At 66.8% G+C, this 55,167-nt stretch carries 55 protein-coding genes (1 of these 55 only partly in view); 24 read left to right on the forward strand and 31 right to left on the reverse strand.

The features are described 5' to 3' along the window. Positions 1-108: 108 nt before the first annotated feature. Complete coding sequence (locus ACU0BR_RS07800; protein ID WP_446156287.1) at positions 109-777, reverse strand: precorrin-8X methylmutase; 669 nt, start codon at positions 775-777, stop codon at positions 109-111. Then, positions 774-1,922: a sirohydrochlorin chelatase gene (locus ACU0BR_RS07805; protein WP_446156288.1), complete on the reverse strand. Its 1,149-nt coding sequence runs from the start codon at positions 1,920-1,922 to the stop codon at positions 774-776. The genes ACU0BR_RS07800 and ACU0BR_RS07805 overlap by 4 nt, the downstream gene beginning before the upstream one ends. Positions 1,923-2,214: 292 nt before the next feature. Here ACU0BR_RS07805 and ACU0BR_RS07810 point away from each other — a divergent pair, with 292 nt between their 5' ends. The 3 genes from ACU0BR_RS07810 to ACU0BR_RS07820 are packed head-to-tail and all read left to right on the forward strand — an operon-like array spanning position 2,215 to position 4,429. Next, positions 2,215-2,919, forward strand: a complete 705-nt coding sequence (locus ACU0BR_RS07810) for an ABC transporter permease (RefSeq protein ID WP_446156289.1) — start codon at positions 2,215-2,217, stop codon at positions 2,917-2,919. Further along, positions 2,913-3,629, forward strand: a complete 717-nt coding sequence (locus ACU0BR_RS07815; protein ID WP_446156290.1) for an ATP-binding cassette domain-containing protein — start codon at positions 2,913-2,915, stop codon at positions 3,627-3,629. The genes ACU0BR_RS07810 and ACU0BR_RS07815 overlap by 7 nt, the downstream gene beginning before the upstream one ends. Then, positions 3,626-4,429 carry a substrate-binding domain-containing protein gene (locus ACU0BR_RS07820; RefSeq protein WP_446156291.1) on the forward strand — a complete coding sequence of 268 codons (804 nt, stop codon included), beginning with the start codon at positions 3,626-3,628 and terminating at the stop codon, positions 4,427-4,429. The genes ACU0BR_RS07815 and ACU0BR_RS07820 overlap by 4 nt, the downstream gene beginning before the upstream one ends. Before the next feature lie 94 nt (positions 4,430-4,523). Here ACU0BR_RS07820 and ACU0BR_RS07825 read toward each other — a convergent pair whose 3' ends face one another. From ACU0BR_RS07825 to proS, 4 genes are all read right to left on the reverse strand, one after another. Then, positions 4,524-5,183 carry a DUF3047 domain-containing protein gene (locus ACU0BR_RS07825; protein WP_446156292.1) on the reverse strand — a complete coding sequence of 220 codons (660 nt, stop codon included), beginning with the start codon at positions 5,181-5,183 and terminating at the stop codon, positions 4,524-4,526. A gap of 93 nt (positions 5,184-5,276) precedes the next feature. Continuing rightward, the gene (locus tag ACU0BR_RS07830; protein WP_446156293.1) at positions 5,277-5,960 is read right to left on the reverse strand and encodes an ABC transporter ATP-binding protein; all 684 of its coding nucleotides are present in this window, start codon (positions 5,958-5,960) and stop codon (positions 5,277-5,279) included. Beyond that, positions 5,953-7,239, reverse strand: a complete 1,287-nt coding sequence (locus ACU0BR_RS07835; protein ID WP_446156294.1) for a lipoprotein-releasing ABC transporter permease subunit — start codon at positions 7,237-7,239, stop codon at positions 5,953-5,955. Before ACU0BR_RS07835 ends, ACU0BR_RS07830 begins: the two co-directional genes overlap by 8 nt. A gap of 207 nt (positions 7,240-7,446) precedes the next feature. After that, positions 7,447-8,805 carry a proline--tRNA ligase gene (gene proS, locus ACU0BR_RS07840; protein ID WP_446156295.1) on the reverse strand — a complete coding sequence of 453 codons (1,359 nt, stop codon included), beginning with the start codon at positions 8,803-8,805 and terminating at the stop codon, positions 7,447-7,449. Positions 8,806-8,968: 163 nt separating this feature from the next. Here proS and ACU0BR_RS07845 point away from each other — a divergent pair, with 163 nt between their 5' ends. The 4 genes from ACU0BR_RS07845 (at position 8,969) to ACU0BR_RS07860 (ending at position 14,711) form a co-directional block, all read left to right on the forward strand. After that, the gene (locus tag ACU0BR_RS07845; protein WP_446156296.1) at positions 8,969-10,036 is read left to right on the forward strand and encodes an AI-2E family transporter; all 1,068 of its coding nucleotides are present in this window, start codon (positions 8,969-8,971) and stop codon (positions 10,034-10,036) included. Between the two features lie 15 nt (positions 10,037-10,051). Next, positions 10,052-10,735: a chromosomal replication initiator DnaA gene (locus ACU0BR_RS07850; RefSeq protein ID WP_446156297.1), complete on the forward strand. Its 684-nt coding sequence runs from the start codon at positions 10,052-10,054 to the stop codon at positions 10,733-10,735. 68 nt (positions 10,736-10,803) lie between these two features. Then, positions 10,804-12,993: an RNA degradosome polyphosphate kinase gene (locus ACU0BR_RS07855; protein ID WP_446156298.1), complete on the forward strand. Its 2,190-nt coding sequence runs from the start codon at positions 10,804-10,806 to the stop codon at positions 12,991-12,993. A gap of 74 nt (positions 12,994-13,067) precedes the next feature. Further along, positions 13,068-14,711 (forward strand): Ppx/GppA family phosphatase, encoded by a 1,644-nt coding sequence (locus ACU0BR_RS07860; RefSeq protein ID WP_446156299.1) that lies wholly within the window; start codon positions 13,068-13,070, stop codon positions 14,709-14,711. A 19-nt stretch (positions 14,712-14,730) separates the two neighbouring features. Here the strand turns inward: ACU0BR_RS07860 and ACU0BR_RS07865 are convergent, their stop codons facing one another. The 4 genes from ACU0BR_RS07865 to ACU0BR_RS07880 form a co-directional block, all read right to left on the reverse strand. Next, positions 14,731-15,051, reverse strand: a complete 321-nt coding sequence (locus ACU0BR_RS07865; RefSeq protein ID WP_446156300.1) for a hypothetical protein — start codon at positions 15,049-15,051, stop codon at positions 14,731-14,733. A 246-nt stretch (positions 15,052-15,297) separates the two neighbouring features. Then, entirely contained in the window at positions 15,298-16,002 is a 705-nt protein-coding gene (locus ACU0BR_RS07870; protein ID WP_446156301.1) for a TerB family tellurite resistance protein, read from the reverse strand. 3 nt (positions 16,003-16,005) lie between these two features. Then, positions 16,006-16,491 carry an N-acetyltransferase family protein gene (locus ACU0BR_RS07875; RefSeq protein WP_446156302.1) on the reverse strand — a complete coding sequence of 162 codons (486 nt, stop codon included), beginning with the start codon at positions 16,489-16,491 and terminating at the stop codon, positions 16,006-16,008. Continuing rightward, positions 16,488-17,108, reverse strand: a complete 621-nt coding sequence (locus ACU0BR_RS07880; protein ID WP_446156303.1) for a VOC family protein — start codon at positions 17,106-17,108, stop codon at positions 16,488-16,490. The genes ACU0BR_RS07875 and ACU0BR_RS07880 overlap by 4 nt, the downstream gene beginning before the upstream one ends. Before the next feature lie 131 nt (positions 17,109-17,239). Here ACU0BR_RS07880 and nhaA point away from each other — a divergent pair, with 131 nt between their 5' ends. After that, positions 17,240-18,445 (forward strand): Na+/H+ antiporter NhaA, encoded by a 1,206-nt coding sequence (nhaA, locus tag ACU0BR_RS07885; RefSeq protein WP_446156304.1) that lies wholly within the window; start codon positions 17,240-17,242, stop codon positions 18,443-18,445. 8 nt (positions 18,446-18,453) lie between these two features. Here nhaA and ACU0BR_RS07890 read toward each other — a convergent pair whose 3' ends face one another. The 3 genes from ACU0BR_RS07890 to ACU0BR_RS07900 form a co-directional block, all read right to left on the reverse strand. Then, on the reverse strand, positions 18,454-19,332 hold the full coding sequence (locus ACU0BR_RS07890) for a glycosyltransferase family 25 protein (RefSeq protein ID WP_446156305.1): 879 nt from the start codon (positions 19,330-19,332) through the stop codon (positions 18,454-18,456). 232 nt (positions 19,333-19,564) lie between these two features. Continuing rightward, the gene (scpA, locus tag ACU0BR_RS07895; protein ID WP_446156344.1) at positions 19,565-21,655 is read right to left on the reverse strand and encodes a methylmalonyl-CoA mutase; all 2,091 of its coding nucleotides are present in this window, start codon (positions 21,653-21,655) and stop codon (positions 19,565-19,567) included. Position 21,656: 1 nt separating this feature from the next. Beyond that, positions 21,657-22,619, reverse strand: a complete 963-nt coding sequence (locus ACU0BR_RS07900; protein WP_446156306.1) for a hypothetical protein — start codon at positions 22,617-22,619, stop codon at positions 21,657-21,659. 199 nt (positions 22,620-22,818) lie between these two features. On the opposite strand from ACU0BR_RS07900, the gene ACU0BR_RS07905 reads away from it, so the two are divergent. After that, on the forward strand, positions 22,819-23,301 hold the full coding sequence (locus ACU0BR_RS07905; RefSeq protein WP_446156307.1) for a DUF4174 domain-containing protein: 483 nt from the start codon (positions 22,819-22,821) through the stop codon (positions 23,299-23,301). 43 nt (positions 23,302-23,344) lie between these two features. Here ACU0BR_RS07905 and ACU0BR_RS07910 read toward each other — a convergent pair whose 3' ends face one another. From ACU0BR_RS07910 to ACU0BR_RS07935, 6 genes are all read right to left on the reverse strand, one after another. Then, positions 23,345-25,348 (reverse strand): acetyl-CoA carboxylase biotin carboxylase subunit, encoded by a 2,004-nt coding sequence (locus ACU0BR_RS07910; RefSeq protein WP_446156308.1) that lies wholly within the window; start codon positions 25,346-25,348, stop codon positions 23,345-23,347. 129 nt (positions 25,349-25,477) lie between these two features. Then, a complete protein-coding gene (locus ACU0BR_RS07915) occupies positions 25,478-25,681 on the reverse strand; it encodes a hypothetical protein (RefSeq protein WP_446156309.1) in 204 nt (67 codons plus the stop codon). Positions 25,682-26,009: 328 nt separating this feature from the next. Further along, the gene (locus ACU0BR_RS07920) at positions 26,010-26,384 is read right to left on the reverse strand and encodes a hypothetical protein (RefSeq protein WP_446156310.1); all 375 of its coding nucleotides are present in this window, start codon (positions 26,382-26,384) and stop codon (positions 26,010-26,012) included. Positions 26,385-26,546: 162 nt separating this feature from the next. Next, on the reverse strand, positions 26,547-26,687 hold the full coding sequence (locus tag ACU0BR_RS07925) for a hypothetical protein (protein ID WP_446156311.1): 141 nt from the start codon (positions 26,685-26,687) through the stop codon (positions 26,547-26,549). A gap of 232 nt (positions 26,688-26,919) precedes the next feature. Next, positions 26,920-27,477 (reverse strand): DUF6497 family protein, encoded by a 558-nt coding sequence (locus tag ACU0BR_RS07930; RefSeq protein ID WP_446156312.1) that lies wholly within the window; start codon positions 27,475-27,477, stop codon positions 26,920-26,922. Positions 27,478-27,486: 9 nt separating this feature from the next. Continuing rightward, the gene (locus ACU0BR_RS07935; protein WP_446156313.1) at positions 27,487-29,019 is read right to left on the reverse strand and encodes an acyl-CoA carboxylase subunit beta; all 1,533 of its coding nucleotides are present in this window, start codon (positions 29,017-29,019) and stop codon (positions 27,487-27,489) included. Positions 29,020-29,248: 229 nt separating this feature from the next. On the opposite strand from ACU0BR_RS07935, the gene ACU0BR_RS07940 reads away from it, so the two are divergent. Both ACU0BR_RS07940 and ACU0BR_RS07945 read left to right on the forward strand, forming a co-directional pair. Beyond that, on the forward strand, positions 29,249-30,466 hold the full coding sequence (locus ACU0BR_RS07940) for a multidrug effflux MFS transporter (RefSeq protein WP_446156314.1): 1,218 nt from the start codon (positions 29,249-29,251) through the stop codon (positions 30,464-30,466). 63 nt (positions 30,467-30,529) lie between these two features. Then, positions 30,530-31,933 (forward strand): helix-turn-helix domain-containing protein, encoded by a 1,404-nt coding sequence (locus ACU0BR_RS07945; RefSeq protein WP_446156315.1) that lies wholly within the window; start codon positions 30,530-30,532, stop codon positions 31,931-31,933. Between the two features lie 6 nt (positions 31,934-31,939). Here the strand turns inward: ACU0BR_RS07945 and ACU0BR_RS07950 are convergent, their stop codons facing one another. Genes ACU0BR_RS07950 through betI form a run of 6 tightly spaced genes read right to left on the reverse strand, consistent with a single transcriptional unit; the run spans position 31,940 to position 38,575 of the window. Then, complete coding sequence (locus ACU0BR_RS07950) at positions 31,940-32,641, reverse strand: thermonuclease family protein (RefSeq protein ID WP_446156316.1); 702 nt, start codon at positions 32,639-32,641, stop codon at positions 31,940-31,942. Positions 32,642-32,701: 60 nt separating this feature from the next. Continuing rightward, positions 32,702-34,360 (reverse strand): choline dehydrogenase, encoded by a 1,659-nt coding sequence (gene betA / locus ACU0BR_RS07955; RefSeq protein ID WP_446156317.1) that lies wholly within the window; start codon positions 34,358-34,360, stop codon positions 32,702-32,704. Between the two features lie 21 nt (positions 34,361-34,381). Beyond that, on the reverse strand, positions 34,382-35,833 hold the full coding sequence (betB, locus tag ACU0BR_RS07960) for a betaine-aldehyde dehydrogenase (RefSeq protein ID WP_446156318.1): 1,452 nt from the start codon (positions 35,831-35,833) through the stop codon (positions 34,382-34,384). Further along, a complete protein-coding gene (locus ACU0BR_RS07965) occupies positions 35,833-36,477 on the reverse strand; it encodes a glutathione S-transferase family protein (protein ID WP_446156319.1) in 645 nt (214 codons plus the stop codon). The genes betB and ACU0BR_RS07965 overlap by 1 nt, the downstream gene beginning before the upstream one ends. A gap of 2 nt (positions 36,478-36,479) precedes the next feature. Continuing rightward, positions 36,480-37,997: a choline-sulfatase gene (betC, locus tag ACU0BR_RS07970; protein WP_446156320.1), complete on the reverse strand. Its 1,518-nt coding sequence runs from the start codon at positions 37,995-37,997 to the stop codon at positions 36,480-36,482. Continuing rightward, on the reverse strand, positions 37,994-38,575 hold the full coding sequence (gene betI / locus ACU0BR_RS07975; protein WP_446156321.1) for a choline-binding transcriptional repressor BetI: 582 nt from the start codon (positions 38,573-38,575) through the stop codon (positions 37,994-37,996). Before betI ends, betC begins: the two co-directional genes overlap by 4 nt. Positions 38,576-38,655: 80 nt before the next feature. On the opposite strand from betI, the gene ACU0BR_RS07980 reads away from it, so the two are divergent. From ACU0BR_RS07980 to ACU0BR_RS07995, 4 genes are all read left to right on the forward strand, one after another. Further along, a complete protein-coding gene (locus ACU0BR_RS07980) occupies positions 38,656-39,585 on the forward strand; it encodes a choline ABC transporter substrate-binding protein (protein ID WP_446156322.1) in 930 nt (309 codons plus the stop codon). Between the two features lie 110 nt (positions 39,586-39,695). Continuing rightward, positions 39,696-40,529 carry a choline ABC transporter permease subunit gene (gene choW, locus ACU0BR_RS07985; protein ID WP_446156323.1) on the forward strand — a complete coding sequence of 278 codons (834 nt, stop codon included), beginning with the start codon at positions 39,696-39,698 and terminating at the stop codon, positions 40,527-40,529. Further along, complete coding sequence (gene choV / locus ACU0BR_RS07990; RefSeq protein WP_446156324.1) at positions 40,526-41,629, forward strand: choline ABC transporter ATP-binding protein; 1,104 nt, start codon at positions 40,526-40,528, stop codon at positions 41,627-41,629. The genes choW and choV overlap by 4 nt, the downstream gene beginning before the upstream one ends. 61 nt (positions 41,630-41,690) lie before the next feature. After that, on the forward strand, positions 41,691-42,266 hold the full coding sequence (locus ACU0BR_RS07995) for an exopolysaccharide biosynthesis protein (RefSeq protein ID WP_446156325.1): 576 nt from the start codon (positions 41,691-41,693) through the stop codon (positions 42,264-42,266). 13 nt (positions 42,267-42,279) lie between these two features. Here ACU0BR_RS07995 and ACU0BR_RS08000 read toward each other — a convergent pair whose 3' ends face one another. Further along, the gene (locus tag ACU0BR_RS08000) at positions 42,280-43,164 is read right to left on the reverse strand and encodes a DMT family transporter (protein WP_446156326.1); all 885 of its coding nucleotides are present in this window, start codon (positions 43,162-43,164) and stop codon (positions 42,280-42,282) included. Between the two features lie 305 nt (positions 43,165-43,469). Here ACU0BR_RS08000 and ACU0BR_RS08005 point away from each other — a divergent pair, with 305 nt between their 5' ends. Next, positions 43,470-43,931: an NUDIX domain-containing protein gene (locus ACU0BR_RS08005; protein WP_446156327.1), complete on the forward strand. Its 462-nt coding sequence runs from the start codon at positions 43,470-43,472 to the stop codon at positions 43,929-43,931. Here ACU0BR_RS08005 and ACU0BR_RS08010 read toward each other — a convergent pair. Then, positions 43,901-44,845, reverse strand: a complete 945-nt coding sequence (locus ACU0BR_RS08010) for a DMT family transporter (RefSeq protein WP_446156328.1) — start codon at positions 44,843-44,845, stop codon at positions 43,901-43,903. The genes ACU0BR_RS08005 and ACU0BR_RS08010 overlap by 31 nt on opposite strands. A gap of 118 nt (positions 44,846-44,963) precedes the next feature. On the opposite strand from ACU0BR_RS08010, the gene ACU0BR_RS08015 reads away from it, so the two are divergent. Next, positions 44,964-45,485 carry a GreA/GreB family elongation factor gene (locus ACU0BR_RS08015; protein WP_446156329.1) on the forward strand — a complete coding sequence of 174 codons (522 nt, stop codon included), beginning with the start codon at positions 44,964-44,966 and terminating at the stop codon, positions 45,483-45,485. Between the two features lie 100 nt (positions 45,486-45,585). Next, complete coding sequence (locus tag ACU0BR_RS08020) at positions 45,586-46,569, forward strand: quinone oxidoreductase family protein (protein WP_446156330.1); 984 nt, start codon at positions 45,586-45,588, stop codon at positions 46,567-46,569. Between the two features lie 187 nt (positions 46,570-46,756). Here ACU0BR_RS08020 and groL read toward each other — a convergent pair whose 3' ends face one another. After that, positions 46,757-48,403 carry a chaperonin GroEL gene (gene groL, locus ACU0BR_RS08025; RefSeq protein ID WP_446156331.1) on the reverse strand — a complete coding sequence of 549 codons (1,647 nt, stop codon included), beginning with the start codon at positions 48,401-48,403 and terminating at the stop codon, positions 46,757-46,759. Positions 48,404-48,449: 46 nt separating this feature from the next. Continuing rightward, positions 48,450-48,737, reverse strand: coding sequence for a co-chaperone GroES (groES, locus tag ACU0BR_RS08030; RefSeq protein ID WP_446156332.1), 288 nt, complete (start codon positions 48,735-48,737; stop codon positions 48,450-48,452). A gap of 280 nt (positions 48,738-49,017) precedes the next feature. Here groES and ACU0BR_RS08035 point away from each other — a divergent pair, with 280 nt between their 5' ends. The 6 genes from ACU0BR_RS08035 (at position 49,018) to ACU0BR_RS08060 (ending at position 54,183) form a co-directional block, all read left to right on the forward strand. Next, the gene (locus tag ACU0BR_RS08035) at positions 49,018-49,938 is read left to right on the forward strand and encodes a manganese-dependent inorganic pyrophosphatase (RefSeq protein ID WP_446156333.1); all 921 of its coding nucleotides are present in this window, start codon (positions 49,018-49,020) and stop codon (positions 49,936-49,938) included. Positions 49,939-50,122: 184 nt separating this feature from the next. Then, positions 50,123-51,010, forward strand: a complete 888-nt coding sequence (locus tag ACU0BR_RS08040; RefSeq protein WP_446156334.1) for a TIGR01459 family HAD-type hydrolase — start codon at positions 50,123-50,125, stop codon at positions 51,008-51,010. Positions 51,011-51,128: 118 nt separating this feature from the next. Then, on the forward strand, positions 51,129-51,572 hold the full coding sequence (locus ACU0BR_RS08045) for a MaoC family dehydratase (protein ID WP_446156345.1): 444 nt from the start codon (positions 51,129-51,131) through the stop codon (positions 51,570-51,572). Positions 51,573-51,618: 46 nt separating this feature from the next. Next, positions 51,619-52,566, forward strand: coding sequence for a bifunctional riboflavin kinase/FAD synthetase (locus tag ACU0BR_RS08050; RefSeq protein ID WP_446156335.1), 948 nt, complete (start codon positions 51,619-51,621; stop codon positions 52,564-52,566). A 97-nt stretch (positions 52,567-52,663) separates the two neighbouring features. Next, positions 52,664-53,134, forward strand: coding sequence for a YcgN family cysteine cluster protein (locus ACU0BR_RS08055; RefSeq protein ID WP_446156336.1), 471 nt, complete (start codon positions 52,664-52,666; stop codon positions 53,132-53,134). Then, positions 53,134-54,183 carry a threonine aldolase family protein gene (locus tag ACU0BR_RS08060; RefSeq protein ID WP_446156337.1) on the forward strand — a complete coding sequence of 350 codons (1,050 nt, stop codon included), beginning with the start codon at positions 53,134-53,136 and terminating at the stop codon, positions 54,181-54,183. Before ACU0BR_RS08055 ends, ACU0BR_RS08060 begins: the two co-directional genes overlap by 1 nt. A gap of 66 nt (positions 54,184-54,249) precedes the next feature. Here ACU0BR_RS08060 and ACU0BR_RS08065 read toward each other — a convergent pair whose 3' ends face one another. Both ACU0BR_RS08065 and ACU0BR_RS08070 read right to left on the reverse strand, forming a co-directional pair. After that, positions 54,250-55,095, reverse strand: coding sequence for an alpha/beta fold hydrolase (locus ACU0BR_RS08065; protein ID WP_446156338.1), 846 nt, complete (start codon positions 55,093-55,095; stop codon positions 54,250-54,252). Beyond that, positions 55,095-55,167: the end of a DsbA family protein gene (locus tag ACU0BR_RS08070; protein WP_446156339.1), read on the reverse strand. The gene runs 527 nt beyond the window's last position; only the last 73 of its 600 coding nucleotides appear in the window; its start codon lies beyond the right edge, outside the window — the gene reads right to left on this strand; its stop codon occupies positions 55,095-55,097. The genes ACU0BR_RS08065 and ACU0BR_RS08070 overlap by 1 nt, the downstream gene beginning before the upstream one ends.

A 55,167-nucleotide genomic window follows, 5' to 3' on the forward strand; every position in this document is an offset into this window, starting at 1 on the left:
CTCCGCCTTGGACGTCTCTCAGAACCGATCTTGCCATGAACAGCGCAGATCGCCGAGGACTTATGTGATCATCCGGGATGGAACACATAAGGTCGTGCGATACTCCGGTCATGGCGCGACACCGCGCCCGGCCGTGCCGTCACCGCCCAGCCCCAGCGTCAACGCGTTGACCGCCGCCGCCGCCATCGCCGAGCCGCCTCGACGGCCCAGAACCGTCGCATGGGGAATGCCCAGATCCGCCGCGACCAGCGCCTGCTTGCTCTCGGCCGCGCCGACGAAACCCACCGGAAAGGCCAGGATCGCGGCGGGGTGCGGCCAGCCCGCGGCCAGCCCCTCCAGCAGATGGAAAAGCGCGGTGGGTGCGTTGCCGATCGCCACCACCGCGCCCGCCAGCCCCTCGCGCCACAGCTCGACCGCGGCGGCCGAGCGGGTGGTGCCCAGCGCCTGCGCCAGCCCCGGCGTGCGCGCGTCGTTGAGTGTGACGCGGGTTTCCACGCCCTCGGGCAAGGCCCGCGCGATCACGCCGCGCGCCACCATTTCCGCGTCGCAATAGATTGGCGCGCCTGCGCGCAGCGCCGCCTGCCCCGCCTGCATCACATCGGCACTCAGCCGCAGGTCGCGGGCCAGATCGACCATGCCGCAGGCATGGATCAGCCGCACCGCCATGTCATGGGTGGCGGCGGGCAGCGCCTCCAGCCGCGCCTCGGCCCGGATAATGCGAAAGCTTTCGGCATAGATCCGCTCCGGCGCACGCTCATAGGGGGCGGGGTTGCTCACACCTTCCCCTTTACGTGTTTGCGCACGCTTTCCGGGCCCAGCGGGTGGTCGGCATGGGGATAGGGCGGGTGGTGATGGTCGTGGTCATGGTGATGATGGTGCCCATGGTCATGATCGTGGTGATGATGATGGTGATGCCCCGCATCCAACCGGCAAACCCCGGTGCAGAAATCGTCGCAGAGCGTACAGCTCGCCACGTTCGAGCCGGGCGCGGTGGCGCCCTGCCCCTCGACGTGGTGGTGATGGCTTTCCTGCGGCATGCCCACCTCGCTCTCGAAGCCCAGAACCTGCGTGCGATACTTGCACATCGAGCAGTTCATCACCGCCTGGCCCTCCAGGATCTCCGTCACCCGCTCGGCGAAGGTCTCCAGCACCTGCGGATGATCGTTGAGATACCCCGCCTTGATGAACTGCATCTCGGGATGCGCCCGCGCCACCATGTCGGTAAAGCCATAGATCCGGTCGATCAGCACCCCGGTGAACAGGAAGTAGGGAAAGACGACGACCCGCTTGTAGTCCAGCTTGACCACCTGCTCCAGACACGGCTCCACCAGCGGAAATGTCACGCCGGAATAGCCGACCTCGCACCAGCCGAAGCCCATGCCCTCCCACAGCATCCGGGCGATCTTGTTGACGTTGGAATTGGCGTCGGGGTCGGACGCGCCGCGGCCGATGACCACCAGACAGGTGTCGTGCCGCGCGACAGGGCCATGATCGGCATCGGCCCGGGACAGAGCCTCTTCGATCCGGGCGCTGGCGGCGCGGATCATCCGCGGGTCGATGCCCAGCTCGCGCCCGTAATCCACCCGCACCCCATGCTTGCGCGCATATTCGTTCAGCACCGAAGGGATGTCGTTCTTGGCGTGCATCGCGGCGAAGAGCATGCCGGGCACGGCTAGGATGCGGTCGCACCCCTTGTCGCGCAGCCGGTCCAGCCCCTCGCGGATCACCGGATTGGCGAACTCCAGATAGCCATAATCGATTTCCCATTCGGGCGGCAGATACTCCGGCAGCCGCTCGGCCAGCACCGAAAATTCGCGCACCGCGTCTTCGCTGCGCGAGCCGTGACCGCACAGCATCACGCCGATCTTCTCATTATGCCCTGCGTCGGGTCGGGCATCGGTCCTTGTCCGGGATCTGTCCATCGGGTCGCTCCTCCTCGCAAACTGGCGCGCGCCCCCGCCGCAGGTGTGCCTGCGTCGACGATGACGCGCGGCGGCCCCCTGGATGGGTCGGCCTCGCCCGTCTTCCGCTCCGCCTTCCGGCCTCGTCAGCCCGCTGGTAGCAGCGCCGCCGGGGTGACGCAAGAACCGCGCGACATGCGTTCCAAATGGATCAAATATCCGCGCCGCAGGCATGGCGCCCCCTACACATCCGCGCCCCGATCCGGTTAAGTGCGCGCGATTGCAGATCAAGGTAAGCACCCGATGCCCAGCGATGGATGAACTCTGGACCGGACTGACGCAGGCGGGATGGCTGTTGCTGACGCTCGACCCCGATCTGGTCGAGATCACGCTGCGTTCGCTCCAGGTGACCCTGACGGCGGTGCTCATCGCGTCGGCGATCGGCCTGCCGCTGGGGGCATGGCTGGCGGTCAGGCGGTTCCGCTATCGGCGCATGTCGATCGCGCTGCTGAACGCGCTGATGGGGCTGCCGCCGGTGGTGGTGGGGCTGGTGGTCTACATCCTGCTCAGCCGGTCGGGGCCGCTGGGTGTGCTGGGGCTGCTGTTCACGCCGACGGCGATGATCGTGGCCCAGGTAATCATCATCACGCCGCTCATCGCGTCGATCGCGCATCAGGCGATCCGCGACCTCTGGGCGGATTACCACGACCTGCTGATTTCGCTGAACACGACCCGCGGCCAGCGCATCCGGGCGCTGATCTGGGACGGGCGGCGCGCGCTTCTCACCGCTTCGCTCGCCGGTTTCGGGCGCGCCATCGGCGAGGTCGGCGCGATCATGATCGTGGGCGGCAACATCGACCACGCCACGCGGGTGCTGACCACCGCGATCGCGCTGGAAACCGGCAAGGGCGATTTCGCGCTGGCGCTGGGGCTGGGGTTCGTGCTGATCGGGCTGGCGGTGCTGGTCAACCTGGGCATCCACGCGCTGAGCCGCACCGAAAGGGCCAGCCAATGGTAAGCTCCATCCTGCCGCTTCGCCTTTCCTCCGCGGTGGTGCGCCGCAGGGGCCGCCGCCTGCTGGGGCCGGTCGACCTGACGCTGGACGGCTCTGGCATCACCATCGTGATGGGGCCCAACGGGTCGGGCAAGACCACGCTTTTGCGCCTGATGCACGGGCTGGAACGCGCAAGCGAGGGCGAGGCGCGCTGGAACGTCCCCGAACGCGTGGCGCGCAAGCATCAGGCCTATGTGTTCCAGACCCCGATCATGATGCGCCGCACCGTGATCGACAGCATCGCCTATCCGATGATCGTGCACGGCAGCCGCCGCGCCCGCGCGCGCGCGCAGGCCGCCGACTGGGCGGCGCGGGTGGGCCTGGGCCATGCGCTCGACCGGGATGCCACGGTGCTGTCGGGGGGCGAAAAGCAGAAACTCGCCCTCGCCCGCGCGCTGATCCGCGCCCCCGAGGTGCTGTTCCTGGATGAGCCCTGCGCCGCGCTGGACGGGCGCGCCACCACCGAGATCGAGGCGATCCTGCTGACCGCCCGCAGGGACGGCACGCGCATCGTGATGTCGACGCATGACATGGGTCAGGCCCGCCGCCTGGCCGAGCAGATCCTCTTCCTGCACAAGGGCACCTTGCGAGAAGCGGGCGAGGCGCATAGCGTGCTGGCGAATCCCGCCACGGACGAATTTCGCGGGTTCATCAAAGGAGATATCGTTCTATGAAACTTGGTATTCTTTCCACCGCCGCGGCGCTGCTGATCGGCTTTTCCGCCCACGCCGAAGAGATGAAGATGGCGGTCACGACTTCCTTCCACAACTCGGGCCTGTCGGAAATCCTGCTGCCCGCCATCAAGAAGGACACCGGCATCGACGTGCAACTTCTGGTGGTCGGCACGGGTCAGGCCCTGCGGCTCGGGGCTGCGGGCGACGTGGATGCGCTGCTGGTCCATGCCAAGTCCGCCGAGGAAAAGTTCATAGCCGAAGGCAACGCGCCCAAGCGCACGGAAATCATGTACAATGACTTCGTGTTCATCGGCCCGTCCGAGGATCCCGCGGGCGTGCGCGGCGCCGACAGCGCCACCAAGGCGCTGACCGACATCGCCGACGCGCAGGAAGATTTCGTCAGCCGGGGCGACGACAGCGGCACCAACAAGAAAGAGCTGAGCCTGTGGAAGGCCGCCGATCTGGACCCCGCGAGCTTCGGCGACTGGTACAAGGCCGTGGGCGCGGGCATGGGCGCCGCGCTGAACACCGCCAGCGGCATGAATGCCTATATCATGTCGGACCGCGCCAGCTGGCTGAAGTTTGCCAACAAGGGCGATCTGCAACTGCTTTACGCAGGCGACCCGGCGCTGTTCAACCAGTACGCCTACCTGCGCGTCAGCCCCGAAAAATTCCCGCATGTCAAAGCGGAGCTCGCGCAAAAGCTCGAGGACTGGCTGCTGAGCGATCGCGCGAAAGAACTGATCGACGGCTACCGGCTCGAAGGTGAACAGCTGTTCACCTACAACGCCAAGCAGTAAGACCGCCAAGCGGTAATTTCCACGTCCAGAGCGCCGGGCCGGTTTTCGGGCTGGCGCTCCTCCGTCTCACGTCGCGGCCGCGAACGGGACGCTCTCACTTCAGGCGCAGATCGCTGAGGCTTGCCCGCACCGCGGAATTGGTGTCGTCGCTGTCGGCAGACACGGCAATGCCCACCAGCTGCTGCCGCGCGCTGCCAAAGGCGCGCTTGTAATCTGCCGACAGATCGACGCTTTCGTCGAAGGCCCCCGTCCCCGCGGCGCGCTGGATGACGGTCGCGCCGCGCGCCTTCAGATAGGGGCTCTTGACCAGCCGCCCTTCCGGGCCGCTGCCGCCCCAGACAAAGACCAGCCCCCCGGCATTGTCGTTCTTCAGCAGCGCGCCGACGGAGGCCCTGGGGCCCAGCGCCTCGGCCTCGGCGGCGGGCAGGAACACGAAATAGAGCGCGACATTGCGGTCGTCGCCGCCCTTGCGCGTCAGATCGGTTGCGGGCACCGATTGCGTCACCGCCCAGGACCAGCTGGCCCGGGACGCCTGCCAATCCGCGCGCGGCAGCCGTGTATAGACCAGCGACACCGCGTCGTCTGAGGCGATCCCCAGCGTATTGCCGGAAAAGTCGAATTTGTTGTGGGAAAACAGCGACAGACGCTGCGTCATCCAACCATCGGAAAACGGCAGCGGCATCGACTGCGCGGCAGAGGCCAACCCCAGCATCGCCATGATGAGGCCCGCGCCCCGGAATTTGCGAAATTGCATGTCCGCTCCCTGTGATGTGCTGTCGGCAAGTCTAGGCCGCGCCCGCCCCGCGGCAATTCACATCGGCGTCAGCCTGCCGCCTTTCCCGCGGGCTCAAGCCGGTTGCAGCGTGCCGTCCACCAGCCGGACCATGCGGTCCATGCGCGCGGCAAGCTGCATGTTATGCGTGGCGATCAGCGCCGACAGCCCGGTCGCGCGCACAAGCGTCATCAACGCGCCGAACACCTGATCGGAGGTCGCGGGGTCGAGATTTCCGGTCGGCTCATCGGCCAGCAGCAGGCGCGGGCTGTTGGCCAGCGCCCGGCAGAAGGCCACGCGCTGCTGCTCGCCGCCCGACATGGCGGCCGGACGGTGCTGCGCGCGCCCGGCCACGCCAACCTGTTCCAGAAGCCCCATGGCCCGGCCCCGCGCGTCCGCCTGGCTGACGCCGTTGGCAAGCTGCGGCAGCACGATGTTTTCCAGCGCGGTGAATTCGGGCAGCAGATGGTGGAATTGATAGATGAACCCGATGTCGCGGCGGCGCGCCTCGGTGCGGCGCTTGTCCGACAGGGCACTCATTTCGGTGTCCGCGATCTGCACCAGGCCGCTGTCGGGCGTGTCCAGCAGCCCCGCGATATGCAGCAGCGTGGATTTGCCCGCCCCCGAGGGCGCGACCAGCGCCACGACCTCGCCTTTCGCCACCTCGATCCCGGCGTCTTTCAGCACGGTGATCTCGCCGGGTTTGCCGTGGTTGTAGGCCTTTCGGACAGCGGTGAGCCGAAGCATCGCATCACTCATAACGCAGCGCCTCCACCGGGTTCATGCGCGCGGCTCGGCGCGCCGGGAAATAGGTGACCACAAACGAAAGCCCCAGCGACAGCCCCACCGCCGAAAGCACATCGCCGGGCATGAGCTTGGCCGGCAGGAAATAGATGCCGCGCACCGACGGATCCCAGACCCCGCCGCCCGCCACCGCGTTCACCACCCCGAAGATCGGGTCGATGTAGATCGCGAAGAGGCTGCCCAGCACCGTGCCTGCCACGGTGCCGATCACGCCCACCAGCGCGCCGCAGATGAAAAAGACGCGCAGGATCGATCCCTCGGTCAGCCCGACGGTGCGCAGGATGCCGATGTCGCGGCCCTTGTTCTTGACCAGCATGATCAGCCCCGAGACGATGTTCATCGCCGCGATCAGCACCAGGATCGACAGGATGATGAACATCACGTTGTCCTCCATGTCGAGCGCGCGCAGGAACGCGCCCGACGCGTCGCGCCAGGTCCAGATCAGCGTGCCCTCGCCGGTGGCGCGCGTGATCGCGTAGCCGATTTCATCGACCTTTTCGGGGTTCCGGACCATCACCTCCAGCTCGTCCGCGCCCCCTTCGCGGTTGAAGTAGGATTGCGCCTCGGCGAAGGGCAGATAGACCCGCGTCTTGTCGATGTCGTAGCGGCCCACCGAAAAGATATAGACCACCTCATAGGCGTTGATGCGCGGGCTGGTGCCGAAGGCAGTCTTGACCCCGTCGGGCGAGATCAGCTTGATCCGGTCGCCGATCTCCGCGCCCAGCGCGCGCGCCACCCCCGACCCGATGGCGATGCCCTCGCCCAGCCGGTCGATATTGCCGATCGCCTCGGCCGGGTTCTGGATGCGCGGCAGCGATTTCAGATCCTCCAGCGCGATGCCGAAGACCTCGACGCCCGCATTGTTGGATCGCAGCGAGGCCAGCACCTGCCCCTTGATCAGCGGCGCCACGCGGGTCACCCCGTCGATCTGGCGGATGATCTGCGCCCGCTGGGGATAATCCTCGATCAGGCGGGTGGTGGTGCCGTCCTCGGCCACGCGCACGGCGTCATAGACGGTGATATGCGCGTTGGCGCCCAGGATCGTGTCGACGAATTCCGCGCGGAACCCGGCGCGCACGGCCAGCGTGGCGATCAGCGCGAAGACCGCCAGCGTGATGCCGATCAGGCTGATCCAGGTCATCACCGACACGCCGCCTTCGGCACGGCGGGCGCGCAGATAGCGCCAGGCGATCATCCATTCGAAACGCGAAAAGGGAGAGGTTCGGGTGGCCAAGCGAGGCTCCTGCGATCAATTCGCGCGGACCTTGCGATGCAGGCCCGGCAGGGTCAAGGGCACGGGGCCCGACCCGCGGCCCCCAGAGGGCCAAACGCCCCCACGTTCGAGTGATCGGGCCGCCCCGAGACCGCGCTTGGGCCGCCCTTGGGCCTGTCACGGCCATCCCCGGGCTGCTCAGGGCTGGTCCCCCCCCCCCGCGGTGGCTCAGAAAATACCGCGTCCCAGACGGTGACCCTCAAAGATCTCCTGCAGGCGGCTCAGCGCCTGTTCCGGCGGCAGTTCCTCGGACACGCCGGTGCGGCGGCTGGTCAGCTCGACCACACCGTTTTTCAGCCCGCGCGGCCCGACGGTGATCCGCCACGGCAGGCCGATCAGATCCATCGTGGCGAATTTCGCGCCCGCGCGTTCGTTGCGATCGTCGTAAAGCGGGTCCAGCCCCATCGCGGTGATCTGGCGATAAAGCGCCTCGCAGGCGGCGTCGGCCTCATCGTCGCCCTGCTTGAGGTTGACGATGCCCACATGGAACGGCGTCACCCCCTCGGGCCAGATGATGCCGCGGTCGTCGTGGCTGGCCTCGATGATGGCGCCCAGCAGGCGCGACACGCCGATGCCGTGGCTGCCCATGTGCACCGGCACCTTCGCGCCGTCGGGCGTGGTGACATTGGCGCCCATCGCCTCGGAATACTTGGTGCCGAAATAGAAGATCTGCCCCACCTCGATCCCGCGCGAGCTTTTGCGCCGCGCTTCGGGGATCTGGTCGAACAGGGCGGGATCATGCGTCTCGTCGGTGCGGGCGTAGGGGGTCGTCCATTCCTGCACGATGGCCTCGCATTCGGCGCGGCTGTCGAAATCGACCTGCCGGTCGCCGAAGCTGAGATCGGTGATCGCGCTGTCGTAGAAGACCTCCGACTCGCCGGTGTCGGCCAGCACCAGGAATTCATGGGTGTCGTCGCCGCCGATGGGCCCCGAATCGGCGCGCATCGGAATGGCCTTGAGCCCCATGCGTTCATAGGTGCGCAGATAGGCGACCATATGGCGGTTGTAGGCGTGGATCGCGGCATCGCGGTCGATGTCGAAGTTATAGCCGTCCTTCATGTAGAATTCGCGCCCGCGCATCACGCCGAAGCGCGGGCGGATCTCGTCGCGGAATTTCCACTGGATCTGATAAAGCGTCAGCGGCAGATCCTTGTAGCTGCCGACATGCGAACGAAAGATGTCGGTGATCTGTTCCTCGTTGGTGGGGCCGAACAGCATGTCGCGGTTATGGCGGTCGGTGATGCGCAGCATCTCTTCGCCATAGTCGTCGTAGCGGCCCGATTCCCGCCACAGATCGGCCGATTGCATGGTCGGCATCAGCAGCGGGATATGGCCCGCGCGGATCTGTTCCTCATGGACGATGGCCTCGATCTTCTTGAGGACGCGCAGCCCCAGCGGCAACCAGGAGTAGATGCCGGCGCTGGCCTGCTTTATCATGCCGGCGCGCAGCATGTAGCGGTGGCTGACGATCTGTGCCTCGGCGGGGGTTTCCTTGAGGACGGGCAGGAAATAGCGGCTCAGGCGCATGGCGCGGTATCCTTCGGGTCAATTTCCGGCACGGTCTAGGTCATTGCCCCGCTCCAGACAAGTCGCGCTTATCCGGACACACCCGCCTGCTCGCGCCGCCCGGCCCGGCCGTTTCGCTTGCGCGGCCCCCCGCCATGCGCGAAGAAGCCCGAAAGGAGGATGCATGGGGCTGCCGGTTCGAGATCAGGTCAAGATATGGGGCGTCGCGGGGGCGGTGCTGCTGGTTTTGCTGTGGATGATGGGCGATGTCATCCTGCCGTTCCTGCTGGGCGGCGCGGTGGCCTATTGCCTCGACCCCATTGCGGACCGGCTGCAACGGCTGGGGCTGTCGCGCATCCTGTCGACGGTGGTGATCACGCTGGGGGCGCTGATCCTGTTCGTGGTCGTCGGGCTGCTGGTCGTGCCCAAGCTCATCGAGCAGACGCTGGCGCTGGTGGATATGGCGCCGCGCATCGTGGCCAATCTGCAATCCTTCCTGACCGACCGCTTTCCCGACATCGGCGACGCCGAATCGACGATCCGCAAAAGCCTCGTCAGCCTGGGCGAAACCGTCCGCGACCGCGGCGGCGCCTTTCTCAACACGATCTTCGTGTCGGCCATGGGGGTGATCAACGTCCTGCTGCTGATCGTGGTCGTGCCGGTCGTGGCCTTCTACCTGCTGCTGGACTGGGACCGCATGGTCGCCCGCGTGGATGAGCTGGTGCCGCGCCAGCACGTGCATACCGTGCGCAGGCTGGCGCGGGAAATCGACGCGACGCTGGCCTCCTTCATCCGCGGCCAGGGCACGGTCTGCGTCATCCTGGGCACCTATTACGCGGTGGCGCTGATGCTGGTGGGGCTTCAGTTCGGCCTGGTCGTGGGCGCCGTCGCGGGATTCTTGACGTTCATCCCCTACGTGGGCGCGCTGGTGGGCGGCCTGCTGGCGATCGGGCTGGCGCTGTTCCAGTTCTGGGGGGACTGGCTCTGGATCGTCGTGGTGGCGGTGATCTTTCAGGCCGGCCAGCTGGTCGAGGGCAACGTGCTGACGCCCAAGCTCGTGGGCGACAGCGTCGGGCTGCACCCGGTCTGGCTGCTGCTCGCGCTGTCGGCCTTCGGTGCGCTCTTCGGCTTTGTCGGGCTGCTGGCCGCGGTGCCGCTGGCCGCCGTTCTGGGGGTGCTGACGCGCTTCGCGGTGGAGCGCTACAAGCAGGGGCCGCTTTATCGCGGCACCGCCGATGACGACGCGGCCTGACATGCGCGGTGCATCATGAGCGGCGAACAACTGGCGCTCGATCTGCCCAGCAAGCCCGCCCAGGGGCGCGAGGATTTCTTCCTCTCGCCCTCCAACGCGCTGGCTGTCGCCGCGCTGGAACGCTGGCGCGACTGGCCGCAGGGCAAGCTGGCGCTGATCGGCCCGCCGGGGTCGGGCAAGACGCATCTGGCCATGGTCTGGGCCGAGGAGGCCCGCGCTCGCGTGCTGCGGGCGCGCGATCTGACAGCCGCGGGCCTCGACGCGCTCGGCACCGGCAATATCGTGGTGGAGGACGCCGACGCCCCGCTCGGCGATGCCGCGCAAACCGCGCTTTTCCACCTGCACAACCTGTCGCTGGCCCATGGCGCGCGGCTGCTGTTGACGGGCGCCACACCCCCCGCCCGCTGGCCGGTCCGCCTGCCGGATCTGGCAAGCCGGCTTCAGGCGGCGGCGGTGGCGGAGCTGGACCCGCCCGACGACCGGCTGCTGGCGGCGGTGCTCAGCAAGCTGTTCCAGGACCGTCAGATCCCGCCCCCCGCCGAAGTCATCACCTGGCTGGTGCCGCGGATGGAACGCTCCTTTGCCGCGGCGCAGGCCGTCGTGGCCGAGTTGGACCGCCGTGCGCTGGCGCGTCGCTGCCGCATCAGCCGCACCCTGGCGGCCGAGGTGCTGGACAAGCGGCGCGGCGGGGCTCCATAACCGTATGAGCATCCACCCGGTCGCCCTCCCCGACCGACCCCCGAGCATCCTTGAGCAGAGAGGCCTTCATGGGTACAGGCGCGGCACCGCCTTCGGATTTCCTGAAATCGGATTTTCCCGACCCCATCGACCTGCCCGAGGTCGACCCCGAAGGTCCCTCGCGCTTCGTCAACCGCGAACTCAGCTGGCTGGCCTTCAACTGGCGCGTGGTCGAAGAGGCCGACAATCCGCGGGTGCCGTTGCTGGAACGGGTGCGGTTCCTGTCGATCTCGGCCACCAACCTGGATGAATTCTACACCGTGCGCGTCGCGGGCCTGCGCGAGTTGGCGCGTGCGGGCAACACCAGCCCCGCCGACGACGGGCTGATCCCCGCCGAGCAACTTGTCCTGATCGAGGCCGACGCGCGCCGCCTGCTGAGCGCGCAGCAGCGCGTCTGGGACGATCTGCGCCCGCTGCTGACCGATGAGGGCATCCACATCCTGCGCCGCGACGATCTGGCCGCATGCGACCGCGATTTTCTGGAAAGCTTCTTCATCGACAGCGTCTTTCCGATCCTGTCGCCGCTGGCCATCGACCCCGCGCATCCGTTTCCCTTCATCCCCAACGCGGGCTTTTCGCTGGCGCTGCAGCTCGAACGCGGATCGGACGGGCGCAGCCTGCGCGCGCTGCTGCCCGTTCCCGGCCAGATTGCCCGGTTCGTGCGTCTGCCCGACGATGGCGCCGCGATCCGCTTCCTGCCGCTGGAGGAGCTTTTGCTGCTGCATATCGGCTATCTGTTTCCCGGCTACCGGCTGAAGGCCGACTGCGCCTTCCGGGTGCTGCGCGACAGCGACATGGAGGTCGAGGACGAGGCCGAGGATCTGATGCGCGAATTCGAGGTCGCGCTGAAACGCCGCCGCCGGGGCGAGGTGATCCGCCTGAAAATCTCCGCCAATGCGCCGTCGGGACTGAAAAACGTGGTGATGGGCAATCTGAACGTCTCGCCCGAGGAGGTGGTGGAAATCGACGGGCTGATCGGTGCCACCGACCTGCGCGAGCTGGTGCTCGACAGCCGCCCCGACCTGCTGTGGCCGTCCTTTACCCCGCGCGTGCCCGAACGCGTCCAGGATCACGACGGCGACATGTTCGCCGCGATCCGCCAGAAGGACATGCTGCTGCACCACCCCTATGAGACCTTCGACATGGTCGTGCGGTTCCTGGCCCAGGCCGCGCGCGATCCCAACGTCGTGGCGATCAAGCAGACGCTCTACCGCACCTCGCAGGACAGCCCCATCGTCAGCGCCCTGTGCGAAGCCGCGGAGGCCGGCAAATCCGTCACCGCGCTGGTGGAGCTCAAGGCCCGCTTCGACGAGGCCGCGAACATCCAGCAATCGCGCAGGCTGGAACGCGCGGGCGCGCATGTCGTCTACGGCTTCATCAACTACAAGACCCACGCCAAGATCAGCACCGTCGTGCGCCGCGAGGGCGACCAGCTGGTGACCTACACGCATTACGGCACCGGCAACTACCACCCGATCACCGCGCGCATCTACACTGACCTGAGCCTGTTCACCTGCGACGGCGACCTGGGCCGCGACGCGACCAAGGTGTTCAACTACGTCTCGGGCTATGCGCCGCCCGAGGGGCTGCTCAACCTCGCGATTTCGCCGCTGAACCTGAAACAGCGCCTGCTCGACAGCATCGAGAACGAGGCCGAGCACGCGCGCAACGGAAAACCCGCCGAGATCTGGGCCAAGATGAATGCCATCATCGAGCCCGACGTGATCACCGCGCTCTATGCCGCCAGCCAGGCGGGGGTGAAGATCAACCTGGTCGTGCGCGGCATCTGCGGGCTGCGTCCCGGCATCAAGGGGCTGAGCGAGAACATCCGCGTCAAATCCATCGTGGGCCGCTTTCTGGAACATTCGCGCATCGTGTGTTTCGGCAACGGCCACGGGCTGCCGTCGAAAAAGGCCAAGGTCTACATCTCGTCGGCCGACTGGATGGACCGCAACCTGATCCGCCGCGTGGAAACGCTGGTGCAGATCAAGAACGCGACCGTCAAGGCGCAGATCGTCAGCCAGATCATGGCAGCCAACCTGGCCGATGTCGCCCAAAGCTGGGTGATGGACGCCTATGGCCAGTTCACCCGAACCCCGCCCGAAGAGGGTCAATATGCCTTTAACTGCCACCGGTTCTTCATGGAAAACCCGTCGCTGTCGGGGCGCGGATCGGCCGGCGCCTCGGATGTGCCGAAATTGGCCCATTCCAAGGATTGACGCTCGCGACCGGGGCGCGCCATGTTGAGCGCGTCGAGCCCGCCTGCGCCAACGCTCACCACAAGGAGCCGACCATGGTGACTGACACCGATGCGCCCCCCCCCGAACGCGGTTCGCGTTCGTCCGAGGATTCTGCTGCGGGCGCTGCCGCGTCGGATGCCGGATGGGGCCCCTTCGGGCGCCCGCTTTTCGACGATCCGGCCGCGCAGTCGCTGTCGCGGGTGGGGGTCGTCGATGTGGGCTCGAACTCCGTGCGCATGGTGGTCTTCGACGGGGCCGCCCGCAGCCCCGCCTATTTCTACAACGAAAAGATCCTGTGCGGGCTGGGCGCCGGGCTCAACAAGACCGGGCAGCTCAATCCCGATGGCCGCCGCCGCGCGCTTTCCGCGATCAAGCGTTTCGACCTGCTGTCGCAGTCGATGGGCATAGCACCGCTGACCGCCGTGGCCACCGCCGCCGTGCGCGAGGCCTCCGACGGGCCGGAATTTCGCGCGCAGGTCGAGCGCGAAACCGGCATCAAGCTATGGGTCATCGACGGCGCCGAGGAGGCCCGCCTGTCCGCGCAGGGCGTGCTGCTGGGCTGGCCCGGCGCCAAGGGGCTGGTCTGCGACATCGGCGGGTCCTCGATGGAACTGGCCGAGGTGGCGGACGGGCGTGTCGGGCGGCGCGTAACCTCGCCGCTGGGGCCGCTCAAGCTGAACGGCATCAGCGGCGGGCGCAAGGCGGTGAAGGCGCATATCAAGGCGGTGATGGCCGATCTGGTCGAACAGATGGGCGGCGGACACAAGCGGATCTATCTGGTCGGCGGCTCCTGGCGCGCCTTTGCCCGCCTCGACATGGAACGCCGCCAATACCCGCTGTCGGTGCTGCACGAGTACCGGATGACGCCCCGCTCGATCCAGAAAACGGCGAACTGGCTGACCGAACACGACCCCGATGAGCTGCGCCAGCGCACGGGCACGTCTTCAGGGCGGATGGCGCTGGTGCCGCTGGCGTCGCTGGTGCTCAAGGAAATGGTGCGCAGCTTTCAGCCCAAGGAAATCTACACCTCGGCCTACGGCATCCGCGAGGGGCTGCTTTACGAACAGATGCCCGAGCGCCTGCGCAAGCGCGACCCGCTGATCGACGCCTGCCGGTTTTCCGAACAGCACAACGCGCGCCAGCCGGGGTTCGGCAAGCAGCTTTACCATTTCCTGCGCCCGCTGTTCCGCAATGCCCCGTCGGAACGGCGCCGTCTGGTGCGCGCGGCCTGCCTGCTGCACGACGTCAGCTGGCGCGCGCACCCCGATTACCGCCATGAGGTCTGTTTCGACAACGCCACCCGCGCCAATCTGGGCGGGCTGGATCATCCCGGGCGGGTGTTTCTGGGGCTGGCCCTGTTGCACCGCTACAAGAACACGCGCAGCGGCTCACGGTTCGAGCCGGTGCTGGACCTGCTGACCGAGAGGGAGGTGCAGGAGGCCGAGGTCCTGGGCAAGGCCATGCGTTTCGGCGCGATGTTCTCGGTCGACGATCCCGACCGGATGGGCCATCTGGAATGGTTCCCCAAGAAACGCCTGCTGCGCATGGTGCTGGACGAGGAAAGCCGCGACCTGTTCGGCGAGGTCGCCGGCGCGCGCTTCAACGCGCTCGCGGTCGCGCTGGAAGCGGAATCGGACGTCGTGTTCCCCAGAAAGCCGAAGCCCCGGAAACCCGCGAAGACACAGCCGGAGGCATGAGCGCGGGTCGCGCAGGCGCTTATAGTTCGACTTCGCCCTCTTCGGGGGTCTCGGGCACCAGCGGGATCTTGCGGCGGATGATGATGTCGCCGTTCGGCAGAACCTCGGGCAGATGATAGGCGTCGACATCGTCGATGGCGCTGTCGAGCCCTTTCAACAGGGGTTGCAGATCGTCCATCAGCCCGCGCAGGATCATCCGCGACCCCCGCGACAGCAGATCCAGCCCGCCGGAAAGGCCGCCGCCCTCCTCCGTCCCGTCGGAGGGCGCGTCGGGCGATCGCGCCTCGGGTCGCGGCGTCTCGGATTGCGGCGTCTCGGATTGCGCGTCCGACTGGGCCACGGCGGCCTGCGGCGCCGAAAGGGCCCCCAACGCGGCGATCGCCAAGGCGGAGAGAAGCGCGTTCTGTTTCATAGCCGAAAAGAATAGCGCGCGCGCCGCCGCGTTAAAGAGCCGCCGCGAAAAAATCTCGTCCGTCAGCACGCCGCAGGCGCGCACGGCCCGCGCAGCATCGCCCCTATGACCAAAACACGCGCACGCGGCCAAGCACGGCACGCAGAAACGGCGGCGGCGGGGGCTCGGCGAGCCTCAGCGGGCCTCCTGGACGTGGCGTGCCGCAGCGCCGGTATTGATTTCCTCCCAGGCGCGGTTGATGGCGATCAGGCGGCTTTCGGCCAGTTTCACGGCTTCTTCGGGCACGCCGCGCGCGATCATCCGGTCGGGGTGCGTGTCGCGCACCAGCGCACGCCAGGCGTGCCGCGCCTGATCGAGCGTCGCATCGGGCGGCACCCCCAGAACGTCATAGGGATCGGGCGCGCAACCGACCACGAACCGCGCGCGCAGCCTGCGGAAATCGCGCTCGTCGATGCCGAAAATCGCGCTCACGCGGGACAGGAAATCGTTTTCGTTCGGATGATAGTGGCCGTCGGCCATCGCGATATGGAACAGCCCCTCCATCAGATCCCCGAGCACGGGCGTGTCATTGCCGAACATCGCGGCGATGCGGCGGGCGTAATCCTCGAACCCGGCGACATCCTGACGCGCCATGTCGAACACGCGCGCGGCATTCTTTTCCTCCGAGGGCGGAATGGTGAAGATCTCGCGGAACGCCGAGACCTCATCGCGGGTGACGCGGCCATCGGCCTTGGCCATCTTGGCGCCCAGCGCGATCACCGCGATGGTGAAGGCGACCGAGCGCTGCGGCGGCGTGCGCAGCCGCTCGAAAACCGCGCTCAGCGGCTCTCCGCCGGTCAGGGCGGCAAGGGCATCGGCAATGCGGGACCAGAGAGACATGGTTCACAGGAATTTCTGCATGAGGACAAGATCAAGTAGCGCGCCGTTCTTGAACCCTACCTGCGGCAGACGCGCCACCTCCAGATAGCCCATTGCGGCGTGAAACCGCACCCCCGTGGCATTGGCCGCGCTGACACCGGCCATCATCGCGTGGATCGAACGCTCGCGCGCATGATGTTCCAGCGCGCCCAGCAGCTGGCGGCCCAGCCCCAGGCCGCGGGCTTCCTCGGCCAGTATGATCGTATGTTCCATGCAGCGGGCGTAGCCCACGCCGTTGCGGAATTGGCCGTAGCAGGCGAACCCGGCCAGGCGGCCCTCATGCAGCGCCACCAGAAAGGCGTGATCCTGCGCCCGCTTGGCCCGCAACATCGACTGAATGTCGGAGGCCGCCGGTTCGATGCTGTTGAATGTGGACAGCGTGTCGCGGATCACCGGCGACCAGATGTCGGAAATGAAGGCACTGTCGCGGTCTTCGGCGGGGCGAATCATTCCAGCGTCCACCGGCCCGAGGGCGTGTCGATCTTGGCGCGCAGCGTGGTGCGCACCGAATGTTCGATCTCGATGCGCGGGTCCTGAAGGAACGGCGCCAGCGCCTTTTCCAGCTTGCGCGGGTCCGGCACACCCAGCCGCAAACCGTGAAGCCTGCATCCGCGATCCTGCAGCCGGGGCGCCGGATGCGCGCGGCTCAGCCATTGCATCAGCGCGGGAAAGGCGCCCTCGAACGGCAGGGTGCCGCTGTCGGGCACGCACATGCGCCACCTCAGATCGCCCCGCGACACTTCGACCGGGGTGCCCGCGCCCTCGGGCGCGAGGCGCAGGGCGGTCTCCAGATCGTCGACCGCCAGCACCCAGGCGCCGATGCGCGCGGGCCCCGCCATGCGGTCGAGGTCGAACCAACGGGGATGATCGGGCGGCCTTGCCTCCGGATCGATCGCGATGACCTCGAGATATTCCTGTGGACCAAGGCTCAACAAGGCGTTGTGGGTTGCCATTTCCGGATGATGCCCCCCCTGCTGAAGCTGCGTCCCGAGGGCGGTTTCAACATCAGCCGTGCCAAGTTCCAGATCCGTCGCGGTGATTGCCAGATGATCGAATGTGGCGCGCATCCCCGATCCTTCTATTGTCCGATGCCGAGAGTGTATTGTGCCCGCCTGCCGAAGACGAGGCACAAAAGCATTGAAATTCGGTCGTCGATGCCCAGTTGTACGAAAACAAATTTGGAAGCCAAGGGCATTTCATGACATTGATGCGCACTCTCGACCGGTTCTTTCGACACGAAGCGGCCGGAGGCGTCCTTTTGCTCGCCTCCGCCATTGCCGCGCTGGCGGTGGCGAACTCGGCGCTGGCGCCGGTCTATGAGGACACGCTCGCCTCGACGCTGAAAATCACGCTCAACGACGAGGGCTTGGAAAAGTCCCTGCTGCTTTTCATCAACGACGGGTTGATGGCGGTGTTCTTCCTGCTGATCGGGCTGGAACTGAAGCGCGAGGTGCTGGACGGCCGCCTGAAAGATCCCAAGGACGTGATGTTGCCGGGCGTCGCCGCCGTGGCGGGCATGGTCCTGCCCGCGCTGGTCTTTTTCGCGATCAACCGCGGCATCGGCGAGAATCTGTCGGGTTGGGCGATCCCCGCCGCCACGGACATCGCATTCGCGCTGGGGGTACTGGCGCTGGTGGGCACGCGGGCGCCCGCGTCGCTCAAGATCTTTCTGTTGACGCTGGCGATCCTGGACGATCTGGGCGCCATCATCATCATCGCGCTGTTCTATACCGCCGATCTCAAGATCGACTATCTGCTGCTGGGGCTGTTGCCGCTGGCGGGGCTGGTGTGGCTGAACATGCGCGGCACGCACCGTATCGCGCCCTTCCTGCTGCTGGGGCTGATCCTGTGGTTCCTTGTCCTGCGCTCGGGCGTTCATGCGACGCTGGCGGGCGTGGTCACGGCGCTGTTCATTCCGCTGACCGACAAGTGGAACAAATCGCCCCTGCGCTCGCTGGAACACGGGCTGTCGCCCTATGTGTTCTACCTGATCGTGCCGATCTTCGCCTTTGCCAACGCGGGCGTGGTGCTCAAGGGCATGTCGCTGGCGGATCTGCTGTCGCCGCTGCCGCTGGGCATCGCGCTGGGGCTGGTGGTGGGCAAGCAGCTGGGGGTCTTCGCCGCGACCTGGCTGATGGTGAAATCCGGTGCCGCCCGCATGCCGCACGGGGCCAACTGGCCCCAGATCTACGGCATCGCCTGCCTGGCGGGCATCGGGTTCACCATGTCGCTGTTCATCGGCTCGCTCAGCTTTACCGATGCGGCACAGATGAACGCGGTGCGCCTGGGTGTGCTGGCGGGATCGGCGGTGTCTGCGGTGATCGGCTTTGGCGTGCTGATGGCCTTCGCCACACCGCAGCGGGAAAAGACCCCGCAAGCCGCCGCGCCCCCCCTGCCGGAGTAACGGTGCCGTCAGCCGCGCTCCCGCCCGGGGGCGCGTGCCGCGGGATCCGTGCCGGCCGGATCTTCGACCCATTCCAGCGTCTGCACCCCGGCGCGCCCCAGCGCCAGCAAGGCCAGTTGTCGCGGCAGGCGGTTGATCTCATGGAAACCGCGCTTGACCCTGCGCCATTTCAGGCGCCAGCCCTCGGGGCGCGCGGCCTTGCCCAGCGCCGCGATGTCGGAGTTGTAGCCATAGGCGCGCTGCGTCGCCATCGCCGGACGGATCACCGCAGGCGCGAACCGGCGCGCCAGCCGCGAGACATTGGCGTTGAAGAGCAGATGATCCACCGGCACCCGGACCCGCCCGCGTTGCGCCAGCGCGGCCTGTGCCGCCGCGCGCGACAGGATGTAGGCCGCGCCGCCGACGTGCCGCGATTCCAGCCGGTGCAGCGCGCGCCCGTTGGGCAGCACGCACAGCGGCGGGCCCAGCAGCACCCGGGACGGGCGGTCGCCGAATTTTTCCAGTTTTATCACATCCACCCCCGCGGGGATCCAGTCGTCATGACGCAGGATCGGCGCGCTATCGCGTGCGAGGTAGGCATCGTCTTCCAGAAACAGCGCAAAGCGCGCGGGGCTGTCGAGAAACGCTTGCCACGCGGCAAAATGGCTCGCCGTGCAGGCCCGGTCGCCATCGCCCAGCCGCCCCAGCGGCCCCGATGCGCGCACCAGCCGGTCCAGATCCTGCGGGGGGGTCTGGCGCGCGTCCACCGCATCGCTGCGCTGCCATTCCAGACCAAGCCCGTCCAGATGCGCGCCGATCCGTTCAAGGCGGTCGGGACGGCGCGCCAGGTTGATGATGTAGATCGGGATGGCCTGGGCGGCGGGCCCGGTTGAGGGATCTGTTTTCATCCCCTGCTTCTGCCACGAAGCGCGCCGCCACGCCACCGCGTGTTCACCCCCCTCGCAAGCCGTCTGCCGATGGCCGACCGCGCCCCAGCCGCGCCCCAGCCGCGCCTCCCGCCGCGCTCTCGGCACCTATCCCGGTTCCGGCCCGCCGCGGCGGCCCCTCCCCTGGTGCCTCGCATCCCCAGTAGGCATCCCGGACCCGCGCCGCCAGGCGCAGGCCCCCACTCAAAGGGTTTCAGGCACGCGCCGCGCGGATCAGCTCGAGAATGTCGCGCGCGGCCTCGGGGATATTGGTGCCGGGGCCGAAGATCGCGGAGACCCCCGCATCTTTCAGAAAGGCGTAATCCTGCTGCGGGATGACGCCGCCGCAGATAACGATGATATCGCCCGCGCCCGCGTCCTTCAGCGCCTGCACCAGCTTGGGGGCGAGGGTCTTGTGCCCCGCCGCCTGACTGGAAATCCCGATGACATGCACATCGTTGTCGACGGCGTCCTGCGCGGCCTCCTCCGGGGTCTGGAACAGCGGCCCCACATCGACGTCGAAGCCGATGTCGGCAAAGGCGGTCGCGATCACCTTGGCGCCGCGGTCGTGGCCGTCCTGACCCATCTTGACCACCAGCATGCGCGGGCGGCGGCCCTCCTCCTCGGCGAAGGCCTCCACCTCCTTCTGGATGGTGGCGAACCCCTCGTCGCCCTCATAGGCAGAACCGTAGACCCCCGCGAGCGTCTTGATCTCCGCCCGGTGGCGCCCGAATATCTTTTCCATCGCCATGCTGATCTCTCCGACCGTTGCGCGGGCGCGCGCGGCCTCGACCGCCGCCTCCAACAGGTTGCCGCCCTCCTGCGCGCGGCGCGACAGCTCCGCCAGGGCGGCGTCGCAGGCGGGCTGGTCCCGCTCCGCGCGGATGCGTTCCAGCGCCGCGACCTGCCCCTGCCGGACCTTTTCGTTGTCGATGTCGAGGACGTCGATCTCGTCCTCCTTGTCCAGCCGATACTTGTTGACGCCGACCACGACATCCTCGCCCCGGTCGATGGCCGCCTGCCTGCGCGCGGCGCTTTCCTCGATCCTGAGCTTGGGCATCCCGCTGGCCACGGCCTTGGTCATGCCGCCCATTTCCTCGACCTCCTCGATCAGGGCCCAGGCGGCATCGGCCAGTTCGGCGGTCAGCTTTTCCACGTAATAGCTGCCCGCCAGCGGATCGACGACATTGGTAATGCCGGTTTCTTCCTGCAATATCAGTTGCGTGTTCCGTGCGATCCGGGCGGAGAAATCGGTCGGCAGCGCCATTGCCTCGTCAAAGGAATTGGTGTGCAGCGACTGGGTGCCGCCCAGCACGGCGCTCATCGCCTCAAAGGCGGTGCGCACGATATTGTTGTAGGGGTCCTGCTCCTGCAACGATACGCCCGAGGTCTGGCAATGGGTGCGCAGCATCGAGGATTTCGGGTCCTGCGGCGCGAATTCCTCCATGATGCGCGCCCACAGCAGCCGCGCGGCGCGCAGCTTTGCGGCCTCCATGAAGAAATTCATCCCGATGGCAAAGAAGAATGACAGCCGCGGCGCGAATTTATCCACCGCCATGCCGCGCCCGATGGCCGCGCGCACGTATTCGCGCCCGTCGGCCAGGGTAAAGGCCAGCTCCTGCACCAGGTTCGCGCCGGCTTCCTGCATGTGGTAGCCGGAGATCGAGATGGAGTTGAAACGCGGCATGTCCCGGCTGGTATATTCGATGATGTCGGCGACGATCCGCATCGACGGCTCCGGCGGATAGACATAGGTGTTGCGCACCATGAATTCCTTGAGGATGTCGTTCTGGATCGTACCCGACAGCTGCGCCCGGTCGACGCCCTGCTCCTCGCCCGCGACGATGAAAGAGGCCAGCACCGGGATCACCGCGCCGTTCATCGTCATCGAGACCGACACCTTGTCGAGCGGGATGCCGTCGAAGAGGATCTTCATGTCCTCGACCGAGTCGATCGCGACGCCCGCCTTGCCGACATCGCCCACGACACGCGCGTGATCGCTGTCATAGCCGCGGTGCGTCGCCAGATCGAAAGCCACCGACACCCCCTGCTGCCCCGCCGCCAGCCCGCGGCGGTAAAAGGCGTTGGATTCCTGCGCGGTGGAAAAGCCCGCATATTGGCGGATCGTCCAGGGCCGGCCCGCGTACATCGTGGCCTTTACGCCGCGCGTATAGGGCGCCTGACCCGGCAGGCTGTCGAGATGCGAAAGCCCGTCCAGATCGTCTTGCGTATAGACCGGCTGCACCTCGATCCCTTCGAGCGTGTGCCACACCAGATCGTCGGGGCTGCGGCCCCGCAGGTCCATTTCAGCGCGTGATTTCCATTCCTCTCTGCGATGTGTCACGGGTCTGTCCTTTTCTGTAAACCGGTGCGGTCGGCGGGGCGAATGCATCCTGCGCCTGCGGCCTCACGTGCATGTCGTGGTAGCGGACGATGCCCTCCGCACCCTGGCGCAGCCAATCCAGATCCTGCCTGTAGGCGGCGTCCAGAGCCTCCAGATGCGGGGGGGCGAAGGGTTGCCAGCGGTCGGTGCCGGGCGGGATGCGCGCCACCTCCTCGCCCCGGTCGCGCAGGACCCGCCGCAGATCGTCCGCGCAGGGCGAGCGGTGATGCCAGGCGCCCGCCGTGGCACCCGGCAGAGAGCTGTGGCGCCCCAGCGCGATGCCCAGCTGGCGCGCAGGCTGCGCGATCAGCGCCTCGAATGCCCAGACGTCCAGCGGGGACTGGGCGAACACCTGCGCCACCTCGCTCAGCACGTCGCGCCAGCGCCGGGGCTGGTCGACCAGACGGTCCAGTTGCGACAAGCCCGGGGCCGGATGGCCCACGGGGATCGCATAGGCCAGCGCCGAGCCCCACCATGCCGCATAGCCGCGGATCGCCATGACCACGCGTGTCGGATGATCGGCGAAGGCGGCGGCGAAACGGTGCAGCCGCGCCCCCGCATCGGGGTAGAGCCGCTGCGCCGTCAGCGTGTGGCGCAGCGCGCCGATCATGTTCTCCTCCGACACGATCAGCTGCCGCACCCCCGATTGCGCCAGCCGGTCGAGTTCCATGCGGATCAGCCCGCAGGACCGGGCGCCAAGCGCCGCAATGTCGGGGGTCACGCGATCGCGCCGCCGGATCAGCCCCTGAAACAGGCCGCTCCGCGTCCTGTCGGGTCCCCAATGCGCAACCCCCGCCGCCGCAAGCGCCGCGCGGTTGTCGCGCAGGTACCCCTGAAAGCTGGTCGTGCCGGTGCGATGCGCGCCCAGATGTAAAATGACCTGCACTCGCGGCCCCTCCTGCGTTGGCGACAGGGTCGGACGGCCTCCGGGTCTGTCGGTTCACCGCAAGCATGGACAGCACCCGCTGAGCATGGACTTAACGCGCGCTGCGCGAAATAGGTGGGATTGCATATTTTCCGCCCCCGCCGATTGCACCTTAGCAAAGCGGTCCAAAGCCTTTATATCAAATTGGAACGGAGGCCTGATGAAAACGCTGCTGACGATTGTTCTTGCCGCATTAATCGCTGCGGGCGCCCAGGCGCAAACCTTTGTGGTGGAGCCCGCGGCGCCCTCGCTGATCGACCACTGGAAAGAAGATCCGACCGTCGTATTCGACGCAATCGATGTGGATTTGAACGATTTAAAATGGCTGGCGCGCCCCGTGGTGGTCTTCGCCGACACGCCCGCGGACCCCAATTTCATCCGCCAGGTGGATTTGCTGGCCGCCCGCCCCGGCCAGTTGGCCGAGCGCGACGTGATCGTCATCACCGACACCGACCCCGAGGCACGTTCCGCGCTGCGCCAAAAGCTGCGCCCGCGCGGCTTTGCGCTGGTGCTGATCGGCAAGGACGGCGGCATCAAACTGCGCAAGCCGTTTCCCTGGGACGTGCGCGAGATATCGCGCGCCATCGACAAGACCCCCCTGCGCGAGCAGGAGCTGCGCGAACGCCGCAACATCAACCAGTGATGCGCCGAGCCGCGGTGCGCAGGCCTTGGGGGCGCAGCCGGCGTCACGCGAATTCCATGATCACATCGTCCACCGCCAGGCTGTCGCCCGCGGCGGCGTTGACGCGAGCGACCACGCCGCGGCGTTCGGCGCGCAGGATGTTTTCCATCTTCATCGCCTCGACGGTGCACAGCGGCTGACCTTCCTGCACCTCCTGGCCTTCTTCGACGTCGATCTTGACGATCAGACCCGGCATCGGACACAGCAGCATCTTCGAGGTGTCGGGCGGCTGTTTCTCGGGCATCAGCGCGGCCAGTTCGGCCTGGCGCGGGCTGCGCACATGCACCTTGAGATCGGCGCCGCGGCTGCGCATGCGGAACCCGCCGGGGATCTTGCCGACCTTCAGCACCAGAGGCTGCCCGCCCACGTCCAGCCGCGCCAGCGTCCGGCCCGGCACCCAGTCCGAGGCGACGCGCAGCGCCTCGCCCCCGTCGAAGCGGACGGTGGCGCCGGATGGGTCGGCCGCTTCGATGCCGACGGCGAACCGCTTGCCTTGCAGGGTGATCACCCAATCGGTGCCGACGTGGCGTTCGTGATTGCCCAGTCGCCCCGACACGCGGCTGCGCCGGATTTCGGCCACCCGGTTCATCGCGGCCGCCGCGGCGGCGATCCGGCGCAGCGCGGTGTCGTCCAGCGTCGCGCCCTCGAAGCCGTCGGGGTATTGCTCGGCGATGAAGGCGGTGGTGATCTCGCCCGCGACGAACTTGGGGTGATCCATTACCGCCGACAGGAACGGCAGGTTGTGCCCGATGCCCTCCAGCTCGAAACTGTCGAGCGCCACGCGCATCGCCTCGATCGCTTCCGGCCGCGAAGGCCCCCAGGTGCAGAGCTTGGCGATCATCGGGTCGTAGTACATCGAGATCTCGCCGCCCTCATAGACGCCGGTGTCGTTGCGCACGACATGGGTGTCGCGCACCACCTCTTCGGGCGGGCGATAGCGCGACAGCCGTCCGATGGAGGGCAGGAAGTTGCGATAGGGATCTTCGGCATAAAGCCGGCTTTCCATCGCCCAGCCGTTCAGCGTGACATCCGCCTGCGCCAGCGACAGCGGCTCGCCGTTGGCGACGCGGATCATCTGCTCGACCAGATCGACGCCGGTGATCAGCTCGGTCACCGGATGTTCGACCTGAAGTCGGGTGTTCATCTCGAGGAAATAGAAATTGCGCTCGCCGTCGACGATGAATTCCACCGTGCCCGCACTGGTATAGCCCACCGCCTGCGCCAGCGCGACCGCCTGCGCGCCCATCGCGGCGCGGGTTTCCTCATCCAGAAAGGGCGACGGGGCCTCTTCGATGACCTTCTGGTTGCGCCGCTGGATCGAGCATTCCCGCTCGCCCAGATAGATCGCGTTGCCCTGCTGGTCGGCCAGCACCTGGATCTCGATATGGCGCGGCTGCGTGACGAATTTCTCGATGAAGATGCGGTCGTCGCCGACGCTGCTCGCCGCCTCGTTCTTCGACGACTGGAACCCCTCGCGCGCCTCTTCGTCGTTCCAGGCGATGCGCATCCCCTTGCCGCCGCCGCCCGCACTGGCCTTGATCATCACCGGATAGCCGATTTCCGTAGCGATGCGCACGGCCTCTTCGGCATCGGCGATCAGCCCCATGTGGCCGGGCACGGTCGACACGCCCGCCTCCTGCGCGATCTTCTTGGAGGTGATCTTGTCGCCCATCGCCTCGATCGCGCCCTTGGGCGGGCCGATGAAGGCGACGCCCGCAGCCTCCAGCGCCTCGGCGAATTTCGGGTTCTCCGACAGGAAGCCATAGCCCGGATGCACCGCCTCGGCGCCGCTGTCGCGGATCGCCTGCATCACGCGGTCGATGACGATATAGGACTGGTTGGCGGGCGCCGGGCCGATGTGCACCGCCTCGTCGGCCATCCGCACATGCAGCGCGTTGCGGTCGGCGTCTGAATAGATCGCGACGGTGGCGATGCCCATCTTGCGCGCGGTCTTGATGACCCGGCAGGCGATTTCACCCCGGTTGGCGATCAGGATCTTTTTGAACATTGCGCGGCTCCGTCGTGTGAACGCTCCGGCCGTCGGGGCCGGTGGAAATACAAAAGCCCCGCCGGTTCGCACCGACGGGGCCCTTGCAATTCAGATGATGCGCCGCCCCGGGGGGCGATGCGCGCGCGATCAGCGGCGGCGGCAGACGCCGGCGTCGTCGCAGAACACGCCCGCAGCGGCGCCGATGGCGGCGCCGGTCGCGACGTTGTTGTCGGTCGCATCGGCAACGGCCGCGCCGATGCCCGCGCCGACGACGCCGCGCTCCAGATCCGTGTCGCAGGCCGCGACCGTGAGTAGAAGAACGGCGGGAATTGCCAAGGCTTTGTAACGCATGTGTATGCTCCTTCGAGTGTGGTGACGTGCAGTTTGATACTGGACGTCTTTTTATCGCGCGATCCCGCTTTGCCCGTCAACGCGCAAGCGGAGAGTGCCTGCATCCAGTGGCGGGAAGGCGCCGTGAAAAAACGGGGTCCGGCCCGATCGGACACAGACCCCGCAGAAAGGGAAGGGTAACGGTTTTGGTCAAGAAGGCCAGCGGCTGCGGACGCAGAGCCTACCTTCGCCCGCAGCCTGCCGCAGGAAAATCCGAGTGAAAAGCGCGAAATGCGCGCCGGAGCGGCGTTAGCTGAAATTTGCCAAAACGGATGGAAAAACGGCAAGTTCACGCCTGTTCCCCATCCTCGAACAAATCCGGGTCGAAAGCCTCGGGGAAAGAGGCGCGGGCGCGGGATTCGTCGATGACCAGAAGCGCCTCGTAGCTGGCCGGGTCGAAGGGGTCTTCCGCCGCGACGACTTCCCGGCCCCAAAGCCACGAAAGACGGCCGGCGTCGAGGTTGCCGCGCTCGAAAGGGTCGGTGCCGAAATGATGCCAGAGCGCGGCCATGAAGCCCGTGTCGGCGCGCCGGTCGGCGGCCCGCCGGTCGGCGTAGCGTTCCAGCCGCTTGAGCGGCGTGGCGCCCGCCTTGTTAGGGCGGCGGATGACGAATTGGTAATCGGTGCCCGGCAGACGGCCCGGAAAGCCGCGATGCTTCAGCATGGGCGCTGCCGCCCGGCTTGCGCCGTGTCGGGAACAACAATGGGGGGCAACACGGGGGCAGAAACGGCGGCCGCGCTGGCAGCCGGACCCCTGTTCACCTCGCCGCAGGCAGGATCGGCCGAGGTGGGGCGGGCGGGCCAACGCGCCCGCCCGCGCCGCGTGTCACCGGAACTTGCCGGTGAAGACAGGCTCCGCCACGACGGCGTCGGGTTCGACGAACACGACCTCTTCGCGGGGGGCCGTGCATGCGGACACGAAGGCCGCAAGGCCGATGGCCATGACTGACTTGATGCTGTTCGACATCCTGCTCTCCAAGCTGCTGTCGCGCCGACCCTCCGGGCACGGCGGGCGGGACGCGATGACTGACAGATCACGTTTTTGCGATCCTCTTCGACATTAGCGCAATTGGATTGAATTCCATACGAAAAAGGCAGGCCGGGCCGGGTTTGTGTCGCCGACGCATCAGCCTGCGCATCGCCTGCCGCCCACCGGACGGCGGGGGGCGCGACGCGACAGGCGGCAAGGTTCCGGGGCATCAGTAGAACTCCATCATGCAGGCGCCGTCCTCGACCCGGTAGGCCTCGTTGAACTGGATGACATCGGGGTCGGAGGTGCCACGCTCGAGCGGGCGGTTCAGCATGGTGACGACGACCTGATGGATCTGCGCACCCTGCCGGGCACGCGCATCGAATTCGCGCACCCCCTCGCTGTTGCAAAGATAATCCAGATCCGGCGCGCTCGCCTCGTGATCGAAACCATTGCCGCCGCCGCCATCGCGCACGATCTGCGGTGCCAGGTAGCGCAGGATCAGCCACGCCTCCTGCTCATGCTCCTCGACCACGGCCTCGAGCAGTTCGACCGGCTGGCCGGACGGCACGGCGATCCGGGCGAGGGACGAAAGACCGCCGGGCGTCGGCAGCACCGCACGCACCGGCTGCGCCGCATCGTCGGCCTGCGCGGGGGCGGCCGCAGCGAGCGCGGCCAGCGACGACAGACAGACGGCAAGCACTGCGCCCCCCGCCCGGGCGGCGCGCGCAACGGCGCGGCGGGAGCCTCCGGCGGGGATATTTCGGACCAGAAGAAAGCGTGTCATGCACGGACCTTACAGCGGGATGTTGTCGTGTTTCTTCCACGGGTTTTGCAGACGCTTGCCGCGCAGCGAGGCGAAGGCGCGGCAGACCCGCCTGCGGGTGGAGCGCGGCATGATGACCTCGTCGATGAAGCCCTTTTCGGCCGCAACGAAGGGGTTGGCAAAACGATCCTCGTAGTCCTGCGTGCGGCGCGCGATCTTGTCGGGCTCGCCCAGCTCGGAGCGGTAGAGGATCTCGGTCGCGCCCTTGGCGCCCATCACGGCGATCTCGGCGGTGGGCCAGGCGTAGTTGAAATCGCCGCGCAGATGTTTCGAGGCCATCACGTCATAGGCGCCGCCATAGGCCTTGCGGGTGATGACCGTGACCTTGGGCACCGTCGCCTCGCCATAGGCGAAGAGCAGCTTGGCGCCGTGCTTGATGACGCCGCCCAGTTCCTGCCCGGTGCCGGGCAGGAAGCCGGGCACGTCGACCAGCGTCAGGATCGGGATCTCGAAGGCATCGCAGAAGCGCACGAAGCGCGCGGCCTTGCGCGCGCTGTCGATGTCGAGGCAGCCCGCCAGCACCATCGGCTGGTTGGCCACCACGCCGACGGTGGAGCCTTCGAGCCGGATGAAGCCGGTGATGATGTTGCGCGCGAAGTCTTCCTGAATCTCGTAGAAATCGCCCTCGTCGCCCAGTTTGTGGATCAGCTCCTTCATGTCGTAGGGCGTGTTGGCGTTTTCGGGCACCAGCGTGTCGAGGCTGTCCTCGATCCGGGTGACATCGTCGAAGAAGGGGCGGACGGGCGGTTTCGACTGGTTGTTGAGGGGCAGGAAATCGACCAGTCGGCGCACTTCGGCCAGCGCCTCGACGTCATTCTCGAACGCCCCGTCGGCCACCGAGGACTTGCGCGTGTGGGTCGTGGCGCCGCCCAGCTCCTCGGCAGTGACGACCTCGTTGGTGACGGTTTTCACCACATCGGGGCCGGTGACGAACATGTAGCTGCTGTCCTTCACCATGAAGATGAAATCGGTCATCGCGGGCGAGTAGACCGCCCCGCCCGCGCAGGGCCCCATGATGACCGAGATCTGCGGGATCACGCCCGAGGCCATGATGTTGCGCTGGAACACCTCGGCGTAGCCCGCGAGGCTCGCCACGCCTTCCTGGATGCGCGCGCCGCCCGAATCGTTCAGCCCGATCACCGGCGCGCCGTTCTGCATGGCCATGTCCATGATCTTGCAGATCTTCTGCGCGTGGGTTTCCGACAGCGAGCCGCCGAAGACGGTGAAATCCTGGCTGAACACATAGACCATGCGGCCGTTGATCGTGCCCCAGCCGGTGACGACGCCATCGCCGTAGGGGCGGTCCTGCTCCATTCCGAAATCGGTGCAGCGGTGGGCGACGAACATGTCGAATTCCTCGAAGCTGCCTTCATCGAGCAGCAGTTCGAGCCGTTCGCGTGCGGTCAGCTTGCCCTTGGCGTGCTGCGCATCGATGCGACGCTGCCCGCCGCCCAAGCGCGCCTGGGCGCGGCGGTCTTCGAGTTCTTCGAGGATGTCCTTCACGGTGCCGTCTCCCTTTGATCCGCCTGCGAGGGTATGCAAGTCACAGGGCGATGAGAAGGAGTTTTCGGAATATTTGCAAATCATTCTCCGCAGCACTTCATCAAAATGAATATATGCAAACATAGCGCGCGTCCCGCCCTGCCCCATCCCACGCGCAAGCACGCATTCGCGTTTTGCTGTGCATCAGCGCACATGGACAAGACTCGGCGGCGACCCTAAACCCTGCGGGATGCAAAATCCCGTGACGGTACGGTTTCTGGACCGCACCACCCCGCCCCACATCCTCACGCTCGTTCTCGTCGCCGGCCTTTCGGCGATGAACATGAGTGTGTTCCTGCCATCGCTGCCCCGGATGACCGAGTATTTCGACACCGACTACGGCGTGATGCAGTTGGCGGTGTCGCTCTACCTGGCGATGACCGCGATATTGCAGGTGTTCATCGGGCCGATTTCCGACCGTTTCGGCCGACGTTCGGTCATCCTGGGCAGCATCGGGGTCTTTATCCTGGCCACTGCGGGCTGTCTCTTCGCGCCCAGCGTGGAGATCTTTCTGGTGTTTCGCATGATCCAGGGCGTGGTCGTGGCGGGCATGGTTCTCAGCCGTGCGACGGTGCGCGACATGGTGCCCGAGGAGCAGTCGGCCTCGATGATCGGCTATGTGACGATGGGCATGTCGCTGGTGCCGATGTTCGCGCCCGTGATCGGCGGCAGCCTGGACGCGCTGCTGGGCTGGCAGGCCACATTCGTGTTCCTGATCTTCTTCGGCGTGCTGGTGTTTTCGCTGGTCTGGGCGGATCAGGGCGAGACGCTGGTGCGCAGCAACCTGAGCTTTGCCGAACAGGTGCGCAGCTATCCCGAACTGCTGCGCGCGCGCAGGTTCTGGGGCTATGTCTTTGCGGCCGCGTTCTCCTCCGGGGCGTTTTTCGCGTTTCTGGGGGGCGCGCCCTATGTCGCCTCCGCCATCTATCGGATCAGCCCTTCGGTCACCGGCATCCTCTTCGGCCTGCCCGCCGTGGGCTATGCGCTGGGGAATTTCCTGACCGGGCGCTATGTGACGCGCTTCGGGATCAACCGGCTGATCTGGATCGGCGCGCTGATCACCACCACCGCGATGGCAGGCTCGCTGGTGCTGACCTACGCGGGGTTTGCGCATCCGGCCGTGTTCTTCGGGCTGTGCACCTTCGTGGGGCTGGGCAACGGGCTGGTGCTGCCCAATTCCACCGCCGGGATGCTTTCGGTGCGCCCCAAGCTGGCCGGCACGGCAAGCGGACTGGGCGGCGCGATCATGATCGGCGCGGGCGCGATGATGTCGGCCGTGGCGGGTGCCGTGCTGCAAGGCAGCGCGGGGCCGCAGCCCCTGCAATGGATGATGTTCGCAACCTCGGCCATGTCGGCGCTTTGCGTGGCCTATGTGGCGCGGCGCGAACGGGTCGTGGCGACAGCCTGAGCTTGCCCGCCGGGGTTTGCAAAGATTATAAGACCCCATCGCAAACCCGCAAAGGGCACCCCCGTGGCCAATCAGAAGCTTTACGCCGGCGTCAAGCTGCGCGAAACCCGCACCCGGCTCGGCCTGACGCAAAAGGCCTTCGCGCAGAAACTGGGCGTGTCGCTGCCCTATCTCAACCAGATGGAAAACAACAATCGCCCCGTCTCGACCGGGGTGGTTCTGGCGCTTGCGCAGGAATTCGGCTTCGACGTGACCGAGCTGTCGACCGGCGACGCCGAACGCATGGTCACCGACATGCGCGAGGCGCTCGCCGATCCGGTCTTTGCCGAGATGTCCCCGCCGCTGGCCGACCTGCGGCTGACGGCTTCCAACGCGCCGGCGCTGGCGCGGGCCTTTCTGGAGCTGCACCGCGCCTATCGGCAGGGGCACGAAAGACTGGCCTCGCTGGATGAGGCGCTGGGCCGGGCGGGTGCGGCGCCCCGGGCCTCCGCCTGGGAAGAGGTGCGCGATTTCTTCCATTATTGCGACAATTACATCGACGCGGTCGACCGGGCGGCGGAACGGGTGGGCACCGCCATCGCGGCGCAGGGCGATCCGCTGGCGGGGGCGGTGCGCGCGCTGGAACGGCTGGGCATCACGACGGCGCGCGTCGACAGCACCGATCTGCGCCAGCTCGACCGCACGGCCCGCAGGCTGGAGCTGTCGTCGCGCGCGTCTCATGCCACGCAGCGATTTCAGCTGCTGCACCAGATCGCCCTGTCGGGCCATGAGGACCTGCTGGACGCGACGCTGGATCTGGCGCGGTTCCAGACGCCCGAGGCGCGCGACATCGCCAAGATCGGCATGGCCAATTACTTCGCCGGTGCGGCGCTGATGCCCTATGGCGCCTTTCAGCAGGCGGCGCTGGAATGGCGGCACGATCTGGAACGGCTGGCCGAGCTCTTCGGCGCCTCGATCGAGCAGGTGGCGCACCGGCTGTCGACCTTGCAGCGCCCCGGCGCCAGGGGCATTCCCTTCTTCTTCGTGCGGGTCGATCAGGCGGGCACCATCACCAAGCGCCATTCCGCCACGCGGCTGCAATTCGCGCGCTACGGCGGGGCCTGCCCCCTGTGGAACGTGCATCAGGCCTTCGAGACGCCGGGCCGCTTCCTGCGCCAGCTGGCAGAGACGCCGGACGGGGTGCGCTATCTGTGCCTGGCGCGCGATGTCAGCAAGCCGGGCGGGTCGTTCCGCGCGCCGGTGCGCCGCTATGCCATCGGGCTGGGGTGCGAGCTGCGCCATGCCGACCGGGTGGTCTATGCCGACGATCTGGACACCAGCAACGCCCGCGCGTTCGAGCCGATCGGCATTTCCTGCCGCATCTGCGAACGCGCGCACTGCCACCAACGCTCCGTTCCGCCGCTGGAACGGCCCTTGGCGGTCGATCACGATCACCGGCAGCTGCTGCCCTACCGGATAGGGTCGTAAGCCCCGCTAGCGCCGCGCCCGGCGCCATCCGGCGGCGTCGGCCTGCGCGGCGGTGCAGAACCAGCGCTCGCCCTTGCGGGTGCTGATGCGGGTGCGGTCGTAATCGGCATCGCCCGGCATGTGATAGATGCGCCCCGCTTTGGAGATGTTGCCCTTGATCCGGCAGCCGCTGGCGGGCGGCGGCGGGGCATTGCGGGCGGACCGCTGTTCCGCCTGTTCGCGGCGGGCCCGGCGAAAGGCGTCGGGGCGCTGCCACTCGCCCGCCCAAAGCCCGCGATTTTCCACCGCGGCGCGCTTTTCCAGATCGACGTAATCCGCGGAATAGGCGGAATAGGCAAAGCCCCAGCCCTCGCGCACCAGCACCTCGGCCACATCGGCGCGGCCGACGACGCAGCGCGCCACCAGCCGGTCATAGCGGTCGACATCCATCACCCGGCATTCTGCGCGCTTGTTGCCGAAGCGGCGGCGCATCTGATCGGACGACCATTGCCCGCACGCCCAGGCCTTGCCCGCCCGCGTGCGGCAGGTCTGCGCAAGCTCGGGCGCGTCGACGCCGAACAGCCGGATGCGGTGACCGTCGACCACGAAAGTGTCGGCATCGATCACGCGCACCCGCCCGCTGACGCGGTCCGGGGCGGCCCAGGCGGATTGCGCCGGGGCGGTGGCAAGCAGCGCCAGCGTGAACAGGCTGAAGATAGAGTTTAACATCCCGTTAAGATCCGCGTTTCCCCGCGCGGTTGCAAGGGGCGTTGCGTATTCGGGTTAACCCTATCGCTGCGCGGTCTGCCAGTCCGGGTGCACCCAGGGCCGCACGTTTTCGGCAGGCAGCGGATCGCGGCCCATCAGGTGGTCGGCCATCTTTTCGCCGACCATGATCGACGGCGCGTTCAGGTTGCCGTTGGTGATGCGCGGAAAGACCGAGCTGTCGGCCACCCGCAGCCCCCGCACCCCGATGACGCGGCCCTGCGGGTCGACCACCGCGCCCGGATCGTCGGCGCGCCCCATCCGGCAGGTGCCGCAGGGGTGATAGGCGCTTTCTGCGTGTTCGCGAATGAACTCATCCAGTTGCGCGTCGCTTTGAACCTGCGGGCCGGGCTGGATCTCATGCTTGACGAAGGGGGCGAAGGCCTCTTGCCCGAAAATCTCGCGCGTCAGGCGGATGCAGGTGCGGAAATCCTCCCAGTCCTGCGGGTCGGACATGTAGTTGAACCGGATCACCGGCGCCGCGGCCGGATCGGCCGAGCGCAGCGTGACCGCGCCGCGCGATTTCGACCGCATCGGGCCGACATGCGCCTGAAAGCCGTGCCCTTCGGCGGCGGCGCGCCCGTCATAGCGCACGGCCATCGGCAGGAAATGATACTGGATGTCGGGATATTCCACGCCCGCGCGCGACCGGATGAAGGCCGCGCTTTCGAATTGGTTCGAGGCCCCCAGCCCGCGTTTGGCAAACAGCCACTGCGCCCCGATCACGGCCTTGCTGATCGGGTTCCAGTGCCGGAACAGCGTGATCGGCTGGCTCGCGGCCATCTGGATGTAAAGCTCCAGGTGGTCTTGCAGATTGGCGCCCACCCCCGGCCTGTCGGCGCGCACCTCGATGCCGTGGCGGCGCAGCTCTCCGGCCGGGCCGATGCCCGACAGCATCAGCAGCTTGGGCGAATTGATGGAGGAGGCCGACAGGATGACCTCTTGCCGGGCGCGGATGATCTCCACCCCGCCCTTGCGCGTCACCTCGACGCCCACGGCGCGGCCCTCCTCGAAGACGACGCGCCGCGCCAGACCATGCACCAGCTCCGCGCCCGGATATTTCAACGCCGGACGCAGATAGGCGTTGGCGGCGGACCAGCGGCGGCCCTGCCAGACCGTGGCCTCCATCGGGCCGAAGCCTTCCTGCTTTTCGCCGTTGTAATCATCCGTCGCCTCATAGCCCGCCTGCACGCCCGCATCGACGAAGGCCTTGTAAAGCGGATTGCTGCGCGGCCCGCGCGACACATGCAGCGGCCCCGAGCGCCCGCGCCATTCCGGATCACCCCCGTGGCCGCCGTCGTGCCAGCTTTCCTGCCGTTTGAAATAGGGCAGCACGTCGGAAAACCGCCAGCCTTCGGCGCCCTGCTCGGCCCAATGATCGTAATCATGGGCGTGGCCGCGCACATAGACCATGCCGTTGATCGAGGACGACCCGCCGATCACCTTGCCGCGCGGACAGGCGAGCTGCCGGTTGTTGAGCTGCGGCTCCGGCTCGGACTTGTAGCCCCAGTCGTAGCGCGCCATGTTCATCGGATAGCTGAGCGCGGCCGGCATCTGGATGAACGGCCCCGCGTCGGTGCCGCCGAATTCCAGCACGATGACCGATTGCCCGGCCTCGGCCAGGCGATAAGCCATGGCGCAGCCCGCGGAACCCGCACCCACGATGACATAATCGGCTTCCATCAGCGCATCCTTCGGAACGGTTCAGTAAGGCGCATCGACCGGATCCATTCCGACGTAGACGCTCTTGAATTGGGAGTAATGTTCGATCGCGGCTTTCGAGTTTTCGCGCCCCACACCCGATTGCTTGGTGCCGCCGAAGGGCGCCTCCACGGGGGCGAGGTTGTAGGTGTTGATGAAGCAGCTGCCTGCCTGAAGCCGCGCGATCACCCGGTGCGCGCGGCGCAGATCATTGGTGAACACCCCCGCGGACAGGCCGAATTCCGTGTTGTTGGCACGGGCTATGGCGTCTTCTTCGTCCTCGAAATCGAGCACCGACAGGACCGGGCCAAAGATTTCGTCGCGCGCGATGGTCATCTGATCGGTGACATCGGCAAAGACGGTGGGCTGCATGAAAAAGCCGTCCCCCTCGATCCGCTTGCCGCCGGTGATCAGCCGCGCGCCCTCGGCCAGGCCCTTTTCGACGAACCCCATGACAATGTCGCGCTGGCGCGCGCTGACCTGCGGGCCGAAGTTGGTCGCCTCATCCATCGGGTCGCCGATGACGGCCGTGCCCAGCCGTTCCGCCAGCCGCGCGAGGAAACGCTCCTTGATGCCCTTTTGCACGAAGACGCGCGTGCCGTTGGAACAGACCTGCCCCGAGGAATAGAAATTGCCCAGGATCACGCCGCCCACCGCATCCTCCAGATCGGCGTCGTCGAAGATCAGGATGGGGGATTTGCCGCCCAGCTCCATCGTGACGTGGCGCATGCCTGCGGCGGCGGCGGCATAGACCCGGCGGCCCGTGGGGACCGAGCCCGTCAGCGACACCTTGGCCACGCGCGCGTCGGTGACGAGGGCCTCGCCCACCGCGCCCATGCCCTGCACCACGTTGAACAGCCCCGCGGGGGCGCCCGCCTCGGTCAGGATCTCGGCCACCTTCAGCGCCGACAGCGGCGTCGTTTCCGACGGTTTGAACACCATCGCATTGCCGCAGGCCAGCGCGGGCGCGGCCTTCCAGCAGGCGATCTGGGTGGGATAGTTCCACGCGCCGATGCCCACGCAGACGCCCAGCGGCTCGCGGATGGTATAGACCCAATCGGCGCCCAGCTGGATATGCTCGCCCGTCAGCGCGCCCGCCAGTCCGCCGAAATATTCCAGCGCATCGGCGCCGCTGGTCGCATCGGCGACCAGCGTTTCCTGCAAGGGCTTGCCGGTATCCAGCGTCTCAAGCTCGCTCAGCGCGCGGTTGCGGTCGCGCAGCATGTCGGCGGCGCGGCGCAGCACGCGGCCGCGCTGGGTGCCGGTCATCGCGGCCCAGTCGCGCTGTGCCCGCTGCGCCGCCGCCAGCGCCTTGTCGATCACCGCGGGCGTGGCCTGATGCAGCCGCGCGATGACCTCGCCGGTGGCGGGATAGATGACGTCGAACGCCTCTCCGGCGGCATCCTCGACATAGGCGCCGTCGACGTAATGGCTGGCGTGCGGCTGCGCGCGCATCAGGCCCCCTCCACGCGCAGCGGCTCGTAGGAAACCATGACGTGTTTCTGGAACGCCGGGCGCGTCTTCAGCCGTTCGTAATAGGCCGACAGCGCCGGGCGGTCGGCCTTGTCGAACGCCAGTTCATGATAGCGGTACATGAACACGCCCACGGCGATATCGGCAAAGCTGAGCGCGTCGCCGTTCAGGAAAGGCCCCTGCCCGATCCGCTCATCCAGCAGCCGCGACAGGGTCTTTGCCTGTTCGACGGCCGCGGCGACGCGGGCCGTGTCGCGGTCTTTGGCGGCGGTGCGCACGAGCTGCCAGAAGATCGAGTAGTTCACGCAGGGCGAAAAGGTCGTCTTCATCCATTCGGCCCACATGTCCAGCTGGGCCCGGTCGGCCGGATCGCGCGGCCAGAAGCCTTCGTCGCCATATGTCGCCGCCAGATAGCGCAGGATCGCGCCGCTTTCCCAGATCGCCGTGTCGCCGTCGCGCAGCGTGGGCACCAGCCCGTTGGGGTTCATCGCGCGATAATCGGCGGTGTCGGTGCCGCCATAGACGCCGCCCGCGTCGATGCGCTCGACCTCCAGGCCCAGTTCGGCCGTCGCCCACATCACCATCTGCACGTTGATGGAATTCGCCCGTCCCCAGATCGTCACCATGCTCATTCTCCTCTGGGAAAGCGCTTGCTTTCCTCCAATATGTTCAAATCCATGTGGTTGCGCATGTAGCGCTCCGACGCCTTTTGCAGCGGCTGGAAATCCCAGGGATAATAGCCGCCCCGGCGCAGCGCCTCGTAGACCACCCGGCGGCGCGCCTGGCTGGCGCGCACGTCGGCGTCGAAACGTTCCAGATCCCAACGCGCCTCGGACTTGGCGCGCAGGGTCTGGCGGGTGCCCTGATGGGCCGGCATCTCGGCCAGGTTGACCAGCTCGTCCGGGTCGGCCTCCAGGTCGAACAGCTGATCGGGGTCCAGCGCGCAGCGGTTGTATTTCCACTTGCCGTAGCGCAGCGACACCAGCGGCGCCTCGCTGGCTTCGGCGGCATATTCGATGGCGACGGGGGCGGTGCGTTCCGCCTGTCCCGACGCCACGGGCATCAGCGACTGCCCGTCGGTCCAGGGCGCGACCTCGGACATGTCGACGCCCGCCAGATCGCAAAGCGTCGGGCAGACATCCAGCGTCGAGACCGGCGCGTCGATGCGCGCGGGCGCCAGCCCGGGGGCCGCGATCATCAGCGGCACGCGGGCCGAGCCTTCGAAGAAGGACATCTTGAACCACAGCCCGCGCGCGCCCAGCATGTCGCCGTGATCCGACACGAAGAGGATCACCGCCTCCTGCCGGGTGGCCTCCAGCGCCTCCATCACTTCGCCGATCTTGTCGTCGAGATAGCTGATGTTGGCGAAATAGGCGCGGCGCGACCGGCGGATGTCATCCTCGGCGATGTCGAAGCTGCGCCAGTCGTTCGCGTCGAAGATCCGCTGCGAATGCGGGTCGTGATCGTCATAGTCAAAGGCGGGCACCTGCGGCAGCAGATGGTCGCAATCGGCGTAGAGATCCCAGTATTTGCGCCGCGCGACGTAGGGGTCATGCGGGTGAGTGAAGCTGACGGTCAGGCACCAGGGGCGCCCGTCGAGGCCGCGCGCCAGATTATAGACCTTGGCGCGCGCGTGATGGGCGACCTCGTCGTCATATTCCATCTGGTTGGAGATCTCGGCCACCCCCGCCCCGGTGACCGAGCCCATGTTGTGATACCACCAGTCGATCCGCTCGCCGGGTTTGCGGTAATCGGGCGTCCAGCCGAAATCGGCGGGGTAGATATCGGTCGTCAGGCGCTGCTCGAAGCCGTGCAGCTGATCGGGACCGACGAAATGCATCTTGCCCGACAGGCAGGTCTGATAGCCCGCGCGCCGCAGATGATGCGCATAGGTCGGGATGTCGGAACGGAATTCGGCGGCATTGTCATAGACCCCGGTGCGCGACGGCAGCTGCCCCGACATGAAGCTGGCCCGCCCCGGCGCGCAAAGCGGCGAGGCGGTATAGGCGTTGGAAAACCGCACGGACCGCGCCGCCAGCCGTTTCAGGTTGGGCGCGTGCAGCCAGTCGGCGGGGCCGTCGGGCCAGAGCGTGCCGTTCAGCTGGTCGACCATGAAGATGAGGATGTTCGGCGGCGTCTCGGTCATTGCCCGCGATCCGCCATGAGATTGAAGACGCTCATCACCTGCGCAATCGCCTTTTCGCTGGTGATCGAGCCCTCGCTCAGCGCCGCGCGGATGTAGATGCCGTCGATCAGCGCGGCCAGCGCCTCCGCCCCGTCGAGCGCCCCCTCGCCCATCAGCGGGCGCAGCTCATGCAGCAGGTTCGACCGCAGGCGATTCTGATAGACGCGCAGCAGCCGGTTCGCCTGGAAAGAGGTCTGCGCCTGCACGTAGAAGTTCAGCCAGGCATTTATCACCTCGTGCTGGAACTGGTCGGGCTGGAAACTCGCGGCCACCATCGCCCCGATCCGGGCGCGCGGGTCGGTCTGGTTGTGCAGCGCCGCGCGCACCGAATCGCCGAATTCGGTCAGGATGAAGCGCATCGCGGCGATGAAGATCTCTTCCTTCTTGCCGAAGTAGTGATGCACGAGCGCCGTCGAAACCCCGGCCCGTTTCGCGATCTGCGTGACGGTGACGTCAAGCGATCCGGCCCTGCCGATCTCCTTGATGGCGGCTTTGACCAGCGCCGCGCGCCTGATAGGTTCCATTCCGAGCTTCGGCATTCCGACCTCCAAAAAGGTTGCCAAGCGAAACTAGATCGTTTTTAACTGATCCGTCAATCAATAAACCAAGGGAGAATCCAATGCCGCTCAAACTCGCTGCCTCAGCTCTCGCGCTGGCCGTTGCCGCCGCCCCCGCGCTGGCCGCGCAATGCGACACGGTCACCTTTGCCGACGTCGGCTGGACCGACATCACCGCCACCACGGCCGCGGCCTCCACCGTGATCGAGGCGCTGGGATATGACACCGATATCAAGGTGCTTTCCGTGCCGGTGACCTACAAATCGCTGGAAAACAAGGACGTCGACGTTTTCCTCGGCAACTGGATGCCCACCATGGAAGGCGACATCGCCCCCTACCGCGACAAGGGCACCGTCGACACCGTGCGCGCCAACCTTGAGGGTGCGAAATACACGCTGGCGGTCAACAAGGCCGCCGCCGACATGGGCATCAAGACCTTCGCCGACATCGCGGCGCATAAGGACGTGCTGAAGGGCAAGATCTACGGGATCGAGCCCGGCAATGATGGCAACCGCCTGATCCAGCAGATGATCGACGACAATGCCTTCGGCCTGAAGGGTTTCGACGTCGCCGAAAGCTCGGAGCAGGGAATGCTGGCCCAGGTCGACCGTGCCAGCCGCAAGGGCGAGCCGATCGTGTTCCTCGGCTGGGAGCCGCACCCGATGAACGCCGCCTATGACATGACCTACCTGGAGGGCGGCGACGACTATTTCGGCCCCAACCTGGGCGGCGCCACCGTCTATACCAACACATCCAAGGATTACGTCACCGAGTGCCCGAACATCGGCAAGCTGCTCCAGAACCTGGAGTTCTCGCTCGATATGGAAAACAAGATCATGGGCTCCATCCTGAACGACAACATGGACGGCGAGAAGGCCGCGACCGCCTGGCTGAAGGAAAACCCCCAGGTGCTGGAAACCTGGCTGAACGGCGTGACGACCAAGGACGGCGGCGACGCGATGGCCGCGGTCGAGGCCAAGCTGGCCGAATAAGCGCCGCGCCCCGCCGGGCGCGGCCACCCCCCGCTTTCGGATTGCCGTGCCCCCGCCCCCGGCGGGGCCTCATCTGACGACGATTGCCCGTCGCACGGAAGGATCTCGCCATGGAATGGCTCACTTCGACCAAGATACCCGTAGGCACCACGGCGAGAGTTATCTTCGACTGGCTGCAAACCAACGGCGCGTGGTTCTTCGACGGGCTGGCGCTGGCGATGGAACACATGATCGACGCCATCCTGTGGGTCTTGCAGACGCCGCATCCGCTAGTGGTGATCACGGCCTTCATCGCGCTAACCTGGATCGTGCAGCGCAACTGGAAAACCTGCCTGCTGGTGCTGCTGGGCTTTCTGTTCATCCTCAACCAGGGCTATTGGGAGGAAACCACCGAAAGCCTGACGCTGGTGCTGTCGGCCTGCGTCGTGTGCATGGCGGTGGGTGTGCCCATCGGCATCGCCGTGGCGCACCGGCCGCGGCTCTACGCCTGGATGCGCCCCGTGCTGGACCTGATGCAGACGCTGCCCACCTTCGTCTATCTGATCCCGGCCATCGTCTTCTTCGGCATCGGCATGGTGCCGGGGCTGATCGCCACGGTGATCTTCGTGCTGCCCGCGCCGATCCGGCTGACGCATCTGGGCATCTCCTCCACGCCGATGCCGCTGCTCGAGGCGGCGCGCGCCTTCGGCGCCACGCCGCGCCAGACGCTGTGGAAGGTGGAACTGCCCTATGCGCTGCCGCAGATCATGGCGGGGCTGAACCAGACCATCATGCTGTCGCTGTCGATGGTCGTCATCGCGGCGCTGGTGGGCGCCGACGGGCTTGGCGTGCCGGTGGTGCGCGCGCTCAACCAGGTCAACACCGCGCTCGGCTTCGAGAGCGGTTTCATCATCGTCGTCGTGGCAATCATGCTCGACCGTATGCTCAGGGTGGACCGCACATGACCGCCGTTCTCATCGACAATGTCTCCATCGTCTTCGGGGACGATCCCGAAGCCGCCCTGCCCCTGATGGACGCGGGCCAAAGCCGCAGCGAGATCCAATCCGCCACCGGCCAGGTGCTGGGCGTGCACGACTGTTCGCTGGAAATCGCCGAGGGCGAGATCCTGGTGCTGATGGGCCTGTCGGGATCGGGCAAATCCACCCTGCTGCGCGCGATCAACGGGCTGAACCCCGTCGCGCGCGGCGAGGTCAGCATCGACACCGGAGGGGGCATGGCCTCCGTCACCCATGCCGACAAGAAGACCCTGCGCGACATGCGCCTGACCCAGGTGGCGATGGTGTTCCAGCAGTTCGGCCTGCTGCCCTGGCGCACGGTGCGCGAAAACGTGGGCCTGGGGCTGGAGCTGGGCGGCCAGAGCCGCGCGCAACGCGCCGAGGCCGTCGACCGCCAGCTGGATCTGGTGGGCCTGTCCGACTGGGCCGAGCGCAAGGTGGGCGAGCTGTCGGGGGGCATGCAGCAGCGCGTCGGACTGGCGCGCGCCTTTGTCACCGACGCGCCGATCCTGCTGATGGACGAGCCCTTCTCGGCGCTCGACCCGTTGATCCGCACCCGGCTTCAGGATGAGCTGATCGCGCTTCAGCAGAAGCTGAACCGCACCATCGTCTTCGTCAGCCACGATCTGGACGAGGCGTTCAAGCTGGGTGATCGCATTGCGATCATGGAAGGCGGGCGCATCGTGCAATGCGGCACCCCGCAGCAGATCTTTTCCAACCCGGCCAATGAATACGTGGCGGATTTCGTGGCGCATATGAACCCGCTCGGCGTGCTCTGCGCGCGCGACGTGATGGAGCCTGTCGAAAACACGCCGCACGAGACCGTGGCGCCGGAAACCGACGTGCGCGAGGTGATGGAACGGGTCACCGCCACCGGCGCCCCCGTGGGGGTGCTGGAGGATGGCGCGTTGCTGGGCCAGATCACCCGCGACACGGTGCTGGCCAAGCTGCTGGACCCGCGCGGCGACCCCGCGCGCGGCAATTCGGGTCCCGAGAGGTCTGGTCCAGCGGCTTCCGGCCCGGACGAACCCGATCGCGCCGACGGCTGAAAGGGAACCCGCGCTTCGCCCTGACATTGAGCTTGCGAACAGCAGTGCGGAGCGCGGATCGATGACAGGAAAAATAGAGGAAATCCTCGAAGAGCTCGACAGCGCCGCCGACGGCGTCGACAAGGTCACCGTGGGCGAGATCATGGAAAAGATCGGGCATCGCGGCTATGGCCCGTTTCTGATGCTGCCCGCTTTGCTGGAGCTGACCCCTGCGGGGGCGATCCCCGGCGTGCCGACGATGCTGGCCATCATCGTCGCGCTTTTCGCCGCGCAGATCGCCCTGGGGCGCGATCAGCTTTGGCTGCCCGACGCGCTGGAATCGCGCGCCATCAGCAAGGACAAGCTGGACAAATCCGTCGACAAGCTGCGCCCCATGGGCCGCAAGATGGACCAGTGGTTTCACAAGCGCTGGCCCTCGATGACCAAACCGATCGCGAAACGCATCGCGATGGGATTCGTCCTGCTGCTGTGCCTCGCCGTCCCCCCGCTGGAGATCCTGCCCTTCGCAAGCTCGGGCCCGATGCTGGCCATCGCGGTCTTCGGGCTGGCGCTGACCGTGGACGACGGGATGCTGATGATGGCGGGCTATGTCGTGGCGCTGGTGGTGATGCCGCTGATCGCATATCTGGCGCTGTGACGGACGCGCAGGGCTAGGATGCGCGCGAATTGGTTCCGGACGCACTCACTGCGCCGCGCCGGCGGTGGCGGCGCGTGATCGCGCTGCGGAACGTGATGTAGCAAACCGACCCGAAGATCACCGTGCCGCCCGCGATGACCCAGACATCCGGCGTTTCCCCGAACACGACCATACCCAGCAGGCTGGCCCAGATCAGTTGCAGGAACGCCAGCGGTTGCGTCACCGTCAAGGGCGCGGCTTGAAACGCCAGCGTCATGGTGTAATGCGCACCCGTGGCGAAACAGGCCACCAGGAACAACGTGCCCAGATCGTCCAGCGATGGCGGCACCCATACCGCATAGGCGAAGGGCGCGAGAAACACGGTGACGATGATCGACAGCATCGCCACGATCACCGCCGGGGACGCGCGGTCCACCATTGTCTTGGCGACCAGGTAGGAAAACGCGAACATCGAGGCCGTGCCCAGCATCGCCAGATGTCCGCTGGACACCGCCTGCACCCCCGGCCGCAGGATCATCAGCGCCCCCAGCAGCGCCACCGCGATGGCCGCGATCCGTGGTCCCGACAGCCTTTCGCGCAGGAACACCGCCGCCCCCACTGTCGTGAGAACCGGTGTCAGATAGTTCATCGCCGTCACTTCGGCGATGGATATCTGCGTCATGGCATAGAACCACATCACGACGCCGAACCCATGGGCCGCGCCGCGCAGGGTGAAGATCATCACGTCGCGCCGCAGCAGCCTTGCCTCGATCACGCTGCGAAACGCGGGGATCACGAAGATCAGCCCGAAGGCATAGCGCAGAAAGGCGGATTCGACCGGAGGCAGCGCGGTACCGATATATTTGACCAGCCCCGCGACGGCGACGAACTGAAGGCCCGTCAGGACAATCCAGAACATTCCGATCATATGGCTGCGATCAGTCGACGGATTCAAAGCGAGTGTCATCCCCAGCCAAAGGCGCCATTTACACAACCTTTACAATAAGAAGAACTGCGTAACCGGGCTTGCGGAAAACCTGCGCCGCAGCGCGCCGGACCCGACGCGCAGGCGCGGCAGCCGGGCCGATCAGCCGCAAAAGAATCGCCCGGACCGGGGCAAGGATCGAGACGGGCGCGCGTATCATCCTCGCACTTTACCCGGCTCGGACCGAAAAGCGAGGGAATAGCTTCCCGCACGGGATGCGACCTGCTATGTCGCTGCAAATGAGCATTAAACCTCCGCGCGTGGCCGTCAGGGCCGTGATCCTCCACGAGGCGCGGCTGCTGCTGGTCAATGCCTTTCCGGGCACGCAAAGCGACCTCTGGTGCGCGCCCGGCGGCGGCGTGCATTCCCACAGCGCGCTGCCCGACAACCTGCGCCGCGAGGTGGCCGAGGAAACCGGCCTGCAAATCGCCGTCGGCGCGCCCTGTCTGGTCAATGAATTCCACGCGCCCGAGATGAAGTTCCACCAGATCGACATCTATTTCCGCTGCGATATCGTTTCGGGTCGGCTGTCGGACGACTGGCGCGATCCCGAAGGGATCGTGACGCGCAGGCAGTTCTTTTCGCGCGATCAGATGGCCTCGATCCGGGTCAAGCCCGACAGCCTGGCGCAGGTCGCCTGGGACGCGCGCGGCGACGCGCCCGCCATCCTCTACGACCCGCTGGAGCCGCTGCTCCGCTGATCCGCGCGCTGCGAGCCGGAGCGTTGCCCGGCCCGCCGCCCGCTGCGCGGGGCGATGCTGGCGATGGCCACCCCGCCCAGAACGACCAGCGCCGCCACGCCAAACCGCCACCCCGGCACCTCTTCCAGGAACACGACCCCCCCTGCCATCGCAATCACCGGAACGCTCAGCTGTGCGACACTGGCGACCGAAGCCGCCAGGCGGGGCAGCACGGTGTACCAGAGCGCATAGCCCAGCCCCGAGGTCACGACCCCCGAGACGAGCGCCAGCGCGATGCCGCCCGCGCTCGCTCCGATCTCGCCTCCCCCTGGTGCCGGCATCGGCGGCAGCAGCCACAACGCCGCCCAGCACAGCGGGCTGGCCAGCAGGAAATTGGCGGCGGTCGACTGCAACGGATCGGCCGCGGCGCGACCGACCAGCGAATAGATGCCCCAGCCGATGGCGGCGGCGGCCATCGCCAGCACCGCCGCCGCCGGGAACGCGTCGGCACCGCCCGCACCCGATCCGGGCCACAGCAGCCAGACCAGCCCGCAAAAAGCCAGTGCCGCCCCCAGCCAGCGGCGGGCGGGCAACGGCTCGCCCAGCGCCACCGCCCCCCCGAACATGGTGACCTGCACGCCGCCAAAGAGGATCAGCGCCCCCGCGCCCGCGTCGAGCGACAGATAGGCCAGCGAAAACCCGACCATATAGACCGACAGCGACAAAACCCCCGCCCAGCGGCCGCGCCCGCCGCCGATGGCGATGCGCCCGTCGCGCAGCACCACCAGAAAAAGCAGGACCGCCGCCCCCGATGCGACGCGCCAGACGGCGAAATCCCCCGCGCCGATGCGCCCGTCGACCAGTGCCATGCGGTTCAGAACCGAGTTTGCGGCAAACGCCGTCATCGTCAGCGCCGTCGCCAGAAATAACCGCATCTCGCCCTCCGCCCGCATTCCTGCCGCACGCCCCGTCCCGACCCTGTGCAAGCCGCTTGCGCCCGCGCGCGCTCTGCCCGACCATACCGGCAGATCCCACGGGGGAAAGGGCGATTGGATGAACAAGGCGTTTACCAAAGAAGACGATAGCGGCCGGGTGGAGCATCTGCCCGACCGTCCGCTCGGCCGGCACCCCAACCACGTCACCCCCGAAGGGCTGGCCGCGCTGCGCCACCGCCTGGACGACACCCGCGCCGAGCTTGCCCGGCTATCCCCCGAGGGCGCGCCGCCCGAGGTGTTGCACGCCATCGCCGTCGCCGCGCGCGACCTGCGCTGGCTGGAAGCGCGCGTGGCGTCGGCGATCGTGGTCGATATCCGCAGACAACCGCGCGACCGGGTGGCTTTCGGCGCCTGGGTGCGGCTTTGCGACGAAAACGACGAGGAACGCCTCTACCGCATCGTCGGAGAGGACGAGGCCGATGCGGCGCAGGGGCTGATCGGGCTCCACGCGCCGCTGTCGCGCGCGCTTCTGGGCCAGCAGGTGGGCGATGTGGTGCAATGGCCCCGGCCCAGCGGCACGATGGAGCTGGAGATCATCGCCATCACCTACGATGCGCCGCAGCCCCCATCGCCGCCCTAGCGGCGCAGCCCTGCGCTTGTCGCCGTCTGCGGACGCGCCTATCGTGGCGCCGACGGCGCGGCCCCTGCCTGGCGAACGCGCCGATTTGAAAGGACAGTGCATGAGCGACACCGCGAAAACCGTGATCATCGAGGACTTCGGCGGCCCCGAAAACCTGCGTCTGGTCGAGAGGGAGCTTTCAGAGCCGGGCGAAGGGCAGCTGCGCATCCGTCACAAGGCCATCGGGCTGAACTTCATCGACATCTATCAGCGCACGGGACTCTACCCGCTGAAGCTGCCCGCCGCACTGGGCATGGAGGCGGCCGGCATCGTCGAGGCGGTGGGCCCCGGCGTCACCCATCTGAAACCCGGCGACCGCGCCGCCTATGCGTCCAACCCGCCCGGCGCCTACAGCGCGGCGCGCGTCATGCCCGCGGCACAGGTCTGTCCCCTGCCCGACGCCATTTCCTTCGAACAGGGCGCGGCGATGATGTTGCAGGGGCTGACGGTGCAATATCTGTTCCACCGCACCACGCCGCTGAAATCGGGCGACACCGTGCTGTTCCACGCCGCCGCAGGGGGCGTCGGGCTCATCGCCTGCCAATGGGCCCGGTCGGAAGGCATCAGCCTGATCGGCACGGCCGGCACGGATGAAAAATGCGCGCTCGCGCGGCAGAACGGGGCGGACCACGTGATCAACTACCGCTCCGAGAACTTCGTCGAACGGGTGCGCGAGATCACCGCCGGCAAGGGCGTCGACGTGGTCATGGATTCGGTCGGCCGCGACACGTTCGAGGGATCGCTCGACAGTCTGCGCCCGCTGGGCATGATGATCACCTTCGGCAACGCCTCGGGCAAGATCCCGTCCGTCGACATGGTCGAGCTCGCCGCACGCGGCTCGCTCAAGATCACGCGCCCCACGCTCTTCACGCATATCGCGGATCATGAGGTGTGCCAGCACATGGCGCGACAGCTGTTCGAGAAGGTCAGCTCGGGCGCGGTCGAAATCCACATTGGCCAAAGCTATCCGCTGGATGACATCCGCCGGGCGCATGAGGCGCTGGAGGCCCGCAAGACCATCGGCGCGACGATTCTGACATTGTAACGCGCCCGCGCGGCGGCTTCTTCTGGTCGCAAATATCCCCGCCGGAGGCAGAAGATTTCCAGCCTCCGGCGGGGATATTTTCACGACGATGAGACAGCCGGGCGCGGCTTTTTCCGCGCCGCTTCCGCCAAAGGAAAAGGGCCCGCCGATGGCGCGCCCTTCCCGGTCTTCCGAAGGGAAGCGTGACTTACATCATGCCGCCCATGCCGCCCATGTCGGGCATGCCGCCACCGGCGCCGCCGGCACCTTCCTTGGAGGGACGGTCAGCGACCATCGCCTCGGTGGTGATCAGCAGACCGGCGATGGAGGCCGCGTCTTCCAATGCGTGACGCACGACTTTCGCGGGGTCGATCACGCCGAACTTGAACATGTCGCCATATTCTTCGGTCTGGGCGTTGAAACCGAACTTCAGATCGTCCGATTCGCGCACCTTGCCGGCCACGACCGAACCGTCGACACCGGCGTTCTCGGCGATCTGGCGCAGCGGCGCCTCGAGCGCCTTGCGCACGATGGTGATACCCGCGGCCTGGTCGGAGTTCTCGCCTTCCAGCCCTTCCAGCGACTTGCCGGCCTGGACCAGAGCGACACCGCCGCCCACGACGACACCTTCCTGAACGGCCGCGCGGGTCGCGTTCAGCGCGTCGTCGACGCGATCCTTGCGCTCCTTCACCTCGACTTCGGTCATGCCGCCGACGCGGATGACGGCAACGCCGCCTGCCAGCTTGGCCACACGTTCCTGCAGCTTCTCGCGGTCGTAGTCGGAGGTGGTTTCCTCGATCTGGCCGCGGATCTGGGACACGCGTGCCTCGATCTCGGATTTCTCACCGGCACCGTCGACGATGGTGGTCTCGTCCTTGGTGATGGAGACCTTCTTGGCCGAGCCGAGCATGTCGATGGTGACGTTCTCGAGCTTCATGCCCAGATCTTCGGAGATGACCTGACCGCCGGTCAGGATCGCGATGTCCTGCAGCATGGCCTTGCGGCGATCGCCGAAGCCCGGTGCCTTGACGGCCGCGATCTTCAGACCGCCGCGCAGCTTGTTGACGACCAGCGTGGCCAGGGCTTCGCCCTCGACGTCCTCGGCGATGATCAGCAGCGGCTTGCCCAACTGGATGACCGATTCCAGCAGCGGAACCATCGGTTGCAGCGACGAGAGTTTCTTCTCATGCAGCAGGATGATGGCGTCTTCCAGCTCGGTCGTCATCTTTTCGGGGTTGGTGACGAAATAGGGGCTCAGGTAGCCGCGGTCGAACTGCATGCCCTCGACCACGTCGGTCTCGGTTTCCAGACCCTTGTTCTCCTCGACGGTGATGACACCCTCGTTGCCGACCTTCTGCATCGCGTCAGCGATCTGGCGACCGATTTCAGCTTCGCCGTTGGCGGAGATGGTGCCGACCTGCGCAACCTCGGCGCTGTCGTTGACGGGGCGTGCGGCGGCCTTGATCGCTGCGACGACCTTTTGCGTGGCCAGATCGATGCCGCGCTTCAGATCCATCGGGTTCATGCCCGCTGCGACCGACTTCATGCCTTCGCGGACGATCGCCTGGGCGAGAACCGTCGCGGTGGTGGTGCCGTCGCCGGCCTCGTCGTTGGTGCGGGAAGCGACTTCCTTCACCATCTGCGCGCCCATGTTCTCGAACTTGTCCTCAAGTTCGATTTCCTTGGCGACCGACACACCGTCCTTGGTGATGCGCGGGGCACCGAAGGATTTGTCGATGACGACGTTGCGGCCCTTGGGGCCCAGGGTCACCTTCACCGCATCGGCGAGGATGTTGACGCCCTTGAGCATGCGGTTGCGGGCATCGGTGTCGAATTTGACGTCCTTGGCAGCCATGATGTTAGCTCCTTGTCAGTTGTTGCGTTGGGGAAATGCGCGTCGCTCAGGCGATGATGCCGAGGATGTCGCTTTCCTTCATGATGAGCAGCTCTTCGCCGTCCAGCGTGACCTCGGTGCCCGACCATTTGCCGAACAGCACCTTGTCGCCCTGCTTGACGGTCATGGCGATCAGCTCGCCCGAGTCCTTGCGGGCGCCTTCGCCGACGGATACGATCTCGCCCTCTGCGGGCTTTTCCTTGGCGTTGTCGGGGATGATCAGACCGCCCTTGGTCTTTTCCTCGCCTTCCACGCGGCGAACCAGCACACGGTCGTGAAGCGGTTTAAATGCCATCTCTGAGGCTCCTTGACTCAAAGTTTCAATTCGGTGTTGGCACTCATCACCTTCGACTGCCAACAGCAGCGCATTTAGGTGAGTGCGCGGGCAGTGTCAACGACAAGACGCAGACAATCGGGCCGGTTATCGCCCCCGCATCCGGCCGCTCCGGCGGGCTTTTCATGCGGCGCTGCGGCAAATGGCGCCCGCCCGCCGGGGTTCCGGGTGACAAGACCCGATGCGGCGCCTATAAGGCCGCAGAAAACCCCTTTTTGCTGCCCCAATGGAACTAGATGACATGACCACACTCGTTTTCGGCCACAAATCCCCCGATACGGATTCCACCGGAGCTCCGATCGTTTGGGCGTGGTATCTGTCGGACGTCAGGCAGACCCCGGCGCAGCCCGTGCTGCTGGGCACCCCCAACACCGAAGCCGCCTATATGCTGCAACGCTGGGGATTCGAGCAGCCGCGCATCCTCGACACGCTGGAGCCCGACCAAAAGGTCGTCATCGTCGACACCAACAATCCGGCCGAGCTGCCCGAAAACATCAACGAGGCCGATATCACCGGCATCATCGACCATCACCTGCTGGTGGGCGGGCTGAAAACCCGCGGCCCGATCGAGATCACGGTGCGGCCGCTGGCATGCACCGTCACGGTGATGCACCAGATGATGGGCGACGACGCGCGCAAGATGCCCGACGCCATAAAGGGGGTGATGCTGTCGTGCATCCTGTCCGACACGCTGGCGTTCCGCTCTCCCACCACGACGCAGGCCGATCGCGACCTCGCCGAAAGCCTGGCCACCGATCTGGGCGTCGAGATCCCGGCGCTGGCCGATGAGCTGCTGGCCGCCAAATCGGATGTCTCGGCCTTTTCCGACGCGGATCTTCTGCGCATGGATTCCAAGGAATACACGGTCGAGGGTGTCAAATTCCGGGTTTCGGTGCTGGAAACCACGTCGCCCGCCAGCATCCTGTCGCGCAAGGCCAGCCTGATGGAAACGATGGTCGGCGTCGCCGGGGAAGACAAGGTCAACCAGGTGCTGCTGTTCATCGTCGATATCCTGAACGAGGAGGCGACGCTGCTGGTGCCCAACGATCTGGTCAAGGACCTGGCGCAGAAAAGCTTCGGCGTCGAGGTGGATAGCGACAGCGTGGTGCTGCCCGGCGTGATGAGCCGCAAGAAGCAGATCATCCCGAACCTCAAGCTGTAGGCCCCCGCGCGGACCTGCATTCCCGGCGGCCGCGGCACGATCGTGTTGCGGCCTTTTCCGTATCTCCCGACTCCACTCCCCTTCGACCTGACGTGCCGCGCCGTTGCGCCCGCCGGGTCGGCCCCCAAGCCCCCGTCTTTACGTCCCGCCTTTATGCCCCCGTTTTCACGCTTCGGAGCCAGCCATGACGCAGATCATCCCCGACCTCGCCGCGATATCGGATCGCTATGACGCGCTGTTCGTCGATCTTTGGGGCTGTGTGCACGATGGCGTGCGGCCGCATGACACCGCCGTGGCGGCGCTGAAGGCGTTTCGCGCCCGCGGCGGGGCGGTCGTTCTGCTGACCAACTCTCCGCGGCCACGCGACGGGGTGGAACGGCAGCTGGCGCATATCGGCGTGGACCCCGACGCCTGGGACACCATTGCCACCTCGGGCGATTCGGCACGGGCGGCGATGTTCGAAGGGGCGGTGGGCGCGAAACTGCACCATATCGGCCCGCCGGAGGAACGTGTCTTCTTCGCCCCGATGAAGCTGATCGACAACCCCGTGCCCGTCGAGCTGGTCGCGCTGGAGGATGCCGAGGGGCTGGTGGCGACGGGGCTGGACGACGACACCCGCGAAACCCCCGAGGATTACCGCGCGACCCTGCTTTACGCCAAGCAGAAGGGGCTGAAGCTGCTTTGCGCCAACCCCGACATCGTGGTGGATCGCGGGCGCGATCGGGTCTATTGCGCCGGCGCATTGGCGCAGCTTTACACGCAGATGGGCGGCGAGAGCCTCTACTTCGGCAAGCCGCACCCGCCGATCTACGACCTGGCGCGCAGACGGCTGGCCGCGCTGGGGCGCGACGTGGGCGATGCGGCCATCCTGGCCATCGGCGACGGCATCCACACCGACATTCAGGGCGCGCTGGGCGAGAACCTCGACGCGCTGTTCATCACCGGCGGGCTTGCCGCGCAGGACACCGCCACCGCAGCCGCCCCGCAAGGCCAGCCCGACCCGGAAAAGCTGCAAGCCTATCAGGATCAGAAGGGATTCAGCGCGACATTCGCGATGGGATTTCTGCGCTAAACGAATATCGCCTTGATTTTTCTGCACGTGCAAAGTAATTATATTTCGCGTGACGGTAAAACCTGTGCATTTTGTTGCCAGCCAGTCACGCCTCGGTCAGGGAGAGGAGTGAGACGTGATGCTCGACAACATGCCGCGCGGCACGATCGTCATCGAAGAGCTGGAAATCGGCATGGCCCGTCATCTGCGCAAGCAGATCGGCGATGAGGACATCGAGCTTTTCGCGCAGATCTCCACCGATCACAACCCGGTCCACCTGGACGACGATTACGCGCGCGACACGATCTTCGGCGGGCGCATCGCGCACGGGATGCTGACGGCGGGTCTGATTTCCGCGGTGATCGGCGAACAGCTTCCGGGGCACGGCACCGTCTATCTGGGCCAGACGCTGAAATTCATGGCCCCCGTCCGCCCCGGCGACACCGTTTACGCAGAGGTGCGCGTGCGCGAGATCGACCACAGCAAACGGCGCGTGACCCTTGATTGTCACTGCACCGTGGGCGATACGGTCGTGCTGAAGGGCGAAGCCGTCGTGCTTGCACCCAGTGCCAAATTTGACTGAAGGCCACCGCTGACGCCAAGGGCCTTTCGGAGGAACGCTTGGATCTATGCGGATACTGACGGGCTGGACCGGATTGACGTCGCGGGATCGGGGCGCCAGCGCGGCCATCGGCAATTTCGACGGCGTCCATCTGGGGCATCAGGCGGTGATCGATATCGCGCGTGCGCGGGCCGACACGCCGGACACGCCCCTGGGCATCGTCACCTTCGAGCCGCACCCGCGCGAATTCTTCGCCCCTCAGGCCCCCGCCTTTCGCCTGATGAACGCCGGGGCCAAGGCGCATCGCATGGAAAAGCTGGGCGTGCGGCGATATTACCAGCTGCCTTTCGATCACGCGCTCGCCTCGCTTGAGGCGGAGGAGTTCGCCCGGCATGTGCTGCACGAGGGGCTTGGCCTGCGACATGTGGTGGTCGGCGCCGATTTCTGCTTCGGCAAGGGCCGCAAGGGCACCGCGCGGCAATTGCAGGACCTGGGCCGGTCGCTGGGCTTCGGCGTGACCGTCGCGCCGCTGCTGGCCGTCAGCGAGACCGAAATCTCCTCCACCTCGATCCGCAAATCGCTGAGCGAGGGCCGCCCGCGCGACGCCGCGCGCATGCTGGGCCACCGTCACCGCATCGAGGGCGAGGTGCTGCACGGCGAGAAACGCGGTCGGGACTTGGGCTTTCCCACCGCCAACATGAGCCTGCAAGGCCTGCATCTGCCGCGTTTCGGCGTTTATGCGGTACAGGTGGATGTGCTGGACGGTGAAGCGAAGGGCAGCTATCTGGGTGCGGCCTCGATCGGGACGCGGCCCATGTTCGGCGAAAACATCCCCAATCTGGAAACCTATCTGCTGGATTTCGAGGGCGATCTCTACGGCAGGAACCTGTCGGTCGCGCTGGTGGAATTCCTGCGGCCCGAGCTGAAGTTTCCCGACGTCGACGCGCTGATCGAGCAGATGAACCGGGATTGCGCCGAGGCGCGCGCGATCCTCGCCGGATCGGCCTCCGCGTGATGTCGCGGCCCCCCGCCCTGCCCGGCCCTGCGGGCGCCCGCTGCGGTCCGGCCTCTCGGCCGTGGTTTTCGGGCACGATCATCGCGGCGGTGCGCTCATGAGCGACCCCATTGACCGCAAGGGGCTGCGCCCCCGGTTCTGGGAAACCGTGCCGCTGCGCCAGATGACCGGCAAGGAATGGGAGGCGCTTTGCGACGGCTGCGGCAAATGCTGCCTCAACAAGCTGGAGGACGAGGACACGGGCGAGGTCGCGCTGACCTGCGTGGCCTGCCGCCTGCTGGACGACAGCACCTGCCGCTGCGCTCAATACGACATCCGCAAGCAATTCGTGCCCGAATGCGTGGTGCTGACGCCCGACAACCTGGACGAGGTCGCCTATTGGATGCCCTCGACCTGCGCCTATCGACTGCTGCATGAGGGGCGGCCGCTGCACCCCTGGCACCCGCTGATTTCCGGCACCGCCGAAACTGTGCACGCGGCGGGTGTGTCGGTGCGCGGCTGGACGGTGCCCGAATTCGAGGTGCCCGAAGAAGAATGGGAAGACTATATCATCGAGGAGCCGACCTGATGTTCTTTGCCTCCGACAACGCGGGCCCGGTGGCGCCCGCGATCATGGATGCGCTGGCCCGCGCCAACGATGGCTACGCCCTGCCCTACGGACAGGATGCACTGATGGAGAGCGTTCGCGCGCAGCTGCGCGAGATTTTCGAAGCGCCGGATGCCGCGGTCTACCTCGTCGCGACCGGCACCGCGGCGAATGCGCTGATCCTGGGCACGCTGGCCGATCCCTGGGATGCGATCTTTGCGCACCGCCTCGCCCATGTCGAGGAAGACGAATGCGGCGCGCCCGAATTCTACACCAACGGCACCAAGATCGCGCTCGTCGACGGGGCGGATGGCAAGATGGACCCCGCCGCCCTGCGCCGCGCGATCCGCGCCACCGGCGACAAGGGCGTGCACGGGGTGCAGCGCGGCCCCGTCTCCCTCACCCAGGCGAGCGAGGTGGGCAGCGTCTACAGCCTTGACGAAATCGCCGCGCTGACCGGAATCGCGCGCGAATTCGGCCTGCCCACGCATCTTGACGGGGCGCGCTTCGCCAATGCGCTGGCCACGCTCGGCTGTACCCCGGCGCAGATGACCTGGCGCGCGGGTGTCGATGCGGTCAGCTTCGGCGGCACCAAGAACGGCTGCATGGGCGTGGAGGCCGTTCTTTTCTTCGACCCCGCCAGGGCGTGGGAGTTCGAGCTGCGCCGCAAGCGCGGCGCGCATCTGTTTTCCAAGCACCGTTTCCTTTCGGCGCAGATGGCCGCCTATCTGGCGGATGATCTGTGGCTGGATCTGGCGCGCGCGGCGAATGCTTCGGCGGCGCGGCTGGCGGAGGGGTTGCGCGCGCTCGACCATTGCCGCCTGTTGCACCCCGTGCAGGCCAACATGATCTTCGCGGAACTGCCCCGCGCGGCGCACAGGCGCGCGATGCAGGCCGGGGCCCGCTATTACCTGTCGCCCTTCGACACACCGCTGGATGGCCCCGACGACACGCCCGTGCAATGCCGTCTGGTCTGCGACTGGTCGCAGGAGGACAGCCGGATCGACGCGTTCCTGCGCGCGGTCGGCTAAGACTGCGCCCGCCCGTGCTCACGTCGGCCCGTGCGCGGGCCGACCCGTCCTCAGGTCCGCTCGTGCTCAGGCCCGCGGGGCCGGCGTGTCGGGGGCGCGCTTTTCTGTCGCCAGAAATTTCGCGATCCGCTCGGCGACCTCGGCGGGATGCGTCAGCGGCAGCATATGCGCGGCCCCCTCGATCACGGCGCGCCGCGCGTCCGGCAGGCGCGCTAGCAGGCCGCGCTGGATCTGCGCCACGCAATGCGGCGACCGGCTGCCTTCAAGCAGCAGCACCGGCAGATCCAGATTTTCCAGGCGCCCCGGCGTCAGCAGGCCCGCGCGATCGTGGTGTATGGCATCGGCTTGCGCGCCGACCAGACCGATCCGGTCGGTGATATAGCTGCGATGCCGCTCGGGCAGCGCGTCCCAGGGCTGCTTGCTGCCCCAGCGTTCGGTGAACAGCCGCGCGGCCAGAGGCCCGTCGCCCGCCAGCATGGCCTCCTCTATCGCGGCCTCTTCGCGGCGATGGCGCTCATGCGCGGGGCTGCCGCGCACCACGGCGATCAACGGCGGCTCTATCAGGACCAGCCTGCGCACTCTCTCGGGCTGCTCCAGCGCAAGGCGCAGGGCCACCGTCGCCCCGAAGGAATGACCGATCAGATCGACCTGCCCGCCGGGCGGCAGCAGCCGCCCGGCCCAGGCGACGGCCAGATCCTGAATATCCTCGCCCCTGCGCAGATCCCGGCTGCGGCCATGTCCCGGCAGGTCGAAGGCCACCGAATGCGCCGGCGCGCCGCGTGCATCCAGCGCCCGCACGACGCCGTCCCAGGATGCCGAGGACGCAAGCGAGCAGTGGATCATCAATCGCCGGGAATCGCCCGCCCCCCAGTCCCGACGGGCGAAACAGCTTGGGGGCGGGTCGTGGCGCATCAGATCTTGCCGGCCAGATGCAGATCCAGATCATCCAGCCGATCCTGCCCCCAGAAGCGCTGATCGTCGCCG

It is taken from the genome of Brevirhabdus sp. (genome assembly GCF_052826345.1).

Excerpts from the sequence above, each read along its gene's own strand:
- ACU0BR_RS07805 (WP_446156288.1), bottom strand. The coding sequence starts at position 1,922 with ATGGACAGATCCCGGACAAGGACCGATGCCCGACCCGACGCAGGGCAT.
- ACU0BR_RS07810 (WP_446156289.1), top strand. The coding sequence starts at position 2,215 with ATGGATGAACTCTGGACCGGACTGACGCAGGCGGGATGGCTGTTGCTG.
- ACU0BR_RS07815 (WP_446156290.1), top strand. The coding sequence starts at position 2,913 with ATGGTAAGCTCCATCCTGCCGCTTCGCCTTTCCTCCGCGGTGGTGCGC.
- ACU0BR_RS07820 (WP_446156291.1), top strand. The coding sequence starts at position 3,626 with ATGAAACTTGGTATTCTTTCCACCGCCGCGGCGCTGCTGATCGGCTTT.
- ACU0BR_RS07825 (WP_446156292.1), bottom strand. The coding sequence starts at position 5,183 with ATGCAATTTCGCAAATTCCGGGGCGCGGGCCTCATCATGGCGATGCTG.
- ACU0BR_RS07830 (WP_446156293.1), bottom strand. The coding sequence starts at position 5,960 with ATGAGTGATGCGATGCTTCGGCTCACCGCTGTCCGAAAGGCCTACAAC.
- proS (WP_446156295.1), bottom strand. The coding sequence starts at position 8,805 with ATGCGCCTGAGCCGCTATTTCCTGCCCGTCCTCAAGGAAACCCCCGCC.
- ACU0BR_RS07845 (WP_446156296.1), top strand. The coding sequence starts at position 8,969 with ATGGGGCTGCCGGTTCGAGATCAGGTCAAGATATGGGGCGTCGCGGGG.
- ACU0BR_RS07850 (WP_446156297.1), top strand. The coding sequence starts at position 10,052 with ATGAGCGGCGAACAACTGGCGCTCGATCTGCCCAGCAAGCCCGCCCAG.
- ACU0BR_RS07855 (WP_446156298.1), top strand. The coding sequence starts at position 10,804 with ATGGGTACAGGCGCGGCACCGCCTTCGGATTTCCTGAAATCGGATTTT.
- ACU0BR_RS07860 (WP_446156299.1), top strand. The coding sequence starts at position 13,068 with ATGGTGACTGACACCGATGCGCCCCCCCCCGAACGCGGTTCGCGTTCG.
- ACU0BR_RS07870 (WP_446156301.1), bottom strand. The coding sequence starts at position 16,002 with ATGTCTCTCTGGTCCCGCATTGCCGATGCCCTTGCCGCCCTGACCGGC.
- ACU0BR_RS07875 (WP_446156302.1), bottom strand. The coding sequence starts at position 16,491 with ATGATTCGCCCCGCCGAAGACCGCGACAGTGCCTTCATTTCCGACATC.
- ACU0BR_RS07880 (WP_446156303.1), bottom strand. The coding sequence starts at position 17,108 with ATGCGCGCCACATTCGATCATCTGGCAATCACCGCGACGGATCTGGAA.
- nhaA (WP_446156304.1), top strand. The coding sequence starts at position 17,240 with ATGACATTGATGCGCACTCTCGACCGGTTCTTTCGACACGAAGCGGCC.
- ACU0BR_RS07890 (WP_446156305.1), bottom strand. The coding sequence starts at position 19,332 with ATGAAAACAGATCCCTCAACCGGGCCCGCCGCCCAGGCCATCCCGATC.
- scpA (WP_446156344.1), bottom strand. The coding sequence starts at position 21,655 with ATGGACCTGCGGGGCCGCAGCCCCGACGATCTGGTGTGGCACACGCTC.
- ACU0BR_RS07905 (WP_446156307.1), top strand. The coding sequence starts at position 22,819 with ATGAAAACGCTGCTGACGATTGTTCTTGCCGCATTAATCGCTGCGGGC.
- ACU0BR_RS07910 (WP_446156308.1), bottom strand. The coding sequence starts at position 25,348 with ATGTTCAAAAAGATCCTGATCGCCAACCGGGGTGAAATCGCCTGCCGG.
- ACU0BR_RS07915 (WP_446156309.1), bottom strand. The coding sequence starts at position 25,681 with ATGCGTTACAAAGCCTTGGCAATTCCCGCCGTTCTTCTACTCACGGTC.
- ACU0BR_RS07920 (WP_446156310.1), bottom strand. The coding sequence starts at position 26,384 with ATGCTGAAGCATCGCGGCTTTCCGGGCCGTCTGCCGGGCACCGATTAC.
- ACU0BR_RS07925 (WP_446156311.1), bottom strand. The coding sequence starts at position 26,687 with ATGTCGAACAGCATCAAGTCAGTCATGGCCATCGGCCTTGCGGCCTTC.
- ACU0BR_RS07930 (WP_446156312.1), bottom strand. The coding sequence starts at position 27,477 with ATGACACGCTTTCTTCTGGTCCGAAATATCCCCGCCGGAGGCTCCCGC.
- ACU0BR_RS07940 (WP_446156314.1), top strand. The coding sequence starts at position 29,249 with ATGCAAAATCCCGTGACGGTACGGTTTCTGGACCGCACCACCCCGCCC.
- ACU0BR_RS07950 (WP_446156316.1), bottom strand. The coding sequence starts at position 32,641 with ATGTTAAACTCTATCTTCAGCCTGTTCACGCTGGCGCTGCTTGCCACC.
- betA (WP_446156317.1), bottom strand. The coding sequence starts at position 34,360 with ATGGAAGCCGATTATGTCATCGTGGGTGCGGGTTCCGCGGGCTGCGCC.
- betB (WP_446156318.1), bottom strand. The coding sequence starts at position 35,833 with ATGCGCGCGCAGCCGCACGCCAGCCATTACGTCGACGGCGCCTATGTC.
- ACU0BR_RS07965 (WP_446156319.1), bottom strand. The coding sequence starts at position 36,477 with ATGGTGACGATCTGGGGACGGGCGAATTCCATCAACGTGCAGATGGTG.
- betC (WP_446156320.1), bottom strand. The coding sequence starts at position 37,997 with ATGACCGAGACGCCGCCGAACATCCTCATCTTCATGGTCGACCAGCTG.
- betI (WP_446156321.1), bottom strand. The coding sequence starts at position 38,575 with ATGCCGAAGCTCGGAATGGAACCTATCAGGCGCGCGGCGCTGGTCAAA.
- ACU0BR_RS07980 (WP_446156322.1), top strand. The coding sequence starts at position 38,656 with ATGCCGCTCAAACTCGCTGCCTCAGCTCTCGCGCTGGCCGTTGCCGCC.
- choW (WP_446156323.1), top strand. The coding sequence starts at position 39,696 with ATGGAATGGCTCACTTCGACCAAGATACCCGTAGGCACCACGGCGAGA.
- choV (WP_446156324.1), top strand. The coding sequence starts at position 40,526 with ATGACCGCCGTTCTCATCGACAATGTCTCCATCGTCTTCGGGGACGAT.
- ACU0BR_RS07995 (WP_446156325.1), top strand. The coding sequence starts at position 41,691 with ATGACAGGAAAAATAGAGGAAATCCTCGAAGAGCTCGACAGCGCCGCC.
- ACU0BR_RS08000 (WP_446156326.1), bottom strand. The coding sequence starts at position 43,164 with ATGTTCTGGATTGTCCTGACGGGCCTTCAGTTCGTCGCCGTCGCGGGG.
- ACU0BR_RS08005 (WP_446156327.1), top strand. The coding sequence starts at position 43,470 with ATGAGCATTAAACCTCCGCGCGTGGCCGTCAGGGCCGTGATCCTCCAC.
- ACU0BR_RS08010 (WP_446156328.1), bottom strand. The coding sequence starts at position 44,845 with ATGCGGTTATTTCTGGCGACGGCGCTGACGATGACGGCGTTTGCCGCA.
- ACU0BR_RS08015 (WP_446156329.1), top strand. The coding sequence starts at position 44,964 with ATGAACAAGGCGTTTACCAAAGAAGACGATAGCGGCCGGGTGGAGCAT.
- ACU0BR_RS08020 (WP_446156330.1), top strand. The coding sequence starts at position 45,586 with ATGAGCGACACCGCGAAAACCGTGATCATCGAGGACTTCGGCGGCCCC.
- groL (WP_446156331.1), bottom strand. The coding sequence starts at position 48,403 with ATGGCTGCCAAGGACGTCAAATTCGACACCGATGCCCGCAACCGCATG.
- groES (WP_446156332.1), bottom strand. The coding sequence starts at position 48,737 with ATGGCATTTAAACCGCTTCACGACCGTGTGCTGGTTCGCCGCGTGGAA.
- ACU0BR_RS08035 (WP_446156333.1), top strand. The coding sequence starts at position 49,018 with ATGACCACACTCGTTTTCGGCCACAAATCCCCCGATACGGATTCCACC.
- ACU0BR_RS08040 (WP_446156334.1), top strand. The coding sequence starts at position 50,123 with ATGACGCAGATCATCCCCGACCTCGCCGCGATATCGGATCGCTATGAC.
- ACU0BR_RS08045 (WP_446156345.1), top strand. The coding sequence starts at position 51,129 with ATGCTCGACAACATGCCGCGCGGCACGATCGTCATCGAAGAGCTGGAA.
- ACU0BR_RS08050 (WP_446156335.1), top strand. The coding sequence starts at position 51,619 with ATGCGGATACTGACGGGCTGGACCGGATTGACGTCGCGGGATCGGGGC.
- ACU0BR_RS08055 (WP_446156336.1), top strand. The coding sequence starts at position 52,664 with ATGAGCGACCCCATTGACCGCAAGGGGCTGCGCCCCCGGTTCTGGGAA.
- ACU0BR_RS08060 (WP_446156337.1), top strand. The coding sequence starts at position 53,134 with ATGTTCTTTGCCTCCGACAACGCGGGCCCGGTGGCGCCCGCGATCATG.
- ACU0BR_RS08065 (WP_446156338.1), bottom strand. The coding sequence starts at position 55,095 with ATGCGCCACGACCCGCCCCCAAGCTGTTTCGCCCGTCGGGACTGGGGG.